Annotated in this window: 54 protein-coding genes (2 of these 54 cut by a window edge); 22 read left to right on the forward strand and 32 right to left on the reverse strand. The window is 39.3% G+C overall.

Features of this window, described 5'->3' with window-relative positions; translation table 11 throughout:
• On the forward strand, positions 1–524 hold the 3' portion of the coding sequence (locus H5089_RS09110; protein ID WP_182712042.1) for a DUF2971 domain-containing protein. 397 nt of this gene lie to the left of the window's left edge; only the last 524 of its 921 coding nucleotides appear in the window; its start codon lies off the left edge, out of view; it ends in the stop codon at positions 522–524.
• Between the two features lie 532 nt (positions 525–1,056).
• Here H5089_RS09110 and H5089_RS09115 read toward each other — a convergent pair.
• Entirely contained in the window at positions 1,057–2,373 is a 1,317-nt protein-coding gene (locus H5089_RS09115; RefSeq protein ID WP_182712043.1) for a tyrosine-type recombinase/integrase, read from the reverse strand.
• Positions 2,374–2,893: 520 nt separating this feature from the next.
• Complete coding sequence (locus H5089_RS09120) at positions 2,894–3,223, reverse strand: 5-carboxymethyl-2-hydroxymuconate Delta-isomerase (protein ID WP_002957818.1); 330 nt, start codon at positions 3,221–3,223, stop codon at positions 2,894–2,896.
• Between the two features lie 207 nt (positions 3,224–3,430).
• Between H5089_RS09120 and H5089_RS09125 the strand changes: the two genes are divergently transcribed.
• The 6 genes from H5089_RS09125 (at position 3,431) to H5089_RS09150 (ending at position 8,469) form a co-directional block, all read left to right on the forward strand.
• The gene (locus H5089_RS09125) at positions 3,431–3,916 is read left to right on the forward strand and encodes a CreA family protein (RefSeq protein ID WP_002957817.1); all 486 of its coding nucleotides are present in this window, start codon (positions 3,431–3,433) and stop codon (positions 3,914–3,916) included.
• A 47-nt stretch (positions 3,917–3,963) separates the two neighbouring features.
• Positions 3,964–4,737, forward strand: coding sequence for a hypothetical protein (locus H5089_RS09130; protein ID WP_002957816.1), 774 nt, complete (start codon positions 3,964–3,966; stop codon positions 4,735–4,737).
• 11 nt (positions 4,738–4,748) lie between these two features.
• Positions 4,749–5,387 carry a LysE family translocator gene (locus tag H5089_RS09135; RefSeq protein ID WP_024597544.1) on the forward strand — a complete coding sequence of 213 codons (639 nt, stop codon included), beginning with the start codon at positions 4,749–4,751 and terminating at the stop codon, positions 5,385–5,387.
• Between the two features lie 27 nt (positions 5,388–5,414).
• Complete coding sequence (locus H5089_RS09140; RefSeq protein ID WP_024597545.1) at positions 5,415–5,909, forward strand: gamma-glutamylcyclotransferase family protein; 495 nt, start codon at positions 5,415–5,417, stop codon at positions 5,907–5,909.
• A 15-nt stretch (positions 5,910–5,924) separates the two neighbouring features.
• Positions 5,925–7,466, forward strand: a complete 1,542-nt coding sequence (locus H5089_RS09145; RefSeq protein ID WP_182712044.1) for a serine hydrolase — start codon at positions 5,925–5,927, stop codon at positions 7,464–7,466.
• An 85-nt stretch (positions 7,467–7,551) separates the two neighbouring features.
• On the forward strand, positions 7,552–8,469 hold the full coding sequence (locus tag H5089_RS09150; RefSeq protein ID WP_182712045.1) for a histone deacetylase family protein: 918 nt from the start codon (positions 7,552–7,554) through the stop codon (positions 8,467–8,469).
• A gap of 13 nt (positions 8,470–8,482) precedes the next feature.
• On the opposite strand, the gene H5089_RS09155 is transcribed toward H5089_RS09150, so the two are convergent.
• The 14 genes from H5089_RS09155 to rsmD all read right to left on the reverse strand — a co-directional run bounded on the left by H5089_RS09155 (position 8,483) and on the right by rsmD (position 24,588).
• Complete coding sequence (locus H5089_RS09155; protein WP_002957811.1) at positions 8,483–8,776, reverse strand: hypothetical protein; 294 nt, start codon at positions 8,774–8,776, stop codon at positions 8,483–8,485.
• Positions 8,777–8,782: 6 nt separating this feature from the next.
• Positions 8,783–9,592: a DUF2797 domain-containing protein gene (locus tag H5089_RS09160; protein WP_024597548.1), complete on the reverse strand. Its 810-nt coding sequence runs from the start codon at positions 9,590–9,592 to the stop codon at positions 8,783–8,785.
• Between the two features lie 22 nt (positions 9,593–9,614).
• Positions 9,615–12,155 (reverse strand): EAL domain-containing protein, encoded by a 2,541-nt coding sequence (locus H5089_RS09165; protein WP_182712046.1) that lies wholly within the window; start codon positions 12,153–12,155, stop codon positions 9,615–9,617.
• A 111-nt stretch (positions 12,156–12,266) separates the two neighbouring features.
• Positions 12,267–13,550 (reverse strand): phosphoribosylamine--glycine ligase, encoded by a 1,284-nt coding sequence (gene purD / locus H5089_RS09170; protein WP_182712047.1) that lies wholly within the window; start codon positions 13,548–13,550, stop codon positions 12,267–12,269.
• Between the two features lie 15 nt (positions 13,551–13,565).
• Positions 13,566–14,387, reverse strand: coding sequence for a class I SAM-dependent methyltransferase (locus H5089_RS09175; RefSeq protein WP_024603687.1), 822 nt, complete (start codon positions 14,385–14,387; stop codon positions 13,566–13,568).
• Positions 14,388–14,493: 106 nt separating this feature from the next.
• The gene (gene purH / locus H5089_RS09180; RefSeq protein ID WP_024603688.1) at positions 14,494–16,080 is read right to left on the reverse strand and encodes a bifunctional phosphoribosylaminoimidazolecarboxamide formyltransferase/IMP cyclohydrolase; all 1,587 of its coding nucleotides are present in this window, start codon (positions 16,078–16,080) and stop codon (positions 14,494–14,496) included.
• Between the two features lie 324 nt (positions 16,081–16,404).
• Positions 16,405–16,695, reverse strand: coding sequence for a DNA-binding transcriptional regulator Fis (fis, locus tag H5089_RS09185; protein ID WP_002957804.1), 291 nt, complete (start codon positions 16,693–16,695; stop codon positions 16,405–16,407).
• Positions 16,696–16,714: 19 nt separating this feature from the next.
• On the reverse strand, positions 16,715–17,686 hold the full coding sequence (gene dusB, locus H5089_RS09190; RefSeq protein ID WP_024597553.1) for a tRNA dihydrouridine synthase DusB: 972 nt from the start codon (positions 17,684–17,686) through the stop codon (positions 16,715–16,717).
• A gap of 282 nt (positions 17,687–17,968) precedes the next feature.
• The gene (gene prmA / locus H5089_RS09195) at positions 17,969–18,850 is read right to left on the reverse strand and encodes a 50S ribosomal protein L11 methyltransferase (protein WP_002957801.1); all 882 of its coding nucleotides are present in this window, start codon (positions 18,848–18,850) and stop codon (positions 17,969–17,971) included.
• 68 nt (positions 18,851–18,918) lie between these two features.
• Positions 18,919–20,769 carry an RNA polymerase sigma factor RpoD gene (rpoD, locus tag H5089_RS09200; RefSeq protein ID WP_002957800.1) on the reverse strand — a complete coding sequence of 617 codons (1,851 nt, stop codon included), beginning with the start codon at positions 20,767–20,769 and terminating at the stop codon, positions 18,919–18,921.
• Positions 20,770–21,159: 390 nt separating this feature from the next.
• Positions 21,160–22,911, reverse strand: coding sequence for a DNA primase (gene dnaG, locus H5089_RS09205; protein ID WP_182712048.1), 1,752 nt, complete (start codon positions 22,909–22,911; stop codon positions 21,160–21,162).
• A 244-nt stretch (positions 22,912–23,155) separates the two neighbouring features.
• Complete coding sequence (locus H5089_RS09210; protein WP_007376027.1) at positions 23,156–23,602, reverse strand: GatB/YqeY domain-containing protein; 447 nt, start codon at positions 23,600–23,602, stop codon at positions 23,156–23,158.
• A 19-nt stretch (positions 23,603–23,621) separates the two neighbouring features.
• Complete coding sequence (gene rpsU / locus H5089_RS09215; protein WP_002957797.1) at positions 23,622–23,837, reverse strand: 30S ribosomal protein S21; 216 nt, start codon at positions 23,835–23,837, stop codon at positions 23,622–23,624.
• Between the two features lie 145 nt (positions 23,838–23,982).
• Positions 23,983–24,588 carry a 16S rRNA (guanine(966)-N(2))-methyltransferase RsmD gene (gene rsmD, locus H5089_RS09220; RefSeq protein WP_182712049.1) on the reverse strand — a complete coding sequence of 202 codons (606 nt, stop codon included), beginning with the start codon at positions 24,586–24,588 and terminating at the stop codon, positions 23,983–23,985.
• 207 nt (positions 24,589–24,795) lie between these two features.
• Here rsmD and ftsY point away from each other — a divergent pair, with 207 nt between their 5' ends.
• The 4 genes from ftsY to rpoH all read left to right on the forward strand — a co-directional run bounded on the left by ftsY (position 24,796) and on the right by rpoH (position 29,719).
• The gene (gene ftsY, locus H5089_RS09225; RefSeq protein WP_182712050.1) at positions 24,796–26,793 is read left to right on the forward strand and encodes a signal recognition particle-docking protein FtsY; all 1,998 of its coding nucleotides are present in this window, start codon (positions 24,796–24,798) and stop codon (positions 26,791–26,793) included.
• A gap of 87 nt (positions 26,794–26,880) precedes the next feature.
• Positions 26,881–27,558: a cell division ATP-binding protein FtsE gene (ftsE, locus tag H5089_RS09230; protein WP_002957793.1), complete on the forward strand. Its 678-nt coding sequence runs from the start codon at positions 26,881–26,883 to the stop codon at positions 27,556–27,558.
• Positions 27,555–28,541, forward strand: coding sequence for a permease-like cell division protein FtsX (gene ftsX / locus H5089_RS09235; RefSeq protein ID WP_182712051.1), 987 nt, complete (start codon positions 27,555–27,557; stop codon positions 28,539–28,541). The genes ftsE and ftsX overlap by 4 nt, the downstream gene beginning before the upstream one ends.
• 314 nt (positions 28,542–28,855) lie before the next feature.
• Positions 28,856–29,719: an RNA polymerase sigma factor RpoH gene (rpoH, locus tag H5089_RS09240; protein WP_002957791.1), complete on the forward strand. Its 864-nt coding sequence runs from the start codon at positions 28,856–28,858 to the stop codon at positions 29,717–29,719.
• 344 nt (positions 29,720–30,063) lie between these two features.
• On the opposite strand, the gene H5089_RS09245 is transcribed toward rpoH, so the two are convergent.
• Genes H5089_RS09245 through gpmM form a run of 4 tightly spaced genes read right to left on the reverse strand, consistent with a single transcriptional unit; the run spans position 30,064 to position 34,863 of the window.
• Positions 30,064–30,825 carry a divergent polysaccharide deacetylase family protein gene (locus H5089_RS09245; RefSeq protein WP_100218332.1) on the reverse strand — a complete coding sequence of 254 codons (762 nt, stop codon included), beginning with the start codon at positions 30,823–30,825 and terminating at the stop codon, positions 30,064–30,066.
• A gap of 50 nt (positions 30,826–30,875) precedes the next feature.
• Positions 30,876–32,141: a S41 family peptidase gene (locus tag H5089_RS09250; protein WP_024597558.1), complete on the reverse strand. Its 1,266-nt coding sequence runs from the start codon at positions 32,139–32,141 to the stop codon at positions 30,876–30,878.
• Positions 32,142–32,175: 34 nt separating this feature from the next.
• The gene (locus H5089_RS09255) at positions 32,176–33,315 is read right to left on the reverse strand and encodes a murein hydrolase activator EnvC (protein ID WP_024603730.1); all 1,140 of its coding nucleotides are present in this window, start codon (positions 33,313–33,315) and stop codon (positions 32,176–32,178) included.
• A gap of 3 nt (positions 33,316–33,318) precedes the next feature.
• Positions 33,319–34,863, reverse strand: a complete 1,545-nt coding sequence (gene gpmM / locus H5089_RS09260; protein ID WP_002957786.1) for a 2,3-bisphosphoglycerate-independent phosphoglycerate mutase — start codon at positions 34,861–34,863, stop codon at positions 33,319–33,321.
• Between the two features lie 339 nt (positions 34,864–35,202).
• Here gpmM and H5089_RS09265 point away from each other — a divergent pair, with 339 nt between their 5' ends.
• The 4 genes from H5089_RS09265 to gpsA are packed head-to-tail and all read left to right on the forward strand — an operon-like array spanning position 35,203 to position 37,454.
• Positions 35,203–35,634, forward strand: coding sequence for a rhodanese-like domain-containing protein (locus H5089_RS09265; RefSeq protein WP_024604567.1), 432 nt, complete (start codon positions 35,203–35,205; stop codon positions 35,632–35,634).
• A gap of 31 nt (positions 35,635–35,665) precedes the next feature.
• Entirely contained in the window at positions 35,666–35,923 is a 258-nt protein-coding gene (gene grxC / locus H5089_RS09270; RefSeq protein WP_182712052.1) for a glutaredoxin 3, read from the forward strand.
• A 34-nt stretch (positions 35,924–35,957) separates the two neighbouring features.
• The gene (secB, locus tag H5089_RS09275; protein ID WP_002957782.1) at positions 35,958–36,443 is read left to right on the forward strand and encodes a protein-export chaperone SecB; all 486 of its coding nucleotides are present in this window, start codon (positions 35,958–35,960) and stop codon (positions 36,441–36,443) included.
• 3 nt (positions 36,444–36,446) lie between these two features.
• Positions 36,447–37,454 (forward strand): NAD(P)H-dependent glycerol-3-phosphate dehydrogenase, encoded by a 1,008-nt coding sequence (gene gpsA, locus H5089_RS09280; protein ID WP_024597561.1) that lies wholly within the window; start codon positions 36,447–36,449, stop codon positions 37,452–37,454.
• Positions 37,455–37,522: 68 nt separating this feature from the next.
• On the opposite strand, the gene trmL is transcribed toward gpsA, so the two are convergent.
• Complete coding sequence (gene trmL, locus H5089_RS09285) at positions 37,523–37,987, reverse strand: tRNA (uridine(34)/cytosine(34)/5-carboxymethylaminomethyluridine(34)-2'-O)-methyltransferase TrmL (protein ID WP_002957780.1); 465 nt, start codon at positions 37,985–37,987, stop codon at positions 37,523–37,525.
• Between the two features lie 160 nt (positions 37,988–38,147).
• Between trmL and H5089_RS09290 the strand changes: the two genes are divergently transcribed.
• The gene (locus H5089_RS09290; RefSeq protein WP_182712086.1) at positions 38,148–39,011 is read left to right on the forward strand and encodes a cation diffusion facilitator family transporter; all 864 of its coding nucleotides are present in this window, start codon (positions 38,148–38,150) and stop codon (positions 39,009–39,011) included.
• Here H5089_RS09290 and H5089_RS09295 read toward each other — a convergent pair.
• From H5089_RS09295 to H5089_RS09305, 3 genes are read right to left on the reverse strand one after another with little or no spacing between them, the layout of a single operon-like run.
• On the reverse strand, positions 38,974–39,921 hold the full coding sequence (locus H5089_RS09295) for an alpha/beta fold hydrolase (RefSeq protein WP_182712053.1): 948 nt from the start codon (positions 39,919–39,921) through the stop codon (positions 38,974–38,976). The two genes, H5089_RS09290 and H5089_RS09295, sit on opposite strands and share 38 nt — an antisense overlap.
• 3 nt (positions 39,922–39,924) lie before the next feature.
• Positions 39,925–41,340, reverse strand: coding sequence for an ATP-binding protein (locus H5089_RS09300; protein ID WP_182712054.1), 1,416 nt, complete (start codon positions 41,338–41,340; stop codon positions 39,925–39,927).
• Positions 41,318–42,007 (reverse strand): response regulator, encoded by a 690-nt coding sequence (locus tag H5089_RS09305; RefSeq protein WP_182712055.1) that lies wholly within the window; start codon positions 42,005–42,007, stop codon positions 41,318–41,320. Before H5089_RS09305 ends, H5089_RS09300 begins: the two co-directional genes overlap by 23 nt.
• A gap of 165 nt (positions 42,008–42,172) precedes the next feature.
• On the opposite strand from H5089_RS09305, the gene H5089_RS09310 reads away from it, so the two are divergent.
• Complete coding sequence (locus tag H5089_RS09310; RefSeq protein WP_182695579.1) at positions 42,173–42,661, forward strand: periplasmic heavy metal sensor; 489 nt, start codon at positions 42,173–42,175, stop codon at positions 42,659–42,661.
• A 72-nt stretch (positions 42,662–42,733) separates the two neighbouring features.
• Here H5089_RS09310 and yacG read toward each other — a convergent pair whose 3' ends face one another.
• The 8 genes from yacG to nadC all read right to left on the reverse strand — a co-directional run bounded on the left by yacG (position 42,734) and on the right by nadC (position 51,484).
• Positions 42,734–42,964: a DNA gyrase inhibitor YacG gene (gene yacG, locus H5089_RS09315; RefSeq protein WP_002957774.1), complete on the reverse strand. Its 231-nt coding sequence runs from the start codon at positions 42,962–42,964 to the stop codon at positions 42,734–42,736.
• A 101-nt stretch (positions 42,965–43,065) separates the two neighbouring features.
• On the reverse strand, positions 43,066–44,742 hold the full coding sequence (gene pilB, locus H5089_RS09320; RefSeq protein ID WP_149603263.1) for a type IV-A pilus assembly ATPase PilB: 1,677 nt from the start codon (positions 44,740–44,742) through the stop codon (positions 43,066–43,068).
• A 126-nt stretch (positions 44,743–44,868) separates the two neighbouring features.
• Entirely contained in the window at positions 44,869–45,510 is a 642-nt protein-coding gene (coaE, locus tag H5089_RS09325) for a dephospho-CoA kinase (RefSeq protein WP_182712056.1), read from the reverse strand.
• Position 45,511: 1 nt separating this feature from the next.
• The gene (locus tag H5089_RS09330) at positions 45,512–46,417 is read right to left on the reverse strand and encodes an A24 family peptidase (RefSeq protein WP_182712057.1); all 906 of its coding nucleotides are present in this window, start codon (positions 46,415–46,417) and stop codon (positions 45,512–45,514) included.
• 39 nt (positions 46,418–46,456) lie between these two features.
• Positions 46,457–47,686: a type II secretion system F family protein gene (locus tag H5089_RS09335; protein ID WP_182712058.1), complete on the reverse strand. Its 1,230-nt coding sequence runs from the start codon at positions 47,684–47,686 to the stop codon at positions 46,457–46,459.
• A 6-nt stretch (positions 47,687–47,692) separates the two neighbouring features.
• Complete coding sequence (locus tag H5089_RS09340) at positions 47,693–49,651, reverse strand: sulfatase-like hydrolase/transferase (protein WP_182712059.1); 1,959 nt, start codon at positions 49,649–49,651, stop codon at positions 47,693–47,695.
• 72 nt (positions 49,652–49,723) lie between these two features.
• The gene (locus tag H5089_RS09345; RefSeq protein ID WP_220486930.1) at positions 49,724–50,149 is read right to left on the reverse strand and encodes a pilin; all 426 of its coding nucleotides are present in this window, start codon (positions 50,147–50,149) and stop codon (positions 49,724–49,726) included.
• A 483-nt stretch (positions 50,150–50,632) separates the two neighbouring features.
• Positions 50,633–51,484, reverse strand: a complete 852-nt coding sequence (gene nadC, locus H5089_RS09350; RefSeq protein ID WP_182712060.1) for a carboxylating nicotinate-nucleotide diphosphorylase — start codon at positions 51,482–51,484, stop codon at positions 50,633–50,635.
• Between the two features lie 326 nt (positions 51,485–51,810).
• Between nadC and ampD the strand changes: the two genes are divergently transcribed.
• The 5 genes from ampD to aceF form a co-directional block, all read left to right on the forward strand.
• Positions 51,811–52,353: a 1,6-anhydro-N-acetylmuramyl-L-alanine amidase AmpD gene (ampD, locus tag H5089_RS09355; RefSeq protein WP_182712061.1), complete on the forward strand. Its 543-nt coding sequence runs from the start codon at positions 51,811–51,813 to the stop codon at positions 52,351–52,353.
• Positions 52,354–52,378: 25 nt separating this feature from the next.
• Positions 52,379–53,230, forward strand: a complete 852-nt coding sequence (gene ampE, locus H5089_RS09360) for a beta-lactamase regulator AmpE (RefSeq protein ID WP_182712062.1) — start codon at positions 52,379–52,381, stop codon at positions 53,228–53,230.
• Between the two features lie 352 nt (positions 53,231–53,582).
• A complete protein-coding gene (gene pdhR / locus H5089_RS09365; RefSeq protein WP_002957764.1) occupies positions 53,583–54,332 on the forward strand; it encodes a pyruvate dehydrogenase complex transcriptional repressor PdhR in 750 nt (249 codons plus the stop codon).
• A gap of 90 nt (positions 54,333–54,422) precedes the next feature.
• Entirely contained in the window at positions 54,423–57,089 is a 2,667-nt protein-coding gene (aceE, locus tag H5089_RS09370) for a pyruvate dehydrogenase (acetyl-transferring), homodimeric type (protein ID WP_182712063.1), read from the forward strand.
• A gap of 10 nt (positions 57,090–57,099) precedes the next feature.
• On the forward strand, positions 57,100–57,671 hold the beginning of the coding sequence (gene aceF / locus H5089_RS09375) for a pyruvate dehydrogenase complex dihydrolipoyllysine-residue acetyltransferase (protein ID WP_182712064.1). 1,345 nt of this gene lie beyond the right edge of the window; the window shows 572 of its 1,917 coding nt (coding positions 1–572); it begins with the start codon at positions 57,100–57,102; its stop codon lies off the right edge, out of view.

Consider the following 57,671-nt stretch of genomic DNA (forward strand, 5'->3'; position numbering starts at 1 on the left):
TGTGGGCTTATTATGCTGATCAGCATTATGGATGTGTAATTGAACTTGAAAGTGTTTACAAAGAAAAGCCCTATTTATTAAGGGAAAGTCCTGTTAGATATCATGATAATATAGCCCCGCTTTCTAATCCGTTAGATATGTTCTTATATGGAGAAACGCCGGAAATAAAAGAACTAATGATAAAAGATATCATTTTTTCAAAGCGAAGCAATTGGCTTCATGAGAAGGAGTATAGGTTCATGTTCTGCGAAAATTATGGTCAGATATCTTCACAGCTTGATTTACGCACGAACAAGTTTGAAGTATCGACTAAATATCAATCTGAGTCTTCATACACAGATGTTCCAATTACTAAAGAAAGTGTTAAATCAGTCACTTTTGGTGCAAGAACACCGCATAATGAGATTGAGAAAATTATAAACGTGGTTTCTTCTGAAGGTTATGACTGTAAGTTTTATCAAATGAAGCTTGAAAGTGGTACTGTTGAGAGAAAATTATTGGTCGTTGAAACTAACTGTTCTTAAACATCATTGAAGGTTAAAATAGTAACTTACAGTTTACTGTTTTCGTACCTCGAATATTTACTCAACTATATACTTCAGCTTATGTGAGAGTGAAAATAGTCCTTTAATACCTCTCTCAAATTTAATTGGATCTGATACTGCCAATTAAGCTTATCCCCCCAGTACTTTATATTAAAGAGCCAAATAACTTTTTAGTTTAGCTAGAGCGTCGATCTTCAGATGGGTATAGTATCGTACTTTTGATTATGGATAGAAACGTACTTTTGATACGGGGTATCGTACTTTTAATCCTTAAACTATCGTACCTTTGATCATTTACTATCGTACCTTTAATACTATTTTATCGTACCTTTGGTTACCAAAATTGGTTCTAAGTTTTTGGTCTAAAATGATTTTTATGCACTAATCTTTAAACGTAATTAAATAAATAAAAGAAACCGATTTTTCACATTCTTTTAGCGAGTTTTAGCCAGTGGGCAATTAGCTGTAATTAAATAGTCTTCACTAAATGCCCTCAGTGAATGTGCTGTAATTAACTTAATAAAGTACTCATCAGCTCAACTTTTTGTTCCTTAGTTAAGCTTGCTAACAGGCTCTTCATTTCACTCATTTTATTTTCAGGCTCTTGTTCAATCAAACCGGCATATTTGGCAATTGTTTCGGTTACCTTTTCTGCTGGCTCTTTAAGCTCCTCAGCGGTTAAAATTAAATAGCCAGCAGTTACGTCGCTTTTATCTGTAATATGGTTTAGGAGGCGTTTCAGGAGGTATCCTGATACTCCGCTGCTTTCAGCCATTGATGTAAATGTGCGCCGTAAATCATGCGAAGTGATTTTTACTCCTGCAATTTGGCATACATGTTTCAACGTCTTTTTAGGATCAGTTAGATAGCCCTTTTTACTATCTGTCCCAAATACATAGTCAGATACCTTATATTCTTTTCGTCGATTAAATATCTCAGCTAATCGATCTGTAATAGGGAACTCGACGTCTAAGCCATTTTTTGTATCTTCTAAAATGAATATCCTATCTTCAAGGTGTACTTGTGACCAAGGGAGTTGCAGTAGCTCAGACCTTCTCAGGCCTGAAAAGGTTAAAAATTCTAGGTAATCACAAAAACCAACGCGAGTATTTTGACGATATTTAGCAGCTTCATTTCTAACTTCATATAATGCATCTACAAAAGGTTTTAGCTGTGAACGGCGCAGCCGTGTTGTTTTGCGTTTTATATTATTCCAACTACGTTTTTCAGAAAGAGCAGCTACAGGGTTTTCTGGAAATAGTGAGCGACCTTCTGAAGACTTGTATTCAGCCTTTGCAAAGTTAAACAAAGCACGCAGTAGGCGCATGGTACAGTTTGCTTGAGCTGGGCTTCTTGAGGTTATTTCTCGTTGGCGCTTTAAAATCATTGTTTGATTAATATCGGCTAGCCGCTTGTTATGCCAATCTGGTAAATAGCAGTTTATTTTTTGGTGGTAACCTCTTTCAGTTATAGGCTTGAGATCTCTAGATTCGATGTATGAATCAAAAGTTTCTTTCAGAGTAATCGAAGCCGCTCTAAATTGGCGCTTAAGGTCATTAGGATTAATACCCTCAGCTATATCTGCCATTACCTTCCTAGCCATTCGCCTTGCATCATCGAGTGCAATTGATGGAAAGTAACCAAGGGTGACATTAATAGGAGTATCTCTCCCAGGTATCTTTTTATAAACTCTAAATGATTTTTTACCAGCTACGCTCACATCTAAAATGAGTCCTGACAATAGACTGTCATAATAGCGAGTACGTTTTCCGTTTGCTTCAATCTTTTCAAGCGACAATTCTGTGAAGCGAAATTTTGTGTCTGACATATGGTGCTACCTCTGTGCTACTTTGAACGTAAAATTTAACGTTTTGAAATACATAATGATTTATGCATCAGAGGTATGGGTTATTCAATAACCCTATGATATAGCTATGAAAATTAGTAAATAGTTATATCAAAAAGTAACTTGTAGTAAGTCCTTGTTTTGCAACTCATAATCGTTAGGTCCCCAGTTCGAGTCTGGGAGGGGCCACCACTTTTACAAATTTCCCAAGTAAATATCTATCCAAATTATTTAAAGCTACATTAATTTAATATTGTGTAATTTTTATTCTTTAGTTACCCCTAAGAATAAACGTAATCTAAATAAAGTTAATCCATAGATTAAGCTAAGCTTTCTTAAATTTGGAATAGTGCGAATGCACTATTAAATTCCAGCGTTAGATCAGATGCTTTGCTTTATAAGTGACAGTGATCAGCATTTAATGTCAGAAGACAAAAAAGCCCCTATTGGGGCTTTTTACTTACTAGTGTTTACTTTTATTGCTCAAAGCTACAAGAGTTAACTAATTTTTACGGTATATCTCATGCTCAATATCGTAAATATTTACGCTTAGACTGTCTGATGCTCTGCAATATGTTTTTAAACATGAAAGTAGCAGTTCGCTTAACATTTGTTTTTGCTCAATTGAGCGTCCTGCCAAAATATGTACCGCGATATGTATAAACCCTGATTTTCCTGCGCCAAGTTGATATTGCTGATAAGCAATAGCACGTGTTTTTATGGTTTCTAATTCAAACAAGTTACTTTCGAAAGCGGTTGTATGAATTTTTTCTACCAGTACTTGAGGTAAAACGGGGAGGTCTTCTGAGTGTTCAATAATAATGTGCGGCATTTAGGCGTTTCCTATTATGAGTTACTGCATGAGCGAGAGGTAATTGTATCAAATACAAGAGGGGTCACTAAACCCTGAGCTATCTAAAATCTTTACTTTAAACTAATTTAGTCGTATTTATTTTTGATGTTAGTATAAAAACAAACAGGTGAACCTTCGCTTAGTAACTTATCTACTAAGTTACCTATATATTGATTAAGGATAAGTATGAAATTACCACAAAAATTTAAACGTTTAGCTTTACTTGCAGGTGCAATTGTTACGTTAAGTGCTTGCTCTGACGATGTTGCTTCGGTAAGCCTTGGGTTATTTACAACTAAAGATGTTGTGGTGAATTCGCAGCAAGATCCTATTGTTGAGGGCGTTACTTGTCATATTAGTCATATAGAGGCTAATTTAGATTTTTCAGATCCCTCTGATATGTCTATAGCGTGTCGTCAAACGGGGCCAATTACAGCGCAGCAGCTACAAAAAATAGACCGTAGCAAATCGGGCGAAGTGATCTTTAAATCATCTAAAAGTATATTATTTAAATCACTAAAAGTACGTCGTATTTACGATGCTGAAAATCGTACTTTATTGTACTTATCGTACTCAACTAAAGAGTCCAGTGGAAGCCACCACCATGCGCTATCAACAGTGCCGCTATACAATACTCAAGCGTGGGACTGGGCGCTTACACAAAAAGACTAAGTTAGCACCTACGTAAGCACCTAAACTAAAACCTAAAAGAGCACACTATGTTAGCTTTATTTAAATCAAAGCCATTATTAGAGCAGCAAGAACAGCAATGGCTTATTGATACATTTATTTGGGCTGTAGAAAACTTTGATGCTGAGTTTTTTACAAAGCACACTCAAATAATACTGCCAACGGCCACTTTTTTCCCTGATTCGGTATCGAGCATTGAAGAAATGGCGAGTAATGTTTTTAACCGCGTTACTAATTACGCGGGTATGAACGCATGGCCTATCCAACTAGTTGCACCGCAGCAATTACAACCGCAAGTTTTTCCACACTTTGAATTTAGCAATGAAATACGTGGCGAAGGCAGCCATCTAATTGTGCCGCCAAGCCATACGATTAATATTTCTTTTAATCCTAACCAGATTAATCAGCCACAAGATTTAGTGGCTAGTTATGCAGGTACTCTGGCCACCATACTTATTCATCACGTTGGGGTGTTACCGCCAGGTGGTAGGGAGTATTTACCACAAGCTGCTGATGCACTTGCTTGTTTTTTAGGGTTTGGTGTGATGATGAGTAATACGGTGTATCAGTTTAAAGGCGGGTGTGGCTCTTGCTATAACCCATACGCTAACCGTGAAGCTAAGTTAAGTGAAACGCATACGGTATTTATGCATGCCCTAATTAGTTACTTTAAAAACGATAAAGTGTCTAAAAAGCATTTAAAGCCGCATTTACGTGGCCAGTTTAAAAAAGCACAAAAAGAAATTAAAGCATTGGTAAATAACTCGGCCAACCCGCTGTTATTAGCTTATTCGCCAAACTAGCAAGGATCTGCGTGGAATACTTAGATGAATTTTTACTGATTGTTATTGCTCATTTTTTTGCAGTAGCAAGCCCAGGGCCTGACTTTGCCGTAGTACTTAAGCAAAGTGTGCAACAAGGAAGGCGCAATGCATTGTGGACAAGCGCAGGTGTTGGCGCTGCTATTTTACTGCACGTTGCCTATTGTGTTTTAGGTGTTGCGCTTATTTTAACGCAATCGCCTAGTTTATTTATGGCGCTCAAGTACCTTGCTGGTGCATATTTAGCTTACTTAGGCGTACAAGCTCTTAGAGCTGCAAAACCGCCTGCAAGTAATGAAGGCGAGGCTGTAAAAGATGTTGAAAACAAAACCGTTCAAGAGGAACCCGTTTGGGTGGCTTTTAGGCGCGGCTTTTTCACCAATGCATTAAACCCAAAAGCCACGTTATTTTTTATGTCGTTATTTACACTCGTGATTAGCCCAACAACACCTACTAGCATACAGGTCGGCTACGGCGTGTATATGGCATTGGCTACTTGGGCGTGGTTTTCAATGCTTTCAATGATGCTTTCTCGAGATAATGTAAGGGGCTTTTTCCAACAACGCGGTTATTGGTTTGACCGTGGAATTGGCATTATTTTAATTGCACTTGCAGTACGTGTTGTTATTTAACTTATTCAAAAAGCGCAGGAGATAAAAATGCCGCTATATAATTTCTCGTTTGGTTCTAATATGTCATCTAATCGTTTGTTAGCGCGCTTGCCCAATGTAAAGCGTGTAGGAACTGCGGTACTTAAAGGCTACGAGCTTACTTTTGATATGCTATTTAAAGATGGCTCAGGTAAATGCAGTATTTGTCCAAGCGATAAAGAAGATGCATTGGTTTACGGCGTTATTTATGAGCTCAATGAAGAAGAAAAAGCTATTTTAGATGGTATTGAGGGCGTAGGTTACGATTGTGTAGATATAGCCCCGACGCTTTTAACGGGTGAGACTGTAGCCGCACATTGTTATATAGCTAATACCCATGACAGCGATGTACTGCCATATGATTGGTACATAAAACACGTTCATCGCGGTTCACTTGAAGCGGGCGTACCAAAAGAATACAGTGATGCCATATTAAATCGCGCACAAAAAAGCGACACCAATCAAGAGCGCGCAGCAATTGAATTTGCAGTTCATCAAAAATAATAAAATAGGATTGATATGAAATTAACCAAACTTGCCGCAATTGCACTATTAGCAGGCACTACGTTTAGCAGCTGGGCACAAGTTGATACCAACAAAGTTGACGATGTAATTAAAGCGTCAATGGCACGTTTTGACGTACCCGGGATGGCAGTTGCCATTGTTGAAAACGATAAAGTAATATTTGCTAAAGGCTTTGGTGTAACTAATCTCGATACCAACAAAAAAGTAAACAAAGACACTTTATTTGGTATTGCTTCAAACACAAAAGCATTCACTACTGCGGCACTGGCAAAGTTGGTTGATGAAGGTAAATTAAGCTGGGATGACCGCGTAATTGATCATTTACCCGAGTTTAGATTGTACGATTCGTACGTAACACGCGAAATGCGTATTCGTGACTTATTAAGTCATCGCAGTGGGCTTGGGCTTGGGCAAGGAGATTTAATGATTTGGCCAAGTACCGATAAATCAGTTGATGAAATTTTAGCGGGATTACAGTATTTAAAACCAGCGAGCAGCTTTCGTAGTAAGTACGCTTATAACAACTTGATGTTTGTTACTGCTGGTGAAGTGGTTGCACGTGTGTCGGGTATGAGCTGGAACGATTACATCGAAAAAAATATATTACAGCCGCTGCACATGGATAACTCACGCGCGGGCTTTTCACGTATTCCTAAAAGTAATAAAAACTGGGCGACAGGTCATATCCCTATGGATGGCACGCTTCATCCATTTTTTGTGAACTACCTTGAGGACTTTAGAGGCGCAGGCGCTATTGCTTCAAGTGTAAGCGATATGAGTCAATGGCTACGTACGCAATTAGCAGGCGGTAAAATGCCAAGTGGCGAGCAGCTATTTAGTGAAAAGCAACAAGCGCAAATGTGGCACCCACATATTACATCTATGGCGTCTAAAAGTGCGTTTGAATCGTATCATCAGCAGTTTAGGGGTTATGGGTTAGGCTGGAGTATTGAAGACTACCACGGCTTTAAAAAGCTAGGTCACGGCGGTGGTATTTTGGGAATGGTATCGCAAGTTACTTTATTGCCTGAGAAAAACCTCGGTATTGTTATTTTATCTAATCAACAAGCTTTTGGTGCACTTTCGGCAGTAACCCATGAAGTGCTTGAAGATGCACTTGAACTTGAAGATAAAGACTGGGTAGAAGATTTAGCTAAAAGTCATTTTGAAGGCAAGCAACAAGCGTATGCTAATGCAAAACCAGAAGCCCCCGCTGACTACCAACCACAATTACCAAATATTAATTACACCGGAACATTGCACGATGACTGGTACGGCGATGTAATTATTGAGCAGTTAGATGGTAAATTACGCATTGATTTTACCCACACTAAACGCTTGAAAGGCACTCTTGAGCATTACACTGGCAATACATTTATTGTTAAGTGGGATGAAAAATTACTAGAAGCAGATGCGTTTATTCGTTTTGAAATGAGCTCACAAAACCGTGTAAACAGTGCCAAAATGCGCGCGGTATCAACACAAGTGACCGACTTTAGCTTTGACTTTAGAAACCTACATTTAAAAGCAAAATAGCTAATATTGATATAAACCAAAGTCGCAAAGCCACCCATCGGTGGCTTTGCTATATTAAGTTTTTACACCTTGTAAGGGACTTTTTATGCGTACCGCTGTTATTTCTCATCCTCATTGCCGTAAGCATAAAATGATAGGCGACCACCCCGAGTGCCCAGAGCGTCTAGATGCCATAACCGATAGATTACTTGCCAGCGGCGTAGATGTTGGCTTAACACACCTACAAGCACCCAAGGCCGAGCGTGAGCATTATTTACTTGCTCACGATGAAGCTTTACTTAAACACGTAGAAAATACGCTACCAACAGAAGGGCTCGCTAATTTAGATGGCGATACGTGGCTGTGCCCCGATTCGTTTAAAGCGATTGAGCGGGCAGTAGGTGCAGGATTGTTAGCGGTTGATGAAATACTTGCCGATAAACTCGATGCTGCTTTTTGCTCAGTACGCCCGCCAGGGCATCACGCTAATAAAAACTCATCATCTGGGTTTTGTGTGTTTAATAACTTAGCTATTGCTGTTAAGTACGCACAAAGCAAAGGGGTTAAGCGCATTGCTATTGCGGATTTTGATGTACACCACGGTAATGGCACGCAAGATATTTTTATTGATGACGAAAATGTACTGCTTTGTTCGTTATTTCAGTATCCGTTTTATCCAAATACAGCGGTTAAAAATAATAGCCATATAGTTAATTCACCTCTGCCAATTGCCAGTAATGGCGACGATTTAAAAGAGGTGTTTACTGGGCAATGGCTACCAAAATTAAAAGCGTTTAAACCTGAATTACTTTTTATAAGCGCAGGGTTCGATGCTCACCTAGAAGATGATATGGCAAGCTTAAAGTTTGTAGAGGATGACTATATTTGGCTTACCGAGCAACTATGTGGTGTTGCTAAAGAGGGCGGTTGTAAAGGGGTTATTTCGTATTTAGAAGGTGGCTATGCGCTATCAGCTTTAGGTCGCAGTGCTGTAGCGCATATAAAAGTGCTTACTGAGGTTTAAATAAAGAGAGTGTTTATAGCCCTAGTAAATCAAACGCCTGCGCAGTACTTAGGGTTTTGATTTTACCAAGGCAGCATTGCCCTTCATTTAATAAGTAAGCTGTAACAAGCTGTGCTAGTTGCTCGCCATTCAATTTAGGGCAAACAGTGCCTTGTAAATTAAGGTAGTCACCTTGCTTGTTAAGTACTCGCACATCGCTTAGCTCACTTTGCGTAACGCTGTGCAAGCACTCTTGTTGCTCTTGTTGGTTATGGGCTATCTCAAGCTCATTATAAATAACCAATAATTGTGGGTAGCTGTTTAACATGGCCCGTTAGCCTACGGTTACTTCATAAGACGTAAATTTACGTATATTAATAACGCCTTTTTCAAAGATTAAGTACTGACCTTTAATACCTTGTAAAACACCACTTACAACAGGGTCTTTATCAAAGTTAAATGAGCTGATTTTTGTTGGGTATTCGGTTACTGGAAAGTTTAAATCAACCACATCTTCATCAAGTTGCTCTATTGCTGTTGCGCCAAATAATTCACTGAGCTCGTTTAGCTTTTCACTAATTTGTGGGATCAGCTCGGCTGCCGCTGCTTTTAAGTCAATTGCGTCGTTTTGACCTTTTAGCATATTGCGCCAATTAGTTTTGTCGGCAATAAATTCAGCCAATGCAACTTCTACTAAACCAGATTGCAGGCGAGTTTGCACTTTAAAAATAGGTAATGCCTGAGTGGCGCCTTGATCAACCCAGCGAGTCGGTATTTGTGTGTGGCGGGTAATACCTACCTTTAAACCTGAGGTGTTAGCGAGATACACATAGTGTGGGATCATGCAGTTTTCTTCGCCCCACTGCGGCTCTCGGCAAGTGCCTTGATCGTAGTGGCAGGTTTCTGGTTTCATTATGCACATATCGCAACTAGCAAGCTTGCGCATACATACAAAACAGTGACCTTGAGAATAGCTTTTTTTGGTTTTTTTACCGCAGTTAGAACATAAAATAGTGCCACTAAAGGTAAGCGTAAGCTCCTTACCTATAAATGCATTTAAGTCTACTAAGTGTTCACCTACAGGTAAGTGATATTGTACTGGTTCGGTTAAGCTCGATTTTAGTTTACGCAGTGTGCCTTGCATCTTTACTTGGCCCCTAAAGATGTTAAAAAGAGGAGTCTAACATTTTTAAGCTATATTGGCTTTTTAAGAAGTGTAAATAGTCGGTGTAAGGCAGTGCTTTTGCGTATAAATAACCTTGGGCGGAATCAGCGTTCATATCTTTGAGCAAGTGATGGATTTCTTGGGTTTCTACCCCCTCAATTGTTATTGATAAATTGAGGTTATGCGCCATATCAATGGCTGTTTGTACAATAACTTGGTGAGTTGGGTTATTAGGCAAATCAAAAACAAATGACTTATCTATTTTAAGCTCACTAAAGTGATAATTAACTAAGTAGCTAAGTGACGCGTAGCCTGTCCCAAAGTCATCCAGTACCACTTTAATACCTAATGCGGTTAACTCATCAACTAACTTTATAAGTGCATCTTGACTATCTACGAAGGCCGATTCGGTTAGTTCAAATTTAAGTAAGTGTGCCGGCACTTGGTATTTAATTAAAATATTTTCTACTTTTTCGGCTAAATTATTTATGGTTAAGTTTTTAGCACTTAAATTTACGCTAATTGTGTGCTCGTTATAGCCATTTTTAGTAAGCTCAACTATGTCTTTACAAGCTTGCTCTATTACCCACAGTGTTAGCTCGTTAATAATACCTGTGTGTTCAGCAAGTATTATTAGCTCTTCAATTGATAAGTTGCTGTAAGTTGGGTCGGGCCAACGTAATAAAGCTTCAGCACCACTTACGTGGTTACTTAATAAGTTTATTTGAGGTTGGTAATAAAGCGCCAGTTGATTTGTTTTGATTGCTTGTTGCAGCTTAGCGGCTAGAGCAACGTCCATCATCAGATTATTACCGTTTGACGATGACCCAACTTGATTAACGCTACCTTTTGCTTTTTTAAGCGCTAAATAACCACGCTTTAACCAATATTCAAAGTCGTTAGTCTTGCCTGCACTACTAATACCTATACTGTAACTAAGCTGCAGGTTTAGCCCTTTAATTTCATATTGTTTTGGTAGGCTACTAATTATTTTAGTCAGTAGTGCTTCTAGCATTTCTTGGTTTTGTGTTTTTGTAGAAATACAGGCAAATACACCACTGCTTAAATCGGCTAAGCGAGGACTGGTGTTTAAATCTGTTTCGAGGTTTGTAAATTCACGTTCATGGCTGAGTTCTAATTCAAGCTCTTTGGCTATATGCTTTATAAGTGTGTAGCCCTGAGAAGAGGTAATAATCGTATTGAGTGAATTAAAGTGACGTATTTTTATTAAACACAAAGTTGTTGAGCGATTTTGGCTCTGTAGTGCCATAAATGCTTGTTTTAGCTTGGAGCTATTAAGTAATCGTGTTTGTTGTGTATGCGTGGCATGGTAAAGCGCACGTTCTCGCTGATACCTTACCCTGTCTGCTAATGCCATCGCCATTAAAATAACTTCGCACAAAATAGCGACTAAAAAGGCATGGCGGGTTGCAAAGGTATACGGTAAAACACCAGTGAGTTCCATAGGTTGAATTGCCGCACCAAAAATTAGCGGTATCCATGATAAAACATAAAACTTAGCCCACCTAAAACCACTGCGTAACTTGTTATATATTAAAATAATACAAGTAATATAAAGCAGTACCATTACACCAAAAAATATAGGAGCCGCTATATTTTCAGGAATAAACAAGCTACATACAGCAAGAGTAAACATAAGCCAAAGTAGAGCTATACTCATTTTGTAACGCCAACATTTATCTTTATGATAGCGCAAAAACATGGTGCAAAAAGCAAGGGTGAAAAAGGCGACCCCATAATTACTAAACACAATTTGTTCGTGAATAAAGAGCTGCCATTGCTTAGGCCATAAATAAAAACCAAAGCCCAGTACTGCACCCATTAGTGTAATAGCGCTGACGATGTAGCCAATATAAATTAAATAAACACGGTCTTTTATACCAAAATAAAGCACCAAGTTGTAAAGCGCAGCCATCAATAGCACGCCTACAAAAATACCCCAGATCCCAGTTTGAGAGCGCACTAAGTCAATAAACTCTTTATCACGATACAAGTTTACAGGTGTTTTACTTATGCCTATTGTGTCTATTTTTATTACTAGGCGTTGTGATGATTTTCTTTCTACTAAAAAGCGAATATGCGGTACGCTGTATTCAAACAAAGAGAGGGCTTCTTCTTTATCGCCGAGTTTGTATGTTTCAATTAGTTTGTTATTTTTATCGAGGCGATAAACCGTAAGGTGATCGACCATAGGGTTGTCAAAATGTGCTACAACATTTTGCTTGTTAAGACTTTTATTTTCTAAATCAAGAAACAACCAATAATTTTGTTGGCTAAAGCTCCATGGAACATCTGAAAATGGTTGATGAGTAAGTAATTCAGGTTGGTTAATGATTGTATCGAATTTTTTAGTTTTGGTTTCGTCAATATAGTAGGCGTAATCGAGGTACATTGGAGCCGTTTTATCAATTGTATATCGTGTAGGCACGACTAAGTTTGATGCCAATGTACTGATTATAAAAAATATAAAAATCAGTATGGCAACAGCAATTGCATGGTAACGTAAAGTTCTTAGTTCCAACGTTAATTTACTTTTAAAAAACCTTTTAATTAGTGTAGCACTAAAAAAGCGCAGGGAAACTGCGCTTTTTAGTTAAATTAATTGGTTAGACCAATGAATAGGTATTATAGGCTATTGCTCGCGTGCAATAGCACGGTAAGCTATATCTGTACGATATTCCATACCATCCCAGCTAATTTGTTTAACAAGCTCATAGGCGCGTTGCTGCGCTTGCGTAACAGTGTTACCAAGTGCTGTTGCGCATAATACGCGACCGCCTGCGGTTACAACGTCATTGCCACTTTGTTTAGTACCCGCATGAAACACTTTTTCATCTGCAGGGTAATCCACTTTTAGCCCCGAAATAGCGTCACCTTTAGGGTAATCACCAGGGTAGCCTTTAGCGGCAAGTACAACACCAACGGCTGCGCGTGGGTCAAACTCAATTGTTGTTTTATCAAGTTCTACACGGTTAGCAGCTTCAATCAATTCAACCAAATCTGATTGCAAACGTAGCATCATTGGTTGAGTTTCAGGATCGCCAAAGCGACAATTGTACTCAATTACTTTAGGGGTGCCTGTTTCGTCAATCATTAAACCTGCATATAAAAAGCCGGTGTACGGATGGCCTTCGCTTGCCATGCCTTCTACCGTAGGGTAGATCACTTCGTTCATAATACGCTGGTGGATTTCATCAGTAACAACTGGCGCAGGTGAGTATGCACCCATGCCACCCGTGTTAGGACCCGCATCGCCATTGTAAGCGCGTTTATGATCTTGGCTTGTTGCAAATGGTAATACGTTTTTACCATCAACCATTACAATGAAAGACGCTTCTTCACCGTCTAAAAACTCTTCAATAACAACACGACTTCCCGCATCGCCAAAAGCATTACCCGCAAGCATATCGCGAATAGCTTCTTCGGCATCGGCCTCCGTCATGGCTACAATTACGCCTTTACCCGCAGCCAAACCATCTGCTTTTACAACAATTGGCGCGCCTTTCTCTTTTAAATAAGCAAGGGCAGGCTCAATTTGTTCAAACGTTTGGTAGTCGCCCGTTGGGATTTTATGACGTGCTAAAAAGTCTTTAGTAAACGATTTCGAACCTTCAAGCTGAGCTGCGCCCGCCGTTGGTCCAAAAATAGCCATGTTATGTTCACGAAACTTATCAACAACACCCAGTACTAACGGTATTTCTGGACCTACAATAGTAAGCTCTACCTTATTTTGCTGTGCAAAACTAAGTAAACCATCTAAGTCGTCAACGTTTATTGCTACGTTTTCAAGTTTTGGTTCAAGTGCAGTACCTGCATTACCAGGGGCTACAAATACAGTATTTACTTTGGTGTTTTGAGCGGCTTTAAACGCAAGTGCGTGTTCGCGGCCGCCGCTGCCAATGACTAAAACATTCATGGCGAAAATTCCTATTTAAAGCGGTTTCTTAAATTTCAGCGTCATGCGGTCGCTTTCACCAATGGCTTTATATTTGTCAGCATCTTGTTCGCCGAGTCTTAAGCTTGGTGGTAGCGTCCATACACCTTTAGGGTGATCGGCTGTATCTTTTGGATTTGCATTTATTTCACTGCTTGCTACTAATTCAAACCCAGCTTGTTCAGCAAGGTCTACTACGTAGCTCTGCTTCATATAACCTGATGTTTTTTGATCTTCATCAGCACGCTCTTCAGCTAAACGGTGTTCAACTAAACCTAATGTACCGCCTGGTTTAAGGGCTTTATAAAAAGCTTGGAATGCACTTAGTGCACCGCTTTTATCTTTGCCCATATACCAGTTATGTACATTACGAAATGTTAAAACCATATCGGCACTGCCAGCTGGCGCAATATCTAAATGTGTTACAGGTGCAAACTCAGTAATTTTAACGCTACTAAAGCGCTCATCTTCTGCTACTTTTTGTTTAAAGCCTGCAAGAGAGCGTTGGTAGTAGCCAACTGATGAATCAGCAGGAAAGTGCGCGGCAAAATAAGTGCCTTGTTCTTTTAATGCTGGCGCTAAAATTTCACTATACCAACCACCACCGGGTGCAATTTCAACAACTGTCATGGTTGGTTTAAAGCCAAAAAATGCAAGTGTTTGAGCTGGGTGACGATATTCATCACGAGCGCTGTTTTTAGCACTGCGTTCGCTTGATTGAAGTGCATGTTCAAGGCTTGATTCGTGGTTATGGCTAAGCGCCATAGTCGATGTCATTGTTAGTGTGGCTACAAGTAGTGATTTTAGCGCAAATTTCATTGTTTGTTCCTTCACATTATAATTTCAAATAGGTTATTGAATAATCAGAATACGTGAATTTATAGCAAACAAAAAGGGTTAAACCAACGTTTAACCCTTTGTGTGATTAGTGGCGGAAATGGCGCATACCAGTTAGTACCATTGCCATGCCAGCTTCATCAGCAGCTGCAATCACTTCTTCATCACGCATTGAGCCACCAGGCTGAATTACCGCAGTAATGCCAGCGGCTGCGGCTGCGTCAATGCCATCACGGAATGGGAAGAATGCGTCAGACGCCATAACTGAACCTTTAACTTCAAGGTTTTCGTCGGCGGCTTTTATACCTGCAATTTTAGCTGAGTATACGCGGCTCATTTGGCCTGCGCCTACACCAATGGTCATACCGTCACGGGCATAAACAATTGCGTTTGATTTAACAAATTTAGCTACTTTCCAGCAAAACAGTAAATCTTTAAGTTCTTGCTCAGAAGGCTGGCGCTTAGAAACAACTTTTAAGTCGCCTTGCGTTACCATGCCTAAGTCGCGGTCTTGAACTAAAATACCGCCGTTAACGCGTTTAATATCTTGGCCAGCTGCTTTACCTGTCCACTGTCCACATTCTAATAGGCGCACGTTCTTTTTAGCTTCAACAATTTTTGCAGCGTCGCTCGAAATACTAGGTGCAATAATTACTTCAACAAACTGACGGTCAACAATTGCTTGTGCAGTTGCTGCATCTAGCTCTCGGTTAAAGGCAATAATGCCACCAAATGCTGATGTAGGGTCTGTTTTAAAAGCGCGCTCGTATGCTTGTAGAATATTGTCGCCAATTGAAACACCACACGGATTAGCATGTTTTACAATTACGCACGCAGGTACGTCAAATTCTTTAACACATTCAAGTGCTGCATCGGTATCTGCAATGTTGTTAAACGAAAGGGCCTTACCTTGCAATTGAGTTGCTGTTGCAACTGATGCTTCAGCAATGTCATTTTCAACATAAAAAGCAGCATCTTGATGTGAGTTTTCACCGTAACGCATATCTTGCTTTTTAGTGAACTGCATATTGATAGTACGTGGGAATTTAGTCTCTACAGCAGCTTCCTCGGTGTAATCAGGCACCATTTTACCGAAGTAGTTAGCAATCATGCCATCGTATTGTGCAGTGTGCTCGTAGGCGGCAATCGCTAAATCAAAACGTGTTTTGTACGTTGTTGAACCATTGTTGTTTTGCATTTCACTAATAACACGGTCGTAGTCGCTTGCGTTTACCACGATTGTTACATCTTTGTGGTTTTTAGCTGCTGCACGAACCATTGTAGGGCCGCCAATATCAATGTTTTCAATGGCATCTTCAAGGCTGCAGTTTTCTTGAGCGACTGTATTCGCAAAGGGGTATAAGTTAACTACAACTATGTCGATAGCAGAAATGTTGTTATCTGCCATTACGCTTTCATCTTGTCCGCGACGGGCTAATATGCCGCCGTGAATTTTTGGGTGAAGGGTTTTTACGCGACCATCCATGATTTCAGGGTGGCCTGTGTGATCTGATACTTCAGTCACTTTTATGGCGTTATCAGCAAGTAGTTTACATGTGCCGCCAGTTGATAAAATATCAACGCCTTGCGCTTCAAGTGCGCGGGCAAATTCAACAATACCGGTTTTATCAGACACACTTAATAGTGCGCGACGAATGGGACGATGAGTATCCATTGTAGTTTGATTTCCTCAGTTAATGAGCTAGCTTAGAAGCGGGCATTTTAACTGATTACTACTCAAAAAACGACTTATAAAGGCTCAATAAGCGTGAGCATTTTGCAATTTAGTTAATAAACTGTAGGCATAAAAAAAGCACCCTAAGGTGCTTTTTTTGCAAAATACCAGTTGTATTGGATTAGTAAGTAGTAATAACGATAGAAAAACAAGTCTATAACAAGGCAAAAATTTTGCAGTGTAGTTATCTACATAAAAAACTTTTAACGACGTTATGGGCTTGTTTAGCTCGTTAGAATACTTACGCTTTCAATATAATTGGTATTAGTTCATGCCGTATTTTTTAAGCTTTTTACGTAAAGTACCACGGTTGATACCTAGTAAAATTGCTGCACGAGTTTGGTTACCACGTGTATATGTCATTACTTCTTCAAGTAATGGCGCTTCTAGCTCTGAAAGAACAAGGTCGTAAACGTCTTGCACATCTTGACCGTTAAGCTGCTTTAAATAGTGGTGAACAGCTTTTTTTACTGCATCACGCAATGGCTGCGGTTTCTCGTGTGACTGAACATGAGGGTTAGTGATAAATGGAGAAGTCACGTTTTGTTCGAACATTATTAAGTCTCTTTCTTTCTTAGTTAGCTGCTAGTGTTTTAAAGTATTGCTCTAATGCGACGACCTGTGCCTGTGGGTTGTCGAGCGCATTAAATACTCGCCTAAACTGACCATCACTGTCATGGGTTTGCAAATACCAAGATACATGTTTGCGAGCAATTCGCGCTCCCATTGGCTCACCGTAAAACATATGGAGGTTTGTTAAATGCTCCATTAATATACTGCGCACCTCTGCAATAGCAGGTGGCTGTAAATGTTCCCCAGTTCGCAAATAGTGGTCTATCTCCCTAAATATCCAAGGGCGACCTTGGGCGGCTCGGCCAATCATAATGGCATCTGCACCCGTATAGTCTAAAACCTGTTTTGCTTTTTCTGGTGATGTAATATCACCATTGGCAACTACAGGAATCGACACTGAACGTTTTATATCCCTAATCGTGGCGTACTCAGCCTCACCTTTGTACATACATGCGCGCGTACGCCCATGTACAGCAAGTGATGCAATGCCATAACGTTCAGCTATTCTCGCAATCTCTACACCATTACGGTTATCCGGATCCCATCCTGTACGGATTTTAAGTGTCACAGGTATATCAACAGCATTAACAACTGCATCAATAATCTCTTCCACAAGTTCAGGAAACTGTAATAAGGCAGAGCCTGCGAGTTTCTTGTTCACTTTTTTTGCTGGGCACCCCATATTGATATCTATGATCTGTGCACCATTAGCAACATTGAATTGTGCGGCCTGCGCCATAAGCTCAGGATCTGCTCCTGCAATTTGCACCGCGCGTATACCCGACTCACCGCTGTGATCCATACGGTTCATCGACTTTTCTGTTTTCCAAACCTTAGGATTTGACGATAGCATTTCAGACACAGCTAAGCCCGCACCTAAGCGTCGACAAAGTTGTCTGAATGGTCTGTCTGTAATGCCTGCCATTGGCGCGACAATTACATTATTCTCAAGTTGGTATTTACCGATACGCACTATATTCAATAGGCCTCTTTTCAAGGGGCGCTAAGTTTACGGTTTTTTTCACAAAAATCAAAGGCTATAAATTGAACAAAAGTAACTTTTTTTTGCCCTTTTCGTATTGACATTTGATAACCACATGACAAGTAGGTTGATTTGTTTGAAATTCATACAGATTTTATTTTTTACAAGATAACTAGAAAATTTTTTGATATGTAAAAAAATAGTAAAGCCTGTTAAATACAGGCTTTACATGCATGTTTTGAGTTAATGCTCTAGATTTGATTGTTCGATTTATTACGCTTTTTTAGTGCCACTTACTCGAGTCCAATCACCTTCAACGGCAATGTCATCTAGTTCAATGAACGGTGCATAAATGTCAGCAACCGATTGCGCTTGTTCTTCTAAAATACCCGACATGGCAATTTTACCACCTGGCTTTAATAACCCTAAAATCACACTATGTAATTCGCGAAGTGGCTGGGCTAAAATATTGGCCACTACTATATCTGCACTAAATTCAGGTTGGTTTTCTGGAAGGTATACTTCAAGTTTGTCTGCAACACCATTTCGGTTCGCGTTATCAAGGCTTGCTTCAAGCGCTTGAGGGTCAATATCTATCCCAATCATACGCTCTGCACCTAGTTTTATAGCTGCAATACCTAAAATGCCTGAGCCACAACCAAAATCAACAACCGTTTTACCCGTCAGATCTTGGCTTTCTAACCATTTAAGGCACAAGGCCGTTGTTGCATGCGTACCCGTGCCAAAAGCAAGGCCAGGGTCTAGCAATACATTTACAGCATCAGGGTCAGGAATGTCGCGCCAGCTTGGGCAAATCCATAGTTTTTCGCCAAATTGAATAGGGTGGAAGTTATCCATCCATTCACGTTCCCAGTCTTTATCTTCAAGTTGCTCGATTTTGTATACTAAATTGTCTTTTAGCTCATCATGGCGCTTCAATAACGCAACGACTGCGTTCATATCATGATTAGCTTCGAACAGGCCAATAACTGTGGTATCAGCCCAGAACACAACGGTGCCAATTTTAGGCTCGTAGATAGGGGTGTCTTTTGCGTCAATAAAGGTTACTGAAGCGCTACCCGCTTCCATTAATAGATCGCTTACGGCATCAGCTGTTGCAGCATTGGCATTAATACGAATTTGGATCCAAGCCATGGTTATTTCCTTCAAATAGAAAAAAGGCCGCTATAGCGGCCTTTTTAGTTTATATAGTAGCGCTAAAATTATTTAGCGTCTAAAAAGCTTTTCAGTAAATCTGAGCGAGAAGGGTGGCGTAATTTACGCAGCGCTTTCGCTTCTATTTGACGAATACGCTCACGTGTTACGTCAAACTGTTTACCTACTTCTTCTAAGGTGTGGTCGGTATTCATATCAATACCAAAACGCATACGTAGTACTTTAGCTTCACGAGCTGTTAAGCCTGCAAGTACATCGTTAGTTGCGCCACGAAGAGATTCCATTGTTGCCGAATCGATTGGCGAATCAATAGTTGTATCTTCGATAAAGTCACCTAAGTGAGAATCTTCATCATCACCGATTGGTGTTTCCATTGAAATTGGCTCTTTAGCAATCTTAAGTACCTTACGGATTTTATCCTCAGGCATCATCATGCGTTCTGCTAATTCTTCTGGATTTGGCTCACGACCCATTTCTTGTAACATTTGACGAGAGATACGGTTAAGTTTATTAATCGTTTCAATCATATGCACAGGGATACGGATTGTTCTTGCTTGGTCAGCAATAGAGCGTGTGATTGCTTGACGTATCCACCACGTAGCATAAGTAGAGAACTTATAACCACGGCGATATTCAAACTTATCAACCGCTTTCATCAGACCAATGTTACCTTCTTGGATTAAATCTAAGAATTGTAAGCCACGGTTTGTGTATTTTTTAGCAATTGAGATTACAAGACGTAAGTTAGCTTCAACCATTTCTTTTTTCGCACGGCGTGCTTTCGCTTCACCTATGCTCATTCGACGGTTGATGTCTTTAATACGCTCAATGCTTAAACCTGTTGTTTGTTCAATAACAGATAATTTATTAATGCTACGAATGATTTCTGGCTTAACTTCTTCAAGTTTAGCTGAATACTTTTCGTTACCTGAAATTTCTAAATCAACCCAAGAAGCGTCAGTTTCGTTATTAGCAAAATGCTTAACGAATGTTTTCTTTGGTAATTTAGCAATTTGAACAGCTTGCTTCATGATTAGGCGTTCTTGAACACGAACACGATCCATCATTTCACGCATGTTATTTACCATGCGGTCAAACTGTTTAGGTATTAATTTAAATGTTCTGAAAAGCTCACCAATTTCAAAAATGGCTGCTTGTGATTCAGGATGCGAACGACCTTTAGCTTCAAACGTATCACGTGCTTTATTATATAAATCACGTAAATTTTCAAAATGAATACGAGCTTCTTCAGGATCTGGCCCTGTGTCTATCTCTTCTTCATCTTCATCATCGCTATCAGCATCATCTTTGTCATCTTTATCGTCGTCCTCAAGTTGCTTAGCACTTAATTCTGAACCGATGTTAGTTGCTGAAATTGGCGCTGTATCTTCATTAGGATCGATAAAGCCAACGATAATATCGCTTAAACGCATTTCTTCAGCTTCAAACTTATCCCACTGCTCTAGTAGGTAAGTGATTGCTTCAGGGTACTCTGCAACAGAAATCTGTACTTGATTAATGCCTTCTTCAATACGTTTAGCGATTACAATTTCGCCTTCACGTGTAAGAAGTTCAACAGTACCCATTTCGCGCATGTACATGCGAACTGGATCCGTTGTACGGCCGATTTCTTTTTCTACAGTCGCAAGGGCTGCAGCGGCAGCTTCAGCTGCGTCTTCGTCTGTCGTTGTTTCTTGCATCATTAATTCATCAGCATCAGGCGCGTTTTCGCTAACCTTGATACCCATGTCATTAATCATGCTTATGATATCTTCTACTTGATCTGAGTCTATAATGTCTTGTGGAAGGTGATCATTTACTTCTGCAAAAGTTAAGTAGCCTTGCTCTTTACCTTTCTGAATCAGAAGTTTTAATTGTGACTGAGGAGTTGGATCCATAGAGATTGTTTCTTCCACTCTGATAAGTTGATACAACAGGCGCCATCATGTAGTTTGCATTAAAGCTAACTAGAATAATGTGACGCAGTGAATAGCACAGTATAACAGTTTAAATCAATTTTGACTAGGGTCTGTTGGTCTTTCAGGATTAAAGTTTGTTCTATCCAAGGGTGGTTTAATCGCGGCGCGAGGTTTGTAACCTAGTGGGCTAAGTAAAAACCGAGCAACAAAGAGTAAACCTCCCTTGGGTCGAACCCAAAGGGCAGCGCGTGTTTGGTATTTATACTGCGTTATCGCCTATTTATGTGGAATAACCACACTACATAAGCTCTGTCTTGTCTAAATACCAAACACACTGCTGTAAACTTAACCTCGAAAGATAAACAGACCCTAACTGTTAGTCGCTTTTAACGCTGTCATTAACAAATGACACTCAAGCCTTTCATCGCTTCTAAGGCCTTGTGTCTTGTCCTTTATTAATAGGGTCTCGAGTCGATAATTTAAACACTGATCTTCAATAAACTTGAAAGTATTTTTAAAAACCGTCTCTAAACGTTCTTCATTTATCTCATGTTGCCACGTTGCAAGCTTGATTAATGGCTCGTAATCTTCAGTTCCTCGAAAAAACTCGAGCAGTTGCGCAGTGGTCACATTTTCTTTTTCTAAAGCTTGTTCTTGTAATCGTAATAACAGCCCTATGCCAGCAATGTTCATTTGTACAAGCTCAGGTAAATACGGCACACTTTTAGCTAGATTAGGGTGCTGGATCAATATACCGATAGCTTGGCGCATAGGTGTTATTTTAAATTTACGTTCAATAGAGTGTTGTTGTTTAGGCGTTTTTAAACGGCTATTCAACTGCTCACGCGTTCTGCCAATTAAGCGTCCTAATTGTTCAAGAATGTTTTCTTGATAAAACTCACTTGGAATTTTTTCAATTAGTGGAAGTGCTGCACTAAGAAGTTTAGCTTTTCCTGAATCGAGTGTTAAATCAACCTCTTGGCTTAATTTATTAAACAATACTTTGGTAAAGTCATCTGCTTGGCTTAGGCGCAATTCGAATTGCTCCTTACCTTCTTTTTGCACAAGCGAGTCAGGGTCTTCGCCATCTGGTAAAAATGCAAATTGTAGTGCTTTACCATCGTTTAAATAAGGGAGTGCATTTTCAAGTGCCCGCCAAGCAGCGTCACGGCCAGCCCTGTCGCCATCGTAACAACAGATTACTTTATCAGTAGTTCTAAATAAAGTGTGCATGTGCTCGCTTGTTGTTGCTGTCCCCAGTGATGCAACTGCATATTCAATCCCTTGTTCAGCTAAGGCAACAACATCCATATAACCTTCAACAATCATTACATGATCAAGTTTTTTATGGGCTTGCTTTGCTTCGTAAAGCCCATAAAGCTCAAAGCCTTTATGGAAAATTCGGGTTTCTGGCGAGTTTAGATATTTTGGCCCTTGGTCGGCTTGCATTACACGTCCACCAAATGCAATAACGCGTCCGCGTTTATCGCGAATAGGGAACATTAGGCGATCGCGAAAAAAATCAAATTGTCTGCCTGGTGTTTTTTCTGAAGCTAGCTTTAGCTCAACCAATTGCTCTTTTTGTTCTTTATTACGACCAAGCTGTAGGCATAGCCCATCCCATTCACTGGGAGCGTAGCCAATCATAAATTTTTTAACAGTTTCACCGCTTAAACCACGGCCTTTAACATACTCAATAACAGCAGCAGAATTACTATGGTGTTTTAATTGGTGCTGATAAAAGCGAGCAGTATGAAGCATTAAGTCGTAATCGGAGCGCTTTTGCGCAGCCGTACGCTCTGGTGCTGAATTTGCGCCTTGTTCTCGAGGTACTTCTAAGTTAAGCATGCTGGCTATTTCTTCAATAGCATCTACAAACTCTAGCTTTTCGTACTCCATTACAAACGAAATTGCATTACCATTAGCGCCACACCCAAAGCAGTGATAAAACTGTTTGTCTTGCGATACAGTAAATGAGGGAGATTTTTCGTTATGAAATGGGCAGCAAGCTTGATAATCCTTACCTGCTTTTTTTAGACCTACTTTTGAGTCTATCAGGTCGACAATATCGGTTCTGGCAAGTAAATCGTCTATAAAGTTACGTGGGATCTTTCCGGCCATTAGTAAAATACAGTCCTGAAATAATAAGAAGAAGAACGAATATGAAATTTACTTTTTTATACTTGCTTGATGCAAAATATAGTGTGCTTTAACTTACCAAAATGACAGCGAAATAAATAGGGAAGCTATAAAAAATTTCATTTTAAAGTAACCTAATCGGTGTACTTTTTATTAAAGTTAAAAACAAAGAAACCGAGCGCTAGGCTCGGTTTACTTCAATCATACTTTAATGTATGTGGGAGTATTAGGCAGTTAATCGTTGCTTAATTAAACCAGAAATCTTACCCATATCGGCTCGACCTTCAGCTTTGCTTTTGATTATACCCATTACTTTACCCATGTCTTGCATACCTGCTGCATTAGTATCAGCAATAGCCGCGTCAATGAGAGCAATTATTTCTTCTTCACTCAATTGTTGAGGTAAAAAAGTTTCAAGCGCTACTATTTCATTGGCTTCAATATCAGCTAAATCATCACGCCCAGCATCTTTGTACTGAGTGTAAGAGTCACGACGTTGTTTAACAAGCTTCACTATAACGGAGGTAATACCTGCGTCGTCTAGCGTTATTTGCTCGTCAATTTCACGTTGCTTGATTGCAGCAAGTACCATACGAATAGGGTTAAGACGTTGCTTGTCTTTAGCTCTCATCGCATCTTTTTGCGCATCTTTTAGCGTTATTAAAAGGCTCATTTATACAAGACCTAATATATTAGTATAATTTAACGCGACGAGCGTTATCACGAGAAAGTTTTTTCATGTGACGTTTAACTGCAGCAGCTTTTTTACGCTTACGCTCAGCTGTTGGTTTTTCATAGTGCTCGCGACGACGAACTTCTGAAAGGATTCCTGCTTTTTCACATGAACGCTTGAAGCGACGAAGTGCTACGTCAAACGGTTCGTTCTCTCTTACTTTAATTACTGGCATTAAAAATTCACCTACCTAAATTATGAGCGTTGCTCAAGTTGATCAAACATTGATCAAGTGGTTCAAAAATGGTGCGGTATTGTAATCCGAAGCAACACCACATGTAAAGGACAATATTAACAGAAACGCATTACGTTAAACAGTATTAATTTGCTTGGCGCTGGTACAGTTGGCAAAGTACTTGTCCCGCCTTTTTTTCTTTAATTAACAACCAGTTGGTTGGTGTTTCTAAGGCGGCTAGCTCTGCCTCTACTTCAACATAAATTAATGCGTCGTTGCTTAACCATTGGTTTTTTTCTAATAAATCGCAGGTTGTTTGCGCTAAATCTTTACGAAATGGTGGGTCAACAAATACAAGATTAAAGGCTTTGTTTGTGTTTTTTTGCTCTAAAAAGGAGAGCGAATTAGTATGCTTAACGTATGCGTTGTCGAGCTTTAAAGTGCTAATATTTTGTTCTAATTGCTTAGCGGCTAATGAGTCGAGTTCGATAAATGTAGCGCTTTTAGCATATCGTGATAGCGCTTCAAATCCCAATCCACCAGAACCGGCAAAACAATCAAGTACATTTGCGTCACGCGTATCTTGCATTAGCCAATTAAATACAGTTTCTTTAATTCGATCGGTAGTAGGTCTCAAGCCTTCTACGTTTTTAACCGGGAGTTTACGGCCTCGAAATTGACCACTAATCACTCTAATAAAGCCATCACTGGGCTTGTTAGCAGCTTTATTTTTCGTTGTTTTTTTTCTCATTTAGCTCACTAAAAAATGGTATATGGTATCTAGCTCAGATAATATTATGGGCGATTACGTGTAGCTTCATTTTTCAACCGCATTAAAAGTGTTACTATTAAACACTTACGTTTTGAATGGTTGTATTTATTAGCAACTATTGCTGGGCATTGCCAAGCTATTTCAAATTTTAGTTTATCAGATTTTTATAAGTGGTTATTAGCAAGTATGACAAAAAAAAGTAAATTCATGTCGTGGCTCGGTTTTGGCAAGTCAGATAAAAAAGAAGCAGAGCAAAAAGCAGCAGCTGATAAACTACAAGTATTAGCGCAAGAAGAGGCCCAGAAGCTAGAGCAAGAAAAACTAGCGCAAGAGCAAGCTGAAGCTGAACGGTTAAAAGCAGAGGCTGAAACAGAGCGTTTAGAACAAGAACGCCAGCGTGCTGAAAACGCGGAAAAGATTGCCATTGAGCAGGCCAATGCTGAATTGCTTGCAAAACAGCAAGCAGATGCCGAGGCGCAAAGACAAGAACATGCGCAACGTTTAGCGGATCAAGAAAAAGAGATGCGCTTAGAGCAAGAGCGATTAGCGGCAGAAAAAGTAGAGGCTGAGCGACTAGAGCAAATACGCCTTGAAAAACAAGATGAGGCAATCAAAGCCGAAAAGCTTGCAATAGAGCAAGCGAATGCTGAGTTATTAGCAAAAGAACAAGCGGATGCTGAAGCTCAAAGGCAAGAGCAAGCGAAGCGCTTAGCAGAACAAGAAGCGCAGATGCTTTTAGAGCAAGAACGCATTGCGGCTGAAAAAGCAGAAAATGAACGCTTAGAGCAAGAACGTATTGCAGCTGAAAAAGCAGAAAATGAACGTTTAGAGCAAGAACGCCTTGCAGCTGAAAAAGCAGAAAATGAACGATTAGAGCAAGAACGCCTTGCAGCTGAAAAAGCAGAGAATGAACGCTTAGAGCAAGAACGCCTTGCAGCTGAACAAGCAGAGAATGAACGTTTAGAGCAAGAACGCCTTGCCGCTGAAAAAGCAGAAAATGAGCGTTTAGAGCAAGAACGTATTGCAGCTGAAGAAGCAGAAAACGAGCGTTTAGAACAAGAACGCCTTGCAGCTGAAAAAGCAGAGAATGAACGTTTAGAGCAAGAGCGCCTTGAAGCTGAAAAAGCAGAAAATGAGCGTTTAGAGCAAGAACGTATTGCAGCTGAAGAAGCAGAAAATGAGCGTTTAGAACAAGAACGTATCACAGCAGAACTTGCAATTGAAGAAGCTAAAAAAGCCGAAAAACCAAAAAAAGAAGGGTTTTTCTCTCGTCTTAAAAAAGGCTTGTTAAAGACTCGCGTTAATATAGGTTCTGGTTTTGCGTCTATTTTTAGTGGAAAAAAAATAGACGACGAATTATTTGAAGATCTTGAAACTCAATTACTCACCGCCGATTTGGGCGTTGATACCACCATGAAGTTGATTGATCGTTTAACTGATGCAGCGAACCGTAAACAGTTAAAAGATGGTGATGCGCTTTATGAGTTAATGAAACAAGAAATGGCTGCGATGCTTAAAACGGCAGAACAGCCTTTAGTCATAAGCGAAGATAAAAAGCCGTTTGTTATTTTAATGGTAGGCGTAAATGGTGTTGGTAAAACAACGACTATTGGTAAAATGGCTAAGCAATTTCAAAACGAAGGTAAGTCGGTTATGCTGGCTGCTGGTGATACGTTTAGAGCGGCAGCTGTTGAGCAGCTTCAGGTTTGGGGTGAACGTAACAGCATTCCCGTTATTGCACAGCATACAGGTGCAGATAGTGCATCAGTTGTGTTTGATGCATTCCAAGCGGCTAAAGCACGTAATATAGATGTGTTAATTGCTGATACAGCTGGGCGCTTGCAAAATAAAGATAATTTAATGCAAGAGCTTGAAAAAATAGCTCGTGTAATGAAAAAGATTGATCCTGATGCGCCGCACGAAGTGATGTTAACTATCGATGCAGGCACAGGGCAAAATGCAATTAGCCAAGTAAACCTGTTTAATCAATGTGTTGGTTTAACTGGTATTACGCTTTCAAAACTTGATGGAACTGCAAAGGGTGGTGTTATTTTTGCGGTTGCAGATAAGTTTAATATTCCAATTCGTTACATTGGTGTTGGTGAAGGTATTGATGATTTACGCGCTTTTAAAAGCGATGATTTTATTGATGCGTTATTTAGCCAAGATGAGGACGACGTTTAATTTACCAAAAAAGGGAGCTAGCTCCCTTTTTAATTGCGAGGAATACTAATTTCATTAATGTGTTAATGGAGTTGGCATAATAAAAAGATGATAAATTTTCAGCAAGTAAGTAAGACCTATCCTGGAGGGCACCGCGCCCTCGAAAAAGTTAATTTTCATATTAAACCGGGTGAACTTGCCTTTTTAACTGGCCACAGTGGTGCGGGTAAAAGTACGTTGCTTAAGTTAATTAGCTTAATGGAACGTCCTTCAGCAGGTAGTGTATTTATCAACGGTGTTGATTTAAACAAAGTAAACTCGCGTCAAATTCCTTATGCTCGTCGTGATATAGGTATTATTTTTCAAAACCATAGGTTATTAGAGCGCTACACTATTTTTGATAACGTGGCATTACCTCTCATTATTGAGGGGACTCACCATAAGCAAATAGCTAAACGGGTCCATGGCGCGCTTGACAAGGTAGGCCTAATTGACAAAGTGAAATGTCATCCTTCTATGCTCTCTGGAGGCGAACAGCAACGAGTTGGTATTGCCAGAGCTATTGTAAACTCCCCACCAATTTTACTAGCTGATGAACCAACAGGTAATCTTGACCCAGAGCTTTCAATGGAAATACTAAAGTTGTTTGAAGACTTTAATAAACACGGTACCACTGTTCTTATCGCAACGCATGATTTGGGTTTGGTTGCACGTATGAAGTATCGTAGCTTAACCTTAAAAGATGGCCGTATGCTTCAAGACCCGCTTGCTGAGGGGGCACTATGAGTTTACTTTTTAAAGGTCGCCAAAATAGTAACGACAAGCAAGAAAAATCAGTATTAGCTGGCGGTTACTTTTTTATTATTAATATTTTTCGCCAAGGTGTGCATAGCTTAGGTGAAATGTGGCGCACGCCGCTTGCGTCTATGATGACTATCGCTGTACTTGGTTTGAGCCTAACGTTACCTGCAACACTTTACTTAGTCGTTAAAAACGTACAGCAAGTGAGTAGTGGCTTTGAAGAGGCGAGTGAAATATCGTTGTTCGTAAAAGAGAGTATGAACGAGCAAGAAACGCAAACATTAGTAAAGCGTTTAGCACTTTACCCAGAAGTGGAAAGTGTTGAGTTTATTTCAAAACAACAGGCATTAACTGAATTTAAAGATGTATCTGGCTTTGGGCAAGCTTTGGAGTATTTAGATAAAAATCCATTACCGGATGTGGTACTCGTTACTCCAACAAAACGTCACAGACACCCAAATGCCGCTAAAGTACTGCTAACTAAATTAGAAAGTGAACGTGAAGTTGATTTTGGTAAGCTCGATATAGCCTGGTTAGAGCGTTTAAATGCATTACTAGATTTACTCAAAGAAAGTGTAATAACTATCGCATTATTACTACTTACCTCAGTGACACTTATTATTGGTAACACCATTCGTTTGTCGATCATGGATAAAAAAGAAGAAATACAAGTAATGAAGCTAGTAGGCGCAACGAACACCTTTATACATGCCCCATTTTTGTGGACCGGTATTTGGTATGGTGTAATAGGTGGTTTGTTTGCCTTTATATGCGTAGGTCTGATGATGTGGTGGCTTTCAAGCGCTGTGAGCAGTGTGGCGGGGGTGTATCAAACAAGCTTTTCGTTAATAGGATTATCGCTTAATGAACTCGGCTTTTTAGTGTTACTTGCAACAAGCTTAGGATTTGTAGGCTCGTACCTTTCTGTAAATCGATATATTAAAGAAATAGAACCCGATAAAGTATAAAAAACCCTGCAAACTATAAGTGAACCAACCCAGCTTGATATGCGTATCGTATCGGACTGGGTTGTACCTCCCGTTATTAAAATTGTCATATTTGTGTACTATCCTCCCATAAAGTAATGAGTTGTAAATAAGGTGATGCGGTTAGGTTAATTGGCTGCAATCCCTCAATTCATCACTTATTCAGTCGCTTGTAGTAGACTAAACACATACTAAAAACTGCTTGATTTATACTTTTAAAAAGTTTTAAATTGGGGTTAGCACTCTTAGAGAAAGAGTGCTAAGATAGTTTCAAATGTTTATCACCGAGGTGAAAAATGAGTAAAGATTTATACGCAATGGCACTTACAGTCGGACAACAAAGCGCAAGCATGGACGGTTACCTTCAAGCGGTAAGCACTATTCCTATGCTTAAAGTTGAACAAGAGCAAGAACTTGCTAAAAGACTTCAGGAAGAAGGCGATCTTAGTGCTGCCAAGCAACTCATTATGTCGCATTTACGCTTTGTAGCACATATTGCTAAAAGCTACTCGGGATACGGCTTACCACAAGCTGACCTTATTCAAGAAGGTAATATAGGCCTGATGAAAGCGGTTAAACGTTTTGACCCTACAGTGGGTGTACGGTTAGTGTCGTTTGCAGTGCATTGGATTAAAGCCGAAATTCACGAGTTTGTTCTTAAAAACTGGCGCATAGTTAAAGTTGCAACCACTAAAGCGCAACGTAAATTGTTTTTTAATCTTCGTAAAAACAAAAAGCGTTTAGGCTGGTTCAACCAAGCTGAGGTTAGCACTGTTGCTAGCGAGCTAGGTGTGAGTGAAAAAGAAGTACGTGAAATGGAATCGCGCATGAGCGGCCAAGACATGGGCTTTGACCTAACTGGTGACGATAACGACGATGCACCAACAAGTACATACTCTCCAGTACAGTATTTAACAGATGGCGCAGCTGACTTAGCTGACGACGTTGAACAAGAGCAGTGGAAAGAGCAAGCGCATACCCGTTTATTTAGCGCACTTAAAACACTAGATGAACGTTCACAAGATATTGTTAGCGCGCGTTGGTTGTCTGATGATAAAGCAACCCTTCAGGAACTTGCACAAAAGTACAGTGTATCTGCTGAGCGTGTTCGTCAGCTTGAAAAAACAGCGATGAAAAAGTTACAAAGCGCTATGAGCTAATATTGCTCAAGCAGCAAAATTTAAAAAGCCCTGCATGAAAATGCGGGGCTTTTTGCTTATGAGTAGGTTGGTTTGAGCGAAGCGAAACCCAACGATAAAATATCTAATCAAGTAATACCGATACTCTGCATTATTAAATGGTTATACCAATCCGCAATAATACTTAATCATTTTGCGGGGTTAAACGTGTCGCTACCTGCGTTAAAAAATTCTCATTTTGAGCAACTAAATAGCGAATTTTTGCCTAGCTATCAACACGTTTTTCCGCCCTTAAAAATAGACCACTTAATTAAGCGAATTGGTATTAGTTTATTATTCGGATATAGCATTATTTAAAGCTTATATTACCGAGCACTCACTCCTTTTCCCTCAGCATGCGCTAACTGAATGTATTTACGTTCAACTAATTGCGAAACCGGTACGAGTTCAAAACCTTGCTTAGTTAGCTCTGGTAAGGCATGGCGTAAAAATTCGATGGTTTCAGGGTAGGGATGAGCAATTGCAATGGCAAAGCTATGGGAAATGGCTAATTGTTTTAACTCTTCAAGCCTTAGCTGCAGTTGTTCTGGTGTAGTTATATTGTCTAAAAACACTTGGCGACTAATATTAGCAACACCCAAAAAGTTAGCAGCATTTTGTGCCTGGCTCAAATCGGTTGTGCGACTATCTAAAAAATATAAATGACGCTTTTTAAGTACTTCCATTGTCCACTTCATAGCTTGGCTTTTTTGCGTAAGCGCTGAGCCCATGTGGTTATTAACGCCTTTAACTTGCGGTAAACTAGCGAGAGCTGTTCCAAGAGTTTGCTGAAGCTGCTCTTTATTCATATTTAAAGTAAGCGCACCAGGCCCTAGTTCTTTACCGTTAAGTGCTTGCATAGGTACATGAAGCAATAACTCTTTATTTGATTGACTGGCAAGTGTTGCAAAAATTTGCGAATAAGGGGTATGGGGCAAAATTGAATACGACAATTGCCCAGGTAAGGAAAGGAACTCTAAGTCCCGTTGATGATAGCCTATATCGTCTATCACTATTGCTATTTGCTTGGCGCTAATTGTTGCAGAGCTAAAACAAATAACTAATGTTAGCCATTTTATTATTTTCACGTTTATAGTTTTTATTATCTTTTTAGCTTTATTTATACAGCTTATACAAGCTATTGCATGCTGAGTAATTGTTTTGCTTTAACCAACTGTAAATCGGTTAGATTACCAGTAAGTAATTGCGCATTATTGTTAGTGTGTTCATTTTTTATTATAACGGCTTTATTACTTTGTGAAAGGTTTGTTTGATTAACCGCCACATCTGGGGTTATTCCTATTCCATCAATCGATTTACCTAACGGTGTGAAGTATTTCGCTGTGGTGAGCTTTAATGCGGTATTGCCATCACCGAGTGGAATGAGTGATTGTACAGAGCCTTTCCCAAAAGATTGGCTGCCAACAATGGTTGCTCGGTTATTATCTTTAAGTGCTGCTGCAAGTATTTCGGCTGCAGAGGCAGAATTTTCGTTTATAAGCACAACTATGGGCGCATTTTTTAGAATGTCTCCACGCTTTGCATAAAATGCTTGGTTAGCATCGTAAAAACGTCCTTTAGTCGTTACTATAGTGCCACTTTGTAAAAATAGGTCTGATACAGCCACTGCGCTTTGTAATGTCCCCCCTGGGTTATCCCGTAAATCAATTACTAAGCCTTTAAGTGGGTAGCCAAAATGGCTTTGCAGGGCGGCAACTTGTAGTGCAACTTCATGTAATGTGTGGTTAGAGAAGTTATTGATAGCTATGTAACCAGTTCCAAAATCTAAAAGTTCGCTTGTTACACTTTCGAGGTTTATTTGGCGACGTGTGACATGAAAAGTGAGTGGGTTTTTATTGTTATCGCGATTTACAATTATATCTATATTCGAAAATTCACTGTCTCTTATTAGTGTTGCTACTTCGTCGATAGTACGGTTTTGAGCTGCGTTGTTGTTTACACTTACAATAATATCGCCTGGTAAAATACCTGCTGCTTTTGCGGGCGAATTATTAACCACGTTAACAATAGTCATATTCTCGTCTATGTTCTTAACTTCTATACCAATACCTGTGTAACGACCATTTGTATTATCAAATAATGAGGCTAACTCATACTCATTTAAGTACTTAGAATAGGAGTCGAGTTTTGAATATAAACGCTCAAACTGCTGGTTGTTATATTTAATATGGTGGCTATTTTGTAAGGTGAGATCTTCAACGTAATAGGTATGAATGTTAAAGAGTATTTCGTCTATTTGTTGTCTTTTAAGATCTTTAATTGAGCTTGCTAGTGCATTACTAGTAAAGGTAATTAGGGTTAGTAATACAAGTAAGTACAGACTTATATAAAAGTCTGCACTTTTTTTATTAACGGTATTTATTGTGTGTTTTTTAGTTGTCATCAGCTGCTCCAAGGCGGTGCAGCGATTTATCTAATTAAATACGTTTGCACCATTTTACAGGATTTACTGCGCGTCCTTTGTGGCGTATTTCAAAGTATAGACCAGAACTTGCCTGTCCGCCGCTTTGGCCTACTAAAGCGAGGGTTTCGCCTTCACGTACCATATCCCCTACATCTCTTAGTAGCGTTTGAGCGTGGCCATATAGGCTCATAAAACCTTCACCATGGTCTACAACAATTACCCATCCATAACCTTTTAGCCAATCGGCAAATACAACTTGGCCGTTGTGCACGCTATTAATATTAGTGCCTTCTTTTGCACCAATTAACACGCCTTTCCAATCAATACCACCATGCTTACGTTGGCCGAATGTGTGCTCTAACTTGCCTTTGCTCGGCCAGTCTAATTTGCCCTTGCTCTTATTTAGGCCAAGTAATTCTATTTTTTGTGTTTTTTCTTTTTCGAGCTCTTTAATCGTTGTTACTAAAGTTTGTTGGTTTTCTTTTAAATAATTTATTGAGCTTTTAGTGCTGTTGAGCTGAGCTTGTAAGTTTTTAAGATTAGCTTGGCGTTCACTTTGTGCATTAAGTAATGCAGTTTGACGTCTTTTTTGTTCATCAAATAAAAGCTCTAGTTTTTCTTGTGTTTTAACAAGCTCTTCTTGGTTTTGTACTATTTGCTGTTGAAGATCTTTTAGATCTTCGATTTGTTCAATACGGGCTTTATTTAAGTAATTGTAATAGCTAAGTGTGCGCTCAAACTTGGCTGTGTCTTCTTGATTCAACAGCATTTTAGAGTAGTCGTCGCCACCGGCCATATAGGCACTTTTGAGTTGCGCGGCTAAAATTTTCTGAAACTGAGTGTGCTTTTTATCGAGCTCATCGGCTTTACTTTGTAACTCTTTTTGCTGTGTTTTAGTCTCTTTTACGGATTGCTCTGCCATGTTAAGTGCTTTAGCATTTTTAGCTATATCGAGTTCATGGCTCTTTAGATTTTTTTGTAGCGACGCTATTTTTTTTCTTTGGGCGTTATATTCAGCTTGGCTTTGCTCAAGTGCATTTTGAACCTCTGATAAGTCTTTTTTAGTACGATCTTCATTAGCAACTGCAGATGCAGCCACTAATGAAGTTAGTATCAAACCGCACTTAATTAACCGGTTAATACGTTTGTTCATGTGTTATTTCAACATCATGATAGGCGTACCAGTCATTTCTTTTGGTTGCTCCATACCCATTAAGTGAAGCATTGTTGGGGCTACATCACTCAAGGCTTTACCTTGCATTGGCTCTGCATCGCGACCAACATAAATAAAATGCACCGGTTCGCTAGTGTGGGCAGTATGTGCTTGGCCTGTTTTGAGATCAGCCATTTGCTCAGCATTACCATGATCGGCTGTAATTAGTGCTTCACCACCAAACTCTTCTAGTGCATCAACAACACGTCCGATACAGCTATCTACAGCTTCACAAGCTTTAACAGCGGCTTCAAATACACCTGAGTGACCAACCATATCGCCATTAGGGTAGTTACAAATAATAGCATCGTATTTACCGCTTTTAATTGCTTCTACTAGTTTGTCGGTTAGCATTTCTGAGTTCATTTCAGGTTGTAGGTCGTAGGTTGCTACTTGCGGCGAAGGAATTAGCTCGCGTGTTTCACCTTTAAATTCGCTTTCACGTCCGCCACTAAAGAAAAACGTAACGTGTGCGTATTTTTCGGTTTCTGAAATACGAAGCTGTGTTTTATTATTTTTTTCAAACCATTCACCAAGTACGTTTATTAGCGGTGTAGGTCCAAATGCAACAGGTGCGTCTATATCGGCTGCATACTCTGTCATCATTACAAATGCGCTAAGCTCTGGCGTTCTTTTTTTAGTAAAACCATCAAATTCAGGCTCAACAAAAGCGCGGGTAATTTCGCGGGCTCTATCTGCTCTAAAGTTAGCAAAAATAACGGTGTCGCCATCGTTTATTGAAGCCGGAGTGGCACCTGTCGGCGTAATGGTCGTAGCTGCTACAAACTCGTCGTTTTCGTCGCGCTCGTACGCTGCATTAAGTGCTTCAACACCATTATCAAAATTAAAGTCGCCTTCGGCGAGCGTCATTACGTTGTAAGCTTTTTCTACACGGTTCCAACGGTTGTCTCTGTCCATTGCGTAGTAACGGCCAATAAGTGATGCTAAACGTCCGCACTTAAGTTTACTAAATAACGCTTCAATTCGTTCAATTGATGCTTTTGCGCTACGTGGAGGTGTGTCACGGCCGTCTAAAAATGCATGGAAATAGACTTCTTTAGCACCACGTTTTGCCGCCAGCTCAATACTTGCAACTATATGATCTTCATGGCTATGCACACCACCTGGGCTTAAAAGACCCATTATGTGAACCGCTTTACCAGCACTTACTGCTTTGTCTATGTTTTCAACTAAGGCTGGGGTTGAATCAAACTCGCCATCGTTAATTGCTTTGGTGATACGGGTAAAATCTTGATACACAATGCGCCCTGCACCTAAGTTTACATGGCCAACTTCTGAGTTGCCCATTTGACCATCAGGAAGACCAACATCTAAACCCGAAGCCGATATTAATGTGTGTGGGCGGGTGGCCCATAAGTTGTCTAATACAGGTGTGTTAGCTGCAAGAATAGCATTACTTTGCGTATCTTCGCGGTGTCCCCAACCGTCTAAAATCATTAATACCAGTGGTTTTTTATGCTCTGTCATAATAGCTCCTGAAAATTAGTATCTGTTGATGGATACTGTGCACCTAAAAAGGTTTATTAGCGTGGTTTTAGCATACCGTGTTTTTAAGCTAGGATCAGCATTGAAAACAAGATATTAAATTTTTTCACTTATACCTCATTGACTAACCTGAACTCTGCTTGAGATAGATTTATTATCCAGAGTTCTTGTTAACTATATATGGGGGGCTTTATCGTTTTTTAAACGCCTCTAAGTGCTCCTAAACTCGCATTTTAGGTTGGTTTGGGTATACTTGCGTGGCTAAAGTACAAAATCCTTAAAACATCATGTTTTAAAACATAATTTCATAGTGGAAGTAGAATGGAACAATATATTGAATTTATTACAAATCATCCCATTTTAAGCCTTGCTTGGGTTGGTATTGTTTTCCTTATTGTTAGTGGCTGGATAAAAAGTAAGCTTTCAGCTGTTCGTCAAATAAATCCCCAGCAGCTTACGTTACTTATTAACCGTGATGACGGTCAAGTAATCGATATACGTGCGCAAAAAGAGTTTAATGCAGGGCGTATTTCTGGTGCTGAGCACTTAAGCCCAGAGAATGCGAAAAAATCTGACTTTTCAAGCCTTGAAAAGTACAAGACTAAACCCATTATAGTTGTATGTACTACAGGTATGACTGCCCAAGGTACTGCAGCCGCTATGAGTAAAGCTGGTTTTGAACGAGTTTACTTATTAGCAGGTGGCATGGGTGCGTGGCAATCTGCCAGCTTACCAACTACAACAGGTCGCTAATCAGTTTAGCTAGGCCGATAGAGGATTTATTATGAGTAATGTTGTTTTATACACCAAGGCGTATTGTCCATTTTGTCAGCGTGCTCTTTCGCTTTTAAACAGCAAAGGCGTTGAATACACAAATTATGATATTGGTGTGCAGCCTGAGCTACGCGATGAAATGATTGCCAAAGCATGTGGTGCAAGCACAGTACCGCAAATTTTTATTAATGATGAACATATCGGTGGCTGCGACGACATGATGGCTATTGAAGCGCAAGGTAAACTTGACGCTAAGCTAAACGCTTAATTTAATTATAATAACGAACAAGTTAGGAATAACAATGAACGAAGAAAATCAAAACGTAGCAGCTGCTGAAGCTGGCGCACAATTTACTATTCAACGCATTTACACTAAAGATGTATCGTTTGAAACGCCAAACTCTCCGGCCATCTTTCAAAAAGAATGGACACCAGAAGTTAAGCTAGACCTAGATACACGCTCAAACAAGTTGGACGAAGGTGTATTTGAAGTTGTTTTAGCGCTAACTGTAACTGCATCTATTGGTGAAGAAACTGCGTTCTTATGTGAAATTCAACAAGCAGGTATTTTTACTATTGCTGAAGTTGAAGAAGTGCAACTTGCGCACATGCTAGGTGCATTTTGTCCTAACGTGTTATTTCCATATGCACGTGAAGCTGTTTCAAATCTTGTTAACCGTGGTACTTTCCCACAGCTTAACCTTGCGCCAGTTAATTTTGATGCGTTATTTGCACAATACATGCAACAACGTACTGCGCAAGCTGACCAGGCTTCAGCAGACGCATAACTTATGAGTACAGCAACTACAGCTGTTACTGTATTAGGGGCGGGGTCTTACGGCACCGCCCTTGCTATTTGTTTAGCCCGAAATGGTCACCAGGTGACACTTTGGGGAAGAAATAGCGACGACGTTGCCACGCTTGCAGCTGAGCGGAAAAATCAACGTTACTTACCTGATGCTCCTTTCCCAGATACTCTTACTCTTGAAGCTAACTTACAACATGCCGTTGCTAGCAGTGCTATTGTACTTGTTGTTGTGCCAAGCCATGCTTTTGGCGACACGCTTGCGCAAATAAAACCTGCATTGCAAGAGGGTGCTAAAGTAGCGTGGGCAACTAAAGGGCTTGAGCCTAATACTGGACGTTTGTTACAAGAAGTTGCTTTGCAAGAATTGGGTGATGACATACCACTTGCGGTACTTTCGGGTCCTACGTTTGCAAAAGAAATGGCGATGGGGTCACCTACAGCTATTTCAGTGTCTTCTACGTCACCTGAATTTGCGCAGCAACTGGCTGATTTACTTCATTGTGGTCGCTCATTCCGTGTGTATAACAATGATGACTTTATTGGTATACAGCTCGGTGGTGCGGTTAAAAATGTAATTGCAATTGGTGCCGGTATTTCGGACGGTGTAGGTTTTGGTGCTAATGCGCGTACCGCGCTCATTACCCGAGGCCTTGCAGAGCTCACTCGTTTAGGTTGTGCTCTGGGTGCTAAGCCAGAAACCTTTATGGGAATGGCAGGCCTTGGTGATTTAATACTAACCTGTACAGATAACCAATCACGTAATCGTCGATTTGGTTTGGCGTTAGGTAAAGGCGAGAGTGTTGATGCTGCTATTGAGTCTATTGGCCAAGTAGTTGAAGGCTTTAGAAACACTAAAGAAGTGTATTTACTAGCGCAGCGTGCTGGCGTAGAAATGCCAATCACAGAGCAAATTTATAAAGTACTTTATGAAAATAAAGACATGAAAGAAGCCGCTATGGCTCTTTTAGGACGAGAACAACGCGCTGAATAAGCGCTTGAGCTAGGCCTTAACTAAAAAACCGACATTATGTCGGTTTTTTATTGCCTAACGGATTATATTTACTGGGCGTTAGGGAAGCCCAACTGACGCCACGACTCGTAAACAAACACGGCGACTGCATTTGACAGGTTCATACTACGGCTATTTGCTTGCATAGGAATACGTACACGCTGATCGTTTGGTAATGCTTGAATCATTTCATCAGGCAGGCCGCGTGTTTCAGGACCAAATACCAAGCAGTCGCCAGCTTCGTAACTTGCTTCATGATGAAACTGACTGCCTTTAGTTGTACAGGCATACACTTTTTTAGGTTTGCATTTTTCAAGGTAGTCCTCAAAAGAGGCATGGCGTTGAACATGGCTAAATTCATGGTAATCAAGGCCCGCACGTTTCACGCGTTTATCGTCCCATTCAAAACCTAATGGCTCAATTAAATGTAATGCATAGCCAGTATTGGCACATAGGCGAATAATATTACCTGTGTTAGGCGGTATTTCAGGTTGGTATAAAACAATATCCAGCATAATGAGCCTTATAAAATAATCTGTAGTTTGACGAAGGGCAGTATACACGAAACCTTTTAAAAAAATGATATACTCAACACATTCAATACAGTGATTAATGGATACACGCGTGCATAACCGTAGCTACGAATTTTGGGTTAAAACTTCCAGCATTGTTACCATGGTCATGGTTAGCTTAATGATCGGCGCAAAAACATGGGCCTGGCTGGCTTCTGGCTCGGCTTCAATGCTTGGCTCGTTAACTGATTCGTTAATGGATATTACTGCCACCGCTATGAGCTTTTTAGTGTTGGGTTACGCACTGCGCCCAGCAGATGATGACCATAGATTTGGACACGGAAAAGCTGAAGCACTTGCAGGACTTGGCCAAGCCGCATTTATTGCTGGATCAGGTTGCCTACTTGCTTTTCATGGTATTGAGCGATTATTTAACCCTATACAGTTAAGCCATTCTTTATTAGGTGTGTGGGTAAGTATTTTTGCTATTGCGTGTACGCTCGTCATTGTATTTGTACAAAACAAAGTGGTTAAGTATACCGATTCCATTGCTATAAAAGCCGACTCAGTACATTACAAAGGCGATTTAATATTAAACGCTGCTGTGCTGTTAGCTATTTTGTTAGCTTATTATGGCGTGTTGTATGCAGATCCTATTTTTGCAATAGGTGTAGCGGGTTACTTACTTTATAACAGCTGGGATATAGCTCGCGATAGTGCCGATCATTTAATGGATAAAGAACTCCCTGATGACGAAAAAAAAAGCATATTTGACATAGCCAGAGCCCATGCTGATGTGTATGGCGTGCATGACATTCGTACTCGCCAGGGCGGAAAAGTTAAGTTTATTCAAATGCACTTAGAGCTTGATGATCATTTAAGCTTGATTCGCGCGCACAATGTGGCTGATGAAGTAGAGGCAATGCTCAAAGAACGTTTTGAGTCTGAGGTAGATATACTGATCCACCTCGACCCTTTGTCAGTACTTGTTAAGCCGTCACCGACTCACAAAATTGATAAAAGTTAGTTAATAGCGGCTTTCGAATTTCGTCACGTTCAAAAAGTAGCTCGTGTTTAGCCCCTTCAAAACTCTCAATCGTTGCATGAGCATGCCTTTTTGCAAGACTGTACTGTGCTTTGTTGTTTACCACTGTATCGCTAGCTGCACTTGCTATAAACAAAGGGATTGGTACGTTTAGGTTATCAACAGACTTTAAAAACGATATTGTAGCTGCTAACCAGCCAAACGTAACGCCACCTAATTGTATGTTAGGTTCTAATTTATAGGTTTGCCTAAAGTAGGTGTAACGCTTCTCGCTGCTAGTAAGTACGTTTTCGGTAAATGGGATCGGGTTGTAGTTGCCTTGTCCAAATGCATAGCAAGAGTGTAAACCAAGTAAAGTGGCTAATTTAACAATAAACTTCGTTGGTATTTTGGGTACGTCTTTTGTAAAAATATCAAACATAGGAGCAGACAAAAACACGCCTTTATAGCTATTTTCAAATTTTGCTAAATAATCAATAGCAATGGCGCCACCCATTGAATGAGCCAGCATGACTTTTTTACCTTGCCAATGTTTTGAAACTATTTGCTGATCAAAGTTATTTAGGTCACTGCTGTAGTTATTATAATGTTTTACAAAGCCTTTATGTTTATTTTTAAGGTGCCTGTAAGAGCGGCCCTGACCTTGATGATCCATAATAAACACAGCAAAATTATTACAATACAGCTCCCAGAGCAGTTCTTTATATTTTTCTAGGCCTTCAATACGCCCTGTACTTACTACTATTGCGGTTGTCGCGTTTTTAGGGATTGTGTATGCGTAAAATAGCTTTCCTGATGGCGTATCTAAGTAGCTTTTAATTAAATTTGAAGTATAAAAAACATTAATGGCCTCTTGATTGCTCTCAAGCTGGGCTTCTGAACTATAAAACATGCTTTACTCTTTTATTAATGGCAAGGTTATATTAGCACACAAGCCACCTAGTTCTTTATTTGATAATACTAAACTGCCACCATGCGCAGTAATAGCATTTTTAGCAATCGCCAGCCCTAAACCCGTACCACCACTTACGCGATCCCGTGCATCTGATTGCCTAAAAAAGGGCTCACAAAGCTTGCTCAGTTGCTCATCGGGCACACCAGAGCCATCATCACATATTTCTATATAAATGGCATCTGTGTGCTTTAGAGTAATGCTAATTGTATTGTTTGCATATTTAATAGCGTTACGAAGTAGGTTTTCAAGCGCACTGGCAATAAGGGTTTCGTCGCAATTAATATTTACGTCTACAGCGCCCACTATATTGAGCTGCTTATTATTTTGTTTTGCTTCAAACTGCGCATCGTTAATAACGTGATCTACAATTATTTGTAATGATTGTTTTTGCAATGAAAGCGCTTGGCTTTTTGCTTCTAAGCGAGAAACTTGCAGCACGTCGGCAATCATCTTATCAAGTTGGTTAGCTTCTTTTTCTATGCGTAATAAATACGATTGGCTAGCGTCGTTAGCTTGCATTTGCGCAAGACCAGTAGCCATTTTTAAACGCGTAAGGGGCGAGCGTAACTCATGTGATATGTCGGCTAATAAGCGTTTTTGTGAACTAATTAAAAGCTCTAACTGATTGGCCATGCTGTTAAAGTCTCGCCCAAGTATTCCCAGCTCATCTTTTCGGTTTACAGAAATGTCGGCTCTTGCGCTTAGGTTGCCCGCTGATAGTTTAATAGCTGCTTTTTTAAGACTATTTATAGGGGCTATTAAGTTACGGCTAAATACAAAGCTTAAAATAAGAGAGGCAACAATTGCGATGACTATTTTCATCCAATTAGGCATAAGCTTAAAGCGCATTAATAGCGGCGGTTGATGGTTAATATCTATTTCATAAAGATAAAAACTCCCTTCAGGCACGTTTATGTTAACAGGGCCGAAGGCTTGATATTTCTCAGTGAAAATAATTTGTGGTGACATATTTTGAGTAAAGTTTAATAAACTTAAGTCGATGCTCTCTGGCACCTCTTTACTGCTAAGAGAGTCCTCGCTTTGAGCTGCGCTTAAGTATAAAAGTTTACGCTTTGATAGGCGAGGGTGTACTAATACATCGCTTAGGCTGCGCTTATGTTTAATAGCAGTGCGCTCAATACTTTTGGCGGTATATATTAAGTTTTTTTTCATAGGGCCATAAAGCGGCTCGTTAGTTACCGCGTTAATAGCGGTAATGTTACTTAAAAATATAAGCGCTGCAACGGTGCCGATTATAGTTAACCAAAACCAAATAAATATTTTAAAAAACAGGTAGTGCCCAGGGTGTTTTAACCAAGCAAAGTAAGTGCTTTTATTCGCCTTGGATAAAGACATAACCCGTACCTCTCATTGTTTTAATTCGCTCACCTGGAATATGCTCTGCTATTTTTTTGCGGATATTACTTACATGCATATCGATAGAGCGATCGAAAGAAGCTAAACGCCTACCTAGTACTTCTTCACTAATTTGCTCTTTACTAACCACTTCACCTGCACTTTTACACAATAGCGTGAGTATTTCGTACTCTGTACCAGTAAGCGTTAGTGTAGAGCCGTCTATTGAGGCCTCTCGAGCTGCAAGGTTAACAGTAATGCCATTAACGAGTAACTTACTAGTTGTAGCTACATTTAAGCTATTAATGTGCTCTATACGGCGAGTTATTGCTTTTACGCGGGCTAGTAATTCACGATGATTAAAAGGCTTTGGAATGTAATCGTCAGCGCCTAGCTCTAGACCAAAAATACGGTCAAAGTCTTCACCTTTTGCTGTAAGCATTATTACCGGTGTGAGTTTTGTTTGCCTAAGTTGTTTAAGTACTTCAAAACCATCAAGCGTTGGTAACATTACATCTAGCAATATCAGGCCGTAGTCATTTGCTTGTGCTAGTTTAAGGCCTTGTTCACCGTCGTGTACGCTTTGTATTTCAAACCCTTGGGCAGTTAAATATTCACTTAATAGCTCACAAAGGCCAGTGTCGTCATCAATCATTAATAGTTTCATTTACAAACCCTTAGAGTTGTTTATAGCGTTATTTTACCCGCTAAATAGTGCAAAGGTGAATCTTTACACAACCTTTACACTGCTTTGCGTTACTTTGCGTTGAGTTAGGTATAGTTAACTCACTGGCTTAGCAGCCACAACCAACCCAATATTAAGGTAATGATTATGACTAAATTAAACACACTTTCAAAATTAGTACTTATCTGTGGCTTAGCAACAGCAACGCTTGGTGCTGGTAGCGTGTTAGCTAAAGGCGACGGACATAAGCAAGGCCATTCGCAAGCTCGTTTTTTACTTTCTGAGCGCGGCGTCGAAAAATTAAACCTAACAGATGAGCAGCAAACTAAGCTAAAGGCTATTTTTGAAGCGCAAAAAACACAAATGAAAGCTCTGCGTGGCGACGATAAAGAAGCCCGTAAAGCGATGCGTGAAGCGCACAAAGCAAAAATGGATGCATTACTTTCGGCTGCGACATTTGACGAAAATGCAGCAAAAGAGCTATTAAATGAACGCCGCGAAAAAGGTGAGCAATTTGGTTTAATTAAACTAAAAACACAACACCAAGTAATGCAAGTGCTTAACGCTGAGCAAAAAGAGAAGTTTGCTAAAATGCAAAAGCGTATGAATAAAAAGCACCGTAAACAAAAAAGTTAATTTTACTTTTTTGTAAATACTAAAAAACCAGCGTAATGCTGGTTTTTGTATTTAGGGCATTATGAAGATAAATCACTTAAAAAAGTCATCTTCATTTTTAGCCATCATTGCTTCAATATCTTCAATCATGTCTTGGCTAAACTCTTCAGCCGAGGTGATTGGTGCAGAAATTTTATTATTTTCGAACGACCATTCACCTAAATCAATTAGTTGGCAGCGCTTTGAGCAAAAAGGGCGAAATGGGCTTTGCTCTGACCATTCAACTTTAGTTTTACAGGTTGGGCAGTTTACAACAGTAGGCATAAATTACTCTCTACAAATTTTTGGTGCATATTACATTACTTATATATGAGTCTCTAGCTATAAGGCTCTGAGCTTAGAGCCTTATCTTTTACTGTGGGACTTTAAAAATTGGTTACGCGGTTTATTTCACCAAGGGATGTAAGGCCATCGGCTGCTTTGCGTAAACCCGATAAACGTAAATTATTAAAACCGGCTTTAAGTGATACGTCTGCTATTTCAAGCGAGTTACCACCGCGCATAATAATTTGGGCAATTTCAGGAGTAATTTGCATTACTTCGTAAATACCCACACGCCCTTTGTAACCATCAGTACAGCTATCACACCCTTTAGGCATATATAACGTCATTTCTTCAATTTGCTCGGCGCTAAATCCTTGGCGAGCCAGTTCTTCACTCGGAAGTTGTTCTGGCGTTTTACATTTAGGGCACAAGCGACGTGCTAAACGCTGGGCTATTATTAAGCTAATCGAACTTGCTACGTTATAAGCAGGTACACCCATATTTAATAAACGAGTGATTGTTTCCGGCGCTGAGTTTGTATGCAATGTTGATAAAACCAAGTGACCTGTTTGCGCCGCTTTTATTGATATTTCTGCGGTCTCTAAGTCACGTATTTCACCTACCATAACTACATCAGGATCTTGACGTAAAAATGCGCGCAGTGCGTTGGCAAAAGTCATGTCGGCTTTAATATTTATTTGTACTTGGTTTACACCTTCAAGGTTAATCTCAACCGGATCTTCCGCAGTACTAATATTACGCTCAGGTTGGTTTAATATATTTAAACCTGTGTATAGCGATACTGTTTTACCAGAACCCGTTGGCCCTGTTACAAGTATCATCCCTTGAGGCTGGGCAAGCGCGTCCATGTAGAGCTTTTTCTGCTCAGGCTCATAGCCTAATACATCAATGCCTAACATAGCGCTTGATGAATCAAGGATACGCATTACTATTTTTTCGCCCCACAAGGTAGGCATGGTACTTACACGAAAGTCGATACTTTTGCGTTCAGTAATTTTTAGCTTTATACGACCATCTTGTGGTTTGCGTTTTTCGGCAATATCTAGTCGCGACATTACTTTAATACGCGCAGAAAGCTTGGTTGCTAATGTATTAGGTGGGCTTGCCACTTCATGCAAAATGCCATCAATACGAAAGCGAATACGGTACTTGTGCTCGTATGGCTCAAAATGTAAATCAGAGGCGCCTTTTTTAATGGCATCCATTAAAATTTTGTTGATGTATACGATGATAGGCGCATCATCTTTATCGTCATCTTGTGGTGCTGTATCTCTTTGGCTTTCTGAGTCTAAGTCAGCAAATTCTTGAAACTCGTCATCAGTTAGATTTAAGCTGCCAGTGGCATCTAGCAATTGCTCAATTTTGTTATCGAGTTGAATATAATCAACAACAACAATTTCGCATGAAAGACCGGTACTAAACTCAAAGTTTTCGAATGCGCCGTAATCTGTTGGGTCTGATGCTGCTATATAAACTTTTCGATCTTTTTGAACAAGCGGTAAAATGTGATGTTTACGTATGAGTTTTTCTTTTACGAGATCGGCCGGGATTCTTGTAGGATCAAAATCTTTTAAATCAAAATAAGGTACGCGAAACAAATCAATACATTGTTCAGCTAAATCTTTACTATCGATTTTTCCACATTTAGAAATAAGCTCAGCTGTTGAGGCAAATTCATTTTGTTTGTTTTTAACCGTGTCGGCATCAATGCGGCCAAGGGTTATAAATTTTCTCAATAACGGTGAGTTAATATTCATTGCGCACCTGTTTTATTCCTTCAATAGTAAGCAATTTATCAGAAAAAAGAAGGGGATTACATCACCTTTCATTCATTGTTGTGATTTTACTAACTAAAATACGAGTTTGTGTGAGTTAGGACAGTGTTAAAGTGAGTTAGTTTTGTTGTGTAATGCATATTGTAGGTACTTTTTATGTAGATCAACAAGTTCTATATTCACTAGGTTTAAACTACGGTCGTTATTTAAAATATCATCCGCTTTTTGCTGTTTATCGGCACGTGACATTTGCGAGGCAATAATACTTTTAACTTGCTCACTACTTGTGTTGTCACGTTTTGCTGTACGCGCTATTTGTACAGAGGTTGGTACGTCAATAAGTAAGGTATGGTCGCAATATTTATCAAGGTTGTTTTCAAACAATAAAGGCGCTACTAAAACAACATAAGGGCTAGTTGCATTATTTAAATCGTTTAGTATTTTTAACCGAATAAGAGGGTGCAGCAACGCATTAAGCCATTCTTTGTCACTGTTGTTAGTAAATATTTTTGCGCGAAGCTCTGCTCTATTTAATGTGCCGTCGGGCAATAAAATATCCTCACCAAAGTGGGCTGTAATCGCTTTTAGCCCTTTGCTATTTGGGAGTACGACTTCGCGCGCAATTATATCGGCATCAACTATTGTAATACCAAGCTCTTCAAACATGTTACTGATGGCCGTTTTACCACAGCCAATACCGCCTGTTAAGCCTAATACCCAGCTGTTTACTTTAGTTATTTGCTCACTCATTTTAATAACCTATTAAATTAAAATAAGCGCCTTGAATTTGGTTGCCCCAAAGCATAGTGATCCAGCCTGCTATCGCTAAATAAGGGCCAAAAGGGATAGGGGTCGCTTTGTCTTTACCTTGTATGCTCAACAGCGCAATACCTATAATGGCACCTACTATGCTTGAAAGCAGAATAATAGTAAGTAATGACTGCCAGCCAAGTAATGCCCCAAATACAGCGAGTAGTTTAAAGTCGCCATAACCCATGCCTTCTTTACCGGTTAATAACTTAAATAGCCAAAACACGCTCCATAGACTTAAATAACCACAAGCCGCACCAATAATTGCATCGGTTGGTGTAATTGTGTAACCCATTACCGAGGCAATAAGTGCAAGCCATACAAGCGGAAGTGTAAGTTGATCTGGCAGTAACATATGGTCAATATCAATAAAGGTTAGCGCTACTAAAATCCACGTTACAAAAATATATAAAAGTGCTTGCTCGGTCGCACCAAAGCTATAGGCAACAGTTAAACTTAATAGGGCAGTAATTAGCTCTACAGCAGGGTATCGGGCCGAAATAGGATTACTGCAACTTGCGCATTTACCTTTAAGTATTAACCAACTAATAATAGGAATATTCTGCCAAGGCTTAATGGCAGTTTTGCATTTAGGGCAGGTAGAGTTGGGTTTTATTAAATTAAAGGGCTTGCCATTTTCAATGTTATCGGTGGCATTGCTAACCGTTTTATTTTCAAGCTCGTCTTCTAACAAAATGCGGCATTCACTTTGCCACTCGCGCTGCATCATTAGCGGTAATCGATAAATTACTACATTTAAAAAACTACCTACACACAAACTTACTAAACCAACTGTGGTTAAATAAAACCACAACTGGCTTTGCATTACTTCAATAATACTTTGCATATAACGACCAAATAATTTAATAGCGTATTAAAATAAAAATTAAACAACAGAGCCCAATTCGAAAATAGGTAAATACATAGCGATGATTAAACCACCAACGAGTACACCTAGTACGGCCATAATAAGTGGCTCAAGTAGGCTTGAAAGGCCATCAACTGCATCATCAACCTCTTGCTCATAAATAGTTGCTACTTTAGCAAGCATACCGTCTAGTGAGCCAGATTCTTCACCAATCGCGACCATTTGTATTACCATATCAGGAAATATTTTTGAGTTACGCATTGCCCAGTTCATCTGATTACCTGAACTAACCTCAACTTTTATATCTAAAATAGCATATCGGTACACTGCGTTACCTGAAGCGCCTGCGGCAGAGTCAAGCGCATCAACCAGCGGCACACCTGCAGCAAACGTAGTCGAAAGAGTTCGTGCATAACGAGCAACAGCTGCTTTATTTAAAATCATGCCAATAACAGGCAGTTTTAGTATGGCTCTGTCTGTAGCATCTCTGAGTTTTAAGCTTCTTAATTTAGCTTCTTTAAATATCCATCCAGTTGCAATTACGGTAATTAGTGCAACCCACCAATATTCTTGCATAAACTCTGATATACCAATAACAAACAAAGTGAATGCAGGAAGCTCTGCCCCAAAACCAGCAAATATATCTTGAAACTGCGGTACTACAAATATAAGAAGTATTGAGGTCACTATTAAAGCTACAACTAAAACAGCGATAGGATAAAACATCGCTTTTTTAATTTTTGATTTTAACGCTTCTGACTTTTCTTTATAAAGTGCAACGCGGTCAAATATCTTATCAAGTGAACCTGATTGTTCGCCAGAGGCTACAAGGTCGCAATATAAGTCATCAAAATAACGAGGGTGCTTCCTAAGTGCTGTAGATAGTGGTTGTCCCGCTTTTACTTCATCAGCAATAGTTTCCATTAGTTTACCGATACTTTTGTTTGTAGAGCCAGAACCAATCATTTCAATAGACTGTATTAACGGAACGCCCGCCATCAACATAGTCGCAATTTGGCGAGTGACGAGAGCAATATCTTTTGGAGTGATTTTTTGAACGCTTTTAATGCCAAATAATGGTTTCGGTTTACGTTTAACTTTTGATGGTGTAATACCTTGTTTTCTAAGTTGGGCTTTTACCAAGGCTATACTATTACCTGTAAGCTCACCTTCGAGGCGCTTGCCTCGTGCACTTACACCAATCCACAAAAAAGTGTCTAACTCTTTATCATTAAACTTTTTAGCCATTTAACGTCACCTCTCCCACTTTTCATATATACTTTCTAAATACTTATTTGGATTATTGCATTGTTCAATTAAACCTTTATTTATATCTTTTTCGTATTTTCGGCATAAAATATGAAACATTTCATCTACAAGCTCCCTATCTTTATACATTGATGCAGGCTGCCATTCATTTGTTTCTAATTCGACAAATATAAGATCGTCCTTTATGTCAGGGTATATTGCTAAGGAAAATTTTTTATATATTATACTTCTTTGTTTAGCTGCAATAGCTGCATTATATATACTAGGTTTTACAATTACTTTACCTTCTTTATTTATAGTATAAAATTTTATGCCGTTTGCTAAAGTTTGAATTTTATCAATTCTGTTTTTAGATAAAACAATTGGGTTGATAGAGCTTTCAAGGATTAAAGCCCTATCAGTATCAGGAGTACTAAAAGCTTGTCCATCGGATAATTTGCTATCTTTAATACTTAAACATTCTAATATTGAGGGAGTAATATCTAGTAAAGAGTTATACTTACCTTTTACTGGTGTAAATAAGGAAGTGCATTGTTCCGCATTTCCATAGAGTTTCACTGATAAAAATACTTTAAATTGAGCTTGAGATAAAACATTAGTACCATGTCCAGCAGAGTTTGTTTCGAACGAGGCTACATCGTATTTTGGTGTAGGGCCATCACTCTCATCGCCAAAACTTTCTCCGTGATCCGAAAGTATAATTACGATAGCATTTCTTAGCAGCCCCCTTACTTTTAAATTTTCAATAAGTAGTTTTACTTGTTTGTCTGCAGTTTTTAACATGCCTTTATACATATATTTATAAGGAGATAGGGGGTCTAGCTTTTCATTAGGTAAGAAAACAGGCCTGTTAAAGTTAAATGGGAAGTGTGGAAGAGTAAAGTGATTTACAAAGAAAAGAGGTTTATCTTTATAACCTTCCAGGTTGTTGCTTATTTTATCTATAAAGTTAGATGGTATATATGCTTTATATGCACCTCTATTAGACTTTATATATGGAAATAATAAATCGACAAATGGGATTTGGGTAGCCAGTGCTAGTTGAGGTAGTTGAGATAAATTAGAGAGGAAAAACTCTGCAGCAGAGGCTGGGGGGCCTATAACGGTAGTGAATCCTTCGCCTTCACCAATATTACTAAACTTTCTTTCATCCTGAGAAAATATAGTCTTATAGCCATTCTCTAATAAAGTATAGCCAATAAAAGAGTGCTGATTATATTTTGTATTTTCGCTGAGATTGAACCTTATATTATTTGTTATTGGATGCTCGCCGGTTAATATCCCTCCCCAAGATGGAAATGTCCTTGCTATTGGCGTTAATGTATTGGGTATTTCAATAGCCTCTTTTTTCCAATTGTAAATATAAGGAGTAAGTGGTTCTGAAATATAATCAGGCCTTAAAGAGTCAACACCAATAATTATTACATTAGTCTTATCACTTTCTTGGATTGTAAGGTGATTTTTGAAGTATTGAGCCTCAAATAGAATTAACAAAGAGATTAGCAAAGCAAATAATGAAAGCCTTTTTTTTGTAGTACTAAGCTGATTTATACCGTAAATATATATAAGTATAATTAAACTACTGCTAATTAATAATATATAAATAGCACTTTCTTCATTTATGGAAATTTTTAACAAGGGAAATAAGAGACTAGAGAATGAAACTATGAATGCTAGTATGCAAAGCCAGGATACTATAAAAGAGGTTTTATATTTCTTTATACTTAAGCTTCTATCTATAGTATACGCAGCTATAGCAATAAAACCATGGATGAGTATGACTATAAAAGTAGATTTTACAAGGTCAAATATGAATGATTTATTAGAAAATGTGCTGAAAACTAGGCTATCCGAGAGTAAATTTCCCCCATTAAAAGTATCATAGTAAGTGAATATAGAAGTCAGGGCTAAAAATAAAAAACTTGTCAATAAATGCTTGTTCATTAAAACAACTTAAATTTTGCTAAAATAAAAAACCTTGCAATTTGCAAGGTTTTAATATTAAGCACAGAAAATTTAACGGCAATTTGCAGGTAGCAATTTGCTAGGTAAAGATCCCGTACAAGCCCAATTTATTGATCCGCTTTCATCAGTCGGCGTTAGTACTAAGTTACCACTGCCTACTTTTGTGCCATCAAAAAGTACTGTAATAGCACCAGCACTACCTACAGTAACAGAAGTTACTGCATTGCCTTTTATTTTACTAGCACTTTCAATTCCTGCAGCAGTGTTCGTAGTTGGGAAAGTACCAGTTGAAGAATACGTTTCTGTAACAGCTGCTTTTGCGCCCGCAGCTAAACTCATACCTTCACTTACATGTGCTCTTTTTGTGTAGTCTTGGTAAGCAGGCAACGCAACTGCAGCAAGGATACCGATGATTGCTACTACAATCATTAATTCAATTAGGGTGAAACCCTGTTGTTTTTGAGTCATTGTTTTCATGTTTCCTCTCCTAAAGGATAGATTTTTGTAACTTAAATCACTTAAGCGGCAAAATGCCTCACTCAATTTAACTGATTTACTTTACAGTTTTACTTAAAATTAATTTTATTACACTTTAGCTTTAGAGTATGAAACACAAAAGCCGAATGTGAATTCATTATGTTTAGTACTAATTATAAAAGTTTACTAAGTGCACTACATGTTGTAGCAGCAAATAGTATAGGCATAAAGTAAGTAGTTTAGTTGCTTTAGTTTTTAATTATGTCTTTAAAAACCAAAGGCACTAGTTATTTATGACTACCTTTTTTAATAAAATAGTACAACAGAATTAGTCTACCATTTTATTTTAGTGTTTAGCACGTATCTTCTTATAAAAAAGCGATTTTATTTAACAATTTGTTACAAAGTAAGCCTTTTGGGTTATTTAATGCTTTTTTACTTAACTTGTCAATTGATTAGCGGTATTAATTACCTATTATTGCTTTAAAATTGTTCAAAACGCATCGATAAATCGATTGATTGTAAGTTTTTTGTTAATGCCCCGCTTGATATAAAATCGACACCTGCTTGTGAATAAGTTTTGAGCGTTACTAGGGTCATATTGCCTGAAACCTCTAGTTTTGCGCGCTTATTAGTTAAAATTACAGCTTGCTTAATTTGCTCTACGCTAAAGTTGTCTAGCATAATTATGTCGGCGCCAGCTTCAATTGCTTGCTTAAGTTCAGGGAGTGATTCTACTTCTACTTCGACAGGTTTGTTTGGGTGATTTTGTTTAGCTTGAGCAACGGCTTTGTTTATTGTGCCACAAGCCGCTATATGATTTTCTTTTATTAAAAATGCGTCAAATAAACCAATACGATGATTTGCACCCCCACCACATTTTACTGCGTATTTTTGAAGAGCGCGCAGACCTGGTATGGTTTTGCGTGTATCGAGTAGTTGCGTTGTTGTGCCGCTTAGCTCTTTTACATAATGTGCTGTAGTAGTGGCTGTACCCGATAACGTTTGTACAAAGTTAAGTGCAGTACGCTCGGCAGTTAATATTGAACGCGCTGAACCAGTGGCTGTAAATAATGTGCTGTTTGCTTTAACTGCGTCGCCATCATTAATAAGTACATTAACCTTAACGCTTGGGTCTACTTGTTTAAATACTTCAAGGATGATGTCTTTTCCGCAAAAAATGCAGTCTTCGCGAGTGATTACTTTAGCGTTTGCTTGCTCATTTTGAGGGATCAATTGCGCGGTAATATCGCCTTCTTGTGCTGTTTGATAATTTAAATCTTCGTCAAGTGCTAGAGTAACAAGCTGAGTAATAAGAGTGTGCGAAATAGACATGGAATGCTCATAAGCGTTAATAAATTAGGCAAATTTTACTATGTTTATAAAAGAAAGAGAAGCGATTGCCTTTTCACCAATATAAAGATAAGCGCGTATAGTAAATTAGTATCTACGTGTGGGGTTGTATTACCTGTAGATGAGGTTTTATACCTCGCTTTTAATTTCAAAAGTTACGTTACATGAGCGGACGTAAATTAGCACCTACGTGTGGGGTTGAATTATTTGCAGGTAGGGTTTTATACCTGTTTGTTACTATCATTGTTTTAATAAATCCTTTAGCATCAGTGCTATGTATATCTTGATATTTATATAATAAACGTATCATGAAAATAGATTTAGACGGTGTTTTAAGTACTGTAGCGCAGCGGCCTTGTTCGCATTTTGATGAGCGCCCTGATGAGGCTGATATTTCTTTACTGGTTATTCACAATATATCTTTGCCAGCAGGGCAGTTTGGTACACCTTTTGTTGATGAGTTATTTATGGGTAGCATTGATTGTAATGCTCACTCGAGTTTTAGTGACTTAAAAAATTTACGTGTGTCGGCCCATTGCTTTATAAAGCGCACCGGTGAGGTTATACAATACGTGCCTTTTGAAAAACGTGCTTGGCATGCCGGGCAATCTGAGTTTGAGGGCGTATCTGCTTGTAATAACTTTAGCATTGGGATTGAGCTTGAAGGTACCGACACCACGCCATACTCTTTAGCGCAATACGAAGTATTAGCTACACTTAGTAAATCTATAATACAACGCTATCCAAAAATTACCCCTTCGCGTATTGTTGGGCATTGCGATATTGCCCCGGGACGTAAAACCGATCCTGGCAGTAGCTTTAATTGGCCATTGTTTTTTAATATGCTTTAACAACTAAGTTAAGAGAGTTATTCCCATGATTTTAGTTTCTATAATAATTGCATTAATTCTGGAGCGTTTAGGGGCTCGGTCTAATTACTGGCAGATAAGCTATTACACAAATGGTTATTTAAATCGCTCTAATAAGCTACTAGGTGACAAAGGCTTATTTAGTCCTGCTCCGGGCTTTTTAATTTGGCTGTTACTTCCAGTAATAGCAACAGCGTTTATTTATTGTTTATCTGATTTTGTACTATGGCAGTTAGCTATTAATATTGCTGTGCTTTTGGTTTGCTTTGGTTGTGCCAAGCAGCGTGCTTTATATAAGTCTTACTTAAATGCCTTAACGCGAGATGATGGTACTGCTGCATCTTTATATGCGCTGCAAATAGGTCAAAAGCGTACTGATGATCAAGAGGGTGGCGAAACCTTTGGGCAAACATTGGCATGGGTAAACTTTAGATTTTACTGTGCGGTGATTTTTTGGTTTGTTGTTTTAGGTGCGCCAGGCGCGGTTTTATATGCACTGGTACGTACTTTAGCTGATTTAGTACGAGATGATCATAAAGTAATATTTGCTAAGCGTTTTAAACTTATACATAAACTACTGTTCTGGCTTGACTGGTTGCCTGCACGCATCACCAGCTTTGGCTATTTAGTAATAGGTAACTTTAATAAAGGCACAAGTTGTTGGCTACGTTACGTGCTTAACTTTAAGTCTCCAAATCGCGAAGTAGTAACATGTACTGCACTTGCTGCAGAGCAAGTTGAAAAGCGTTATTACGGCTGTACCTACGAAGCCACGTGTATGATTAAGCTTGTTAAGCGTAATGTATTATTTTACTTAGTACTTATAGCGTTGCTTACATTATTTGGTGGGCTGTCTTAAGTTAATACTTTTTTAATAAAGTACCTTATGCAATGTAAGGTGCTTTAATCTCTTCCTGCAGTTTTTAAGTACAATAAAATAGAGCTAATATTCTAATTTATTCTGGTCAGACCAATTGTTTTCATCCCAAATACGTTATAACAATTTTTGTAAATTGCGCATTGTTTGATCTTCGTTCAAAATGCGTTACGCTACTTTAATTGCTCAAACTACCTGTAAATTGACAGCTAATAGTGTTTTTGATACCGTATTGAAAATTTTTGGTATGACCAATTTACCTTTTGGGTAAATCATACTACTTAAAGCCCCGTTTTATGGGCTCTTGGTATTTATACAACGCGGACGTTGATTCATGTCTTTAAAGATTAAAGCGGCAAAATTATCTGATGTTATTTTACAGCAACTTGAGAATATGATTCTTGAAGGCTCGTTAGCACCAGGTGAAAAGTTGCCACCAGAGCGTGAACTAGCAAAGCAATTTGAAGTGTCTCGCCCGTCACTGCGTGAGGCAATTCAAAAATTAGAAGCTAAAGGTTTAGTTACGCGTCGCCAAGGTGGCGGCACGTTTGTAAAAAATCAGCTCGAAGAAGGGCTTACTGATCCACTTTTTGATTTGATTAGTAAACACCCTGAGTCGCAGTTTGATTTACTTGAATTTCGTCATGCATTAGAAGGGATTGCTGCTTACTACGCAGCACTGCGCGGGACCAGCAACGATTTTAGCAAAGTAAAACAAAGCTTTGATGAAATTGCCTTAGTTAATGATGATTTACAGCAAAAAGCAAAAGCAATTAATGCATTTCACTTTAGCGTGGCAGAAGCCTCGCACAATGTGGTGTTACTGCATTTAGTTAGAGGTATGAAAGCGCTGCTTGAGCAAAATGTATTGCAAAATTTAACTGTTCTATTAAAAAAGTCAGATATTAGCAGTCAGTTAGCCCAACACAGGCGTTTATTAATGGATGCCGTTATTGACGGTAATCCAGAACAAGCCCGTTTAGCAAGTAATGCGCACTTAGCATTTATCGAAGAAGCACTACTTGAAGCAGGCAAAGAACATTCGCGAATTGAACGTAGTTTAAGACGCACTAAACAAAATTAAGTTAGTACATAACTACTTTGAACACACAAATTAAGTAGCTGTGATATTAAATTAACAATATTCGTATTTTAAACATAAGGAAACCTCCATATGTCTGAAGTCAATAAAATTGACGTAGACGCGCTAGAAACACAAGAGTGGTTACAAGCTCTTGAATCAGTTGTGCGCGAAGAAGGTGTTGAACGAGCTCAGTTTTTACTTGAGCAAGTATTAGAGCAAGCCCGTTTAGACGGCGTTGATATGCCAACGGGTATTACCACGAACTACGTTAATACTATTCCTGTAGATCAAGAGCCTGCTTACCCAGGTGATGTAAATCTTGAACGTCGTATTCGTTCAATTATACGTTGGAACGCGATTATGATCGTTCTACGTGCATCTAAAAAAGATCTCGACTTAGGCGGCCATATGGCGTCTTACCAATCATCTGCTGCATTTTATGAAGTATGTTTTAACCACTTCTTTAAAGCACCAAATGATGTAGACGGTGGTGACTTAGTTTATTACCAAGGTCATATTTCTCCAGGTATCTACGCACGTGCATTTGTAGAAGGTCGTTTATCGGCTGCGCAACTAGATAACTTCCGCCAAGAAGTTGATGGCGAAGGCTTACCATCGTACCCACACCCTAAGTTAATGCCTGAGTTTTGGCAGTTCCCTACGGTATCAATGGGCTTAGGTCCTATTTCATCAATTTATCAAGCACGCTTCTTAAAATACTTAGATGGTCGTGGCTTAAAAGACACTAAAAACCAACGTGTATATGCGTTTTTAGGTGACGGTGAAATGGATGAGCCGGAATCGCGTGGTGCTATTTCTTTTGCTGCACGTGAAAAACTAGATAACCTTTGTTATTTAATTAACTGTAACTTACAGCGTTTAGACGGCCCAGTTATGGGTAACGGTAAAATTATTCAAGAGTTAGAAGGCTTGTTTAAAGGCGCTGGCTGGAACGTAATTAAACTAGTGTGGGGCAGCGGTTGGGATATTCTGCTTGCTAAAGACACAACAGGTAAATTACTACAATTGATGAACGAAACAATTGATGGCGATTACCAAACATACAAAGCTAAAGATGGCGCATATGTGCGCGAGCACTTCTTTGGTCGCTACCCTGAAACAGCTGCCCTTGTTGCAGATATGACAGATGACGAAATTTTTGCGCTTAAGCGTGGTGGTCATGAGCCATCAAAACTATTTGCTGCATTTAAAAAAGCAGAAGAAACAAAAGGTCGTCCAACTGTAATTCTTGCTAAAACTGTAAAAGGTTACGGCATGGGCGAAGCCGCTGAAGGTAAAAACATTGCGCACCAAGTGAAAAAAATGGACATGTCGCATGTTGCACATTTACGTTCACGCCTTGGTCTTGATGACTTAGTATCTGAAGAGCAATTAAAAGAATTACCATACCTAGAGCTTGAAGAAGGTTCACCAGAGTACAAGTACCTACATGCGCGTCGTGATGAGCTTAAAGGTTACACACCTAAGCGTATTCCACGTTTTAGTGAAAAACTTACGTTGCCAGAAGTAGATGCATTTAAGCCACTACTTGAAGAGCAAAAGCGTGATATATCTACTACTATGGGCTTTGTTCGTGCACTTAATATCTTATTAAAAGATAAAGGCATTGGTAAAAATATCGTACCAATTATTGCAGATGAAGCGCGTACATTTGGTATGGAAGGTTTATTCCGTCAAATCGGTATTTACAACCCGCATGGCCAAAACTACACGCCACAGGATCGTGATATTGTTTCTTACTATAAAGAAGCAACTTCAGGTCAAGTATTGCAAGAAGGTATCAATGAGTTAGGTGCTATGTCGTCATGGGTTGCTGCTGCAACATCATACAGCACTAACGATTTACCAATGATCCCATTTTACATTTACTACTCTATGTTTGGTTTCCAACGTGTTGGCGACATGGCATGGATGGCGGGCGATCAACAAGCACGTGGTTTCTTATTAGGTGCTACAGCGGGTCGTACAACGCTAAATGGTGAAGGCTTACAACACGAAGATGGTCACAGCCACATTCTTGCAAACACGGTTCCTAACTGTGTTTCTTATGACCCAACTTACGCGTTTGAAGTTGCTGTTATTGTACAAGACGGTATTCGTCGTATGTACGGTGACGACCAAGAAAATATTTACTACTACCTAACGCTTATGAACGAAAACTACCATCAACCAGCTATGCCCGAAGGCGCTGAAGAAGGTATTCGTAAAGGTATTTACAAGCTTGAAAGTTACGAAGGTAAAAAAGCCAACGTACAGCTATTAAGCTCAGGTACTATTATGACTGAAGTGCGCAAAGCTGCTTCAATCTTAAGCGAAGAATATGGTATTGCATCAGATGTTTACTCAGTAACATCTTTCAACGAATTAACGCGTGAAGGTCAAGATGTTGAGCGTTTCAACATGCTTAATCCTGAAAGCGAGCAAAAAACAGCATTTATCACAAGCGTATTAAACGACTCTGTGACTGTTGCAGCAACGGATTACATGAAAAACTACGCAGAACAAGCGCGTTCATTCATTCCAAGCAGCAACTACAAAGTGTTAGGTACAGATGGTTACGGTCGTTCTGATAGCCGTGAAAACCTACGTCGTCACTTTGAAGTTAACGCAAGCTACGTTGTTGTTGCTACGTTATCTGAACTTGCTAAACGCGGTGAAGTTGAGAAGTCAGTAGTTGTTGAAGCACTTAAAAAGTTCAACATCGACACTAACAAACTTAACCCACTGTACGCATAAGAGGTTTGCAATGAGTATTGAAATTAAAGTACCTGATATTGGTGACGACGAAGTAGAAGTAACCGAAATATTAGTAAGCGTTGGCGATAAAGTAGATGTTGACCAATCATTACTAAATGTTGAAGGCGACAAAGCATCAATGGAAATACCTGCTTCTCAAGCGGGGACTGTAAAAGAGATTAAAGTTAACGTTGGCGACACCGTTACAACAGGCTCTTTAGTATTTTTGTTTGAAGGCGAGAGTGAAAGCACTGGTGAAGAAAAAGCATCAGCCGCTGCTCCAGCTAAATCTGAAGAGGCAGCACCAGCTGCTTCTACAGGTTCTTCAATTAAAGAAGTAACTGTACCAGATATTGGCGATGATGAAGTTGAAGTAACTGAAATCATGGTTGCTGTTGGTGACACCGTTGAAGAAGAGCAATCTATCTTAAACGTGGAAGGCGATAAGGCAGCAATGGAAGTACCAGCTCCATTTGCCGGCACAGTTAAAGAAATTAAAGTAGCCGCTGGCGATACAGTTAAAACAGGCTCGTTAGTGTTTGTTTTTGAAGTAGCAGGAAGTGAATCTGCAGCACCGGCTAA

This window comes from Pseudoalteromonas sp. SR45-1 (assembly GCF_014163655.1).
Classification (GTDB): Bacteria; Pseudomonadota; Gammaproteobacteria; order Enterobacterales; family Alteromonadaceae; genus Pseudoalteromonas; species Pseudoalteromonas distincta.

Bases quoted from the DNA above. Each gene is read 5' to 3' on its own strand.
- H5089_RS09115 (WP_182712043.1), bottom strand. From the start codon at position 2,373: ATGTCAGACACAAAATTTCGCTTCACAGAATTGTCGCTTGAAAAGATT.
- H5089_RS09120 (WP_002957818.1), bottom strand. From the start codon at position 3,223: ATGCCGCACATTATTATTGAACACTCAGAAGACCTCCCCGTTTTACCT.
- H5089_RS09125 (WP_002957817.1), top strand. From the start codon at position 3,431: ATGAAATTACCACAAAAATTTAAACGTTTAGCTTTACTTGCAGGTGCA.
- H5089_RS09130 (WP_002957816.1), top strand. From the start codon at position 3,964: ATGTTAGCTTTATTTAAATCAAAGCCATTATTAGAGCAGCAAGAACAG.
- H5089_RS09140 (WP_024597545.1), top strand. From the start codon at position 5,415: ATGCCGCTATATAATTTCTCGTTTGGTTCTAATATGTCATCTAATCGT.
- H5089_RS09145 (WP_182712044.1), top strand. From the start codon at position 5,925: ATGAAATTAACCAAACTTGCCGCAATTGCACTATTAGCAGGCACTACG.
- H5089_RS09150 (WP_182712045.1), top strand. From the start codon at position 7,552: ATGCGTACCGCTGTTATTTCTCATCCTCATTGCCGTAAGCATAAAATG.
- H5089_RS09155 (WP_002957811.1), bottom strand. From the start codon at position 8,776: ATGTTAAACAGCTACCCACAATTATTGGTTATTTATAATGAGCTTGAG.
- H5089_RS09160 (WP_024597548.1), bottom strand. From the start codon at position 9,592: ATGCAAGGCACACTGCGTAAACTAAAATCGAGCTTAACCGAACCAGTA.
- purD (WP_182712047.1), bottom strand. From the start codon at position 13,550: ATGAATGTTTTAGTCATTGGCAGCGGCGGCCGCGAACACGCACTTGCG.
- H5089_RS09175 (WP_024603687.1), bottom strand. From the start codon at position 14,387: ATGAAATTTGCGCTAAAATCACTACTTGTAGCCACACTAACAATGACA.
- purH (WP_024603688.1), bottom strand. From the start codon at position 16,080: ATGGATACTCATCGTCCCATTCGTCGCGCACTATTAAGTGTGTCTGAT.
- fis (WP_002957804.1), bottom strand. From the start codon at position 16,695: ATGTTCGAACAAAACGTGACTTCTCCATTTATCACTAACCCTCATGTT.
- prmA (WP_002957801.1), bottom strand. From the start codon at position 18,850: ATGGCTTGGATCCAAATTCGTATTAATGCCAATGCTGCAACAGCTGAT.
- rpoD (WP_002957800.1), bottom strand. From the start codon at position 20,769: ATGGATCCAACTCCTCAGTCACAATTAAAACTTCTGATTCAGAAAGGT.
- dnaG (WP_182712048.1), bottom strand. From the start codon at position 22,911: ATGGCCGGAAAGATCCCACGTAACTTTATAGACGATTTACTTGCCAGA.
- H5089_RS09210 (WP_007376027.1), bottom strand. From the start codon at position 23,602: ATGAGCCTTTTAATAACGCTAAAAGATGCGCAAAAAGATGCGATGAGA.
- rpsU (WP_002957797.1), bottom strand. From the start codon at position 23,837: ATGCCAGTAATTAAAGTAAGAGAGAACGAACCGTTTGACGTAGCACTT.
- rsmD (WP_182712049.1), bottom strand. From the start codon at position 24,588: ATGAGAAAAAAAACAACGAAAAATAAAGCTGCTAACAAGCCCAGTGAT.
- ftsY (WP_182712050.1), top strand. From the start codon at position 24,796: ATGACAAAAAAAAGTAAATTCATGTCGTGGCTCGGTTTTGGCAAGTCA.
- ftsE (WP_002957793.1), top strand. From the start codon at position 26,881: ATGATAAATTTTCAGCAAGTAAGTAAGACCTATCCTGGAGGGCACCGC.
- ftsX (WP_182712051.1), top strand. From the start codon at position 27,555: ATGAGTTTACTTTTTAAAGGTCGCCAAAATAGTAACGACAAGCAAGAA.
- rpoH (WP_002957791.1), top strand. From the start codon at position 28,856: ATGAGTAAAGATTTATACGCAATGGCACTTACAGTCGGACAACAAAGC.
- H5089_RS09250 (WP_024597558.1), bottom strand. From the start codon at position 32,141: ATGACAACTAAAAAACACACAATAAATACCGTTAATAAAAAAAGTGCA.
- H5089_RS09255 (WP_024603730.1), bottom strand. From the start codon at position 33,315: ATGAACAAACGTATTAACCGGTTAATTAAGTGCGGTTTGATACTAACT.
- gpmM (WP_002957786.1), bottom strand. From the start codon at position 34,863: ATGACAGAGCATAAAAAACCACTGGTATTAATGATTTTAGACGGTTGG.
- H5089_RS09265 (WP_024604567.1), top strand. From the start codon at position 35,203: ATGGAACAATATATTGAATTTATTACAAATCATCCCATTTTAAGCCTT.
- grxC (WP_182712052.1), top strand. From the start codon at position 35,666: ATGAGTAATGTTGTTTTATACACCAAGGCGTATTGTCCATTTTGTCAG.
- secB (WP_002957782.1), top strand. From the start codon at position 35,958: ATGAACGAAGAAAATCAAAACGTAGCAGCTGCTGAAGCTGGCGCACAA.
- gpsA (WP_024597561.1), top strand. From the start codon at position 36,447: ATGAGTACAGCAACTACAGCTGTTACTGTATTAGGGGCGGGGTCTTAC.
- trmL (WP_002957780.1), bottom strand. From the start codon at position 37,987: ATGCTGGATATTGTTTTATACCAACCTGAAATACCGCCTAACACAGGT.
- H5089_RS09290 (WP_182712086.1), top strand. From the start codon at position 38,148: ATGGTCATGGTTAGCTTAATGATCGGCGCAAAAACATGGGCCTGGCTG.
- H5089_RS09295 (WP_182712053.1), bottom strand. From the start codon at position 39,921: ATGTTTTATAGTTCAGAAGCCCAGCTTGAGAGCAATCAAGAGGCCATT.
- H5089_RS09300 (WP_182712054.1), bottom strand. From the start codon at position 41,340: ATGTCTTTATCCAAGGCGAATAAAAGCACTTACTTTGCTTGGTTAAAA.
- H5089_RS09305 (WP_182712055.1), bottom strand. From the start codon at position 42,007: ATGAAACTATTAATGATTGATGACGACACTGGCCTTTGTGAGCTATTA.
- H5089_RS09310 (WP_182695579.1), top strand. From the start codon at position 42,173: ATGACTAAATTAAACACACTTTCAAAATTAGTACTTATCTGTGGCTTA.
- yacG (WP_002957774.1), bottom strand. From the start codon at position 42,964: ATGCCTACTGTTGTAAACTGCCCAACCTGTAAAACTAAAGTTGAATGG.
- pilB (WP_149603263.1), bottom strand. From the start codon at position 44,742: ATGAATATTAACTCACCGTTATTGAGAAAATTTATAACCCTTGGCCGC.
- coaE (WP_182712056.1), bottom strand. From the start codon at position 45,510: ATGAGTGAGCAAATAACTAAAGTAAACAGCTGGGTATTAGGCTTAACA.
- H5089_RS09330 (WP_182712057.1), bottom strand. From the start codon at position 46,417: ATGCAAAGTATTATTGAAGTAATGCAAAGCCAGTTGTGGTTTTATTTA.
- H5089_RS09335 (WP_182712058.1), bottom strand. From the start codon at position 47,686: ATGGCTAAAAAGTTTAATGATAAAGAGTTAGACACTTTTTTGTGGATT.
- H5089_RS09340 (WP_182712059.1), bottom strand. From the start codon at position 49,651: ATGAACAAGCATTTATTGACAAGTTTTTTATTTTTAGCCCTGACTTCT.
- H5089_RS09345 (WP_220486930.1), bottom strand. From the start codon at position 50,149: ATGAAAACAATGACTCAAAAACAACAGGGTTTCACCCTAATTGAATTA.
- nadC (WP_182712060.1), bottom strand. From the start codon at position 51,484: ATGTCTATTTCGCACACTCTTATTACTCAGCTTGTTACTCTAGCACTT.
- ampD (WP_182712061.1), top strand. From the start codon at position 51,811: ATGAAAATAGATTTAGACGGTGTTTTAAGTACTGTAGCGCAGCGGCCT.
- ampE (WP_182712062.1), top strand. From the start codon at position 52,379: ATGATTTTAGTTTCTATAATAATTGCATTAATTCTGGAGCGTTTAGGG.
- pdhR (WP_002957764.1), top strand. From the start codon at position 53,583: ATGTCTTTAAAGATTAAAGCGGCAAAATTATCTGATGTTATTTTACAG.
- aceE (WP_182712063.1), top strand. From the start codon at position 54,423: ATGTCTGAAGTCAATAAAATTGACGTAGACGCGCTAGAAACACAAGAG.